Source organism: Actinomycetospora sp. CA-053990, assembly GCF_050948445.1.
GTDB lineage: Bacteria > Actinomycetota > Actinomycetes > Mycobacteriales > Pseudonocardiaceae > Actinomycetospora > Actinomycetospora callitridis.
In genome coordinates, this window is sequence record NZ_CP192043.1 from 5,442,635 (window position 1) to 5,499,966 (window position 57,332).

Annotated in this window: 49 protein-coding genes and 5 pseudogenes (2 of these 54 running past the window's edge); 23 read left to right on the forward strand and 31 right to left on the reverse strand. The window is 75.0% G+C overall.

The window, feature by feature from the left end; genetic code table 11:
- The 4 genes in view from ACQPYN_RS27725 to ACQPYN_RS27740 are tightly spaced (at most 42 nt apart) and all read right to left on the reverse strand, a layout consistent with a single transcriptional unit that may run on beyond the window.
- On the reverse strand, positions 1-739 hold the 5' portion of the coding sequence (locus ACQPYN_RS27725; protein WP_433029907.1) for a TatD family hydrolase. 176 nt of this gene lie to the left of the window's left edge; only the first 739 of its 915 coding nucleotides appear in the window; the start codon lies at positions 737-739; the stop codon falls past the left edge of the window.
- The gene (gene metG / locus ACQPYN_RS27730; RefSeq protein WP_433029910.1) at positions 732-2,531 is read right to left on the reverse strand and encodes a methionine--tRNA ligase; all 1,800 of its coding nucleotides are present in this window, start codon (positions 2,529-2,531) and stop codon (positions 732-734) included. Before metG ends, ACQPYN_RS27725 begins: the two co-directional genes overlap by 8 nt.
- Positions 2,532-2,573: 42 nt before the next feature.
- On the reverse strand, positions 2,574-3,203 hold the full coding sequence (gene upp / locus ACQPYN_RS27735; RefSeq protein ID WP_433029912.1) for a uracil phosphoribosyltransferase: 630 nt from the start codon (positions 3,201-3,203) through the stop codon (positions 2,574-2,576).
- Positions 3,204-3,214: 11 nt separating this feature from the next.
- Positions 3,215-4,141 carry a haloalkane dehalogenase gene (locus tag ACQPYN_RS27740; protein WP_433029914.1) on the reverse strand — a complete coding sequence of 309 codons (927 nt, stop codon included), beginning with the start codon at positions 4,139-4,141 and terminating at the stop codon, positions 3,215-3,217.
- Between the two features lie 113 nt (positions 4,142-4,254).
- On the opposite strand from ACQPYN_RS27740, the gene ACQPYN_RS27745 reads away from it, so the two are divergent.
- From ACQPYN_RS27745 to ACQPYN_RS27765, 5 genes and pseudogenes are all read left to right on the forward strand, one after another.
- On the forward strand, positions 4,255-5,634 hold the full coding sequence (locus tag ACQPYN_RS27745) for a primosomal protein (protein ID WP_433029916.1): 1,380 nt from the start codon (positions 4,255-4,257) through the stop codon (positions 5,632-5,634).
- Positions 5,635-5,782: 148 nt separating this feature from the next.
- Positions 5,783-6,835 carry a PA containing protein gene (locus ACQPYN_RS27750; protein ID WP_433029918.1) on the forward strand — a complete coding sequence of 351 codons (1,053 nt, stop codon included), beginning with the start codon at positions 5,783-5,785 and terminating at the stop codon, positions 6,833-6,835.
- Between the two features lie 253 nt (positions 6,836-7,088).
- Positions 7,089-8,066 carry a D-alanyl-D-alanine carboxypeptidase family protein gene (locus ACQPYN_RS27755; protein ID WP_433029920.1) on the forward strand — a complete coding sequence of 326 codons (978 nt, stop codon included), beginning with the start codon at positions 7,089-7,091 and terminating at the stop codon, positions 8,064-8,066.
- A gap of 16 nt (positions 8,067-8,082) precedes the next feature.
- A pseudogene (locus ACQPYN_RS27760) lies at positions 8,083-8,340 on the forward strand (AMP-binding protein); the annotation flags it as partial.
- Positions 8,301-9,530 carry an AMP-binding protein gene (locus tag ACQPYN_RS27765; RefSeq protein ID WP_433029922.1) on the forward strand — a complete coding sequence of 410 codons (1,230 nt, stop codon included), beginning with the start codon at positions 8,301-8,303 and terminating at the stop codon, positions 9,528-9,530. The pseudogene ACQPYN_RS27760 and the gene ACQPYN_RS27765, both read left to right, overlap by 40 nt.
- 15 nt (positions 9,531-9,545) lie before the next feature.
- On the opposite strand, the gene ACQPYN_RS27770 is transcribed toward ACQPYN_RS27765, so the two are convergent.
- Both ACQPYN_RS27770 and ACQPYN_RS27775 read right to left on the reverse strand, forming a co-directional pair.
- Positions 9,546-11,057: a flavin-containing monooxygenase gene (locus ACQPYN_RS27770; RefSeq protein ID WP_433029924.1), complete on the reverse strand. Its 1,512-nt coding sequence runs from the start codon at positions 11,055-11,057 to the stop codon at positions 9,546-9,548.
- Positions 11,058-11,070: 13 nt separating this feature from the next.
- Positions 11,071-12,015: an alpha/beta hydrolase gene (locus ACQPYN_RS27775; protein ID WP_433029926.1), complete on the reverse strand. Its 945-nt coding sequence runs from the start codon at positions 12,013-12,015 to the stop codon at positions 11,071-11,073.
- 246 nt (positions 12,016-12,261) lie between these two features.
- Here ACQPYN_RS27775 and ACQPYN_RS27780 point away from each other — a divergent pair, with 246 nt between their 5' ends.
- Positions 12,262-13,203, forward strand: a complete 942-nt coding sequence (locus ACQPYN_RS27780) for a hypothetical protein (RefSeq protein ID WP_433029928.1) — start codon at positions 12,262-12,264, stop codon at positions 13,201-13,203.
- Positions 13,200-13,538: a PucR family transcriptional regulator gene (locus tag ACQPYN_RS27785; RefSeq protein ID WP_433029930.1), complete on the forward strand. Its 339-nt coding sequence runs from the start codon at positions 13,200-13,202 to the stop codon at positions 13,536-13,538. Before ACQPYN_RS27780 ends, ACQPYN_RS27785 begins: the two co-directional genes overlap by 4 nt.
- Before the next feature lie 13 nt (positions 13,539-13,551).
- Here ACQPYN_RS27785 and yhjD read toward each other — a convergent pair whose 3' ends face one another.
- The 4 genes from yhjD to cofG form a co-directional block, all read right to left on the reverse strand.
- On the reverse strand, positions 13,552-14,628 hold the full coding sequence (yhjD, locus tag ACQPYN_RS27790; protein ID WP_433029932.1) for an inner membrane protein YhjD: 1,077 nt from the start codon (positions 14,626-14,628) through the stop codon (positions 13,552-13,554).
- A gap of 96 nt (positions 14,629-14,724) precedes the next feature.
- On the reverse strand, positions 14,725-16,191 hold the full coding sequence (locus ACQPYN_RS27795) for a flavin-containing monooxygenase (protein WP_433029934.1): 1,467 nt from the start codon (positions 16,189-16,191) through the stop codon (positions 14,725-14,727).
- Entirely contained in the window at positions 16,188-17,273 is a 1,086-nt protein-coding gene (locus ACQPYN_RS27800; protein WP_433029936.1) for an FO synthase, read from the reverse strand. Before ACQPYN_RS27800 ends, ACQPYN_RS27795 begins: the two co-directional genes overlap by 4 nt.
- Entirely contained in the window at positions 17,270-18,586 is a 1,317-nt protein-coding gene (gene cofG, locus ACQPYN_RS27805; protein ID WP_433029938.1) for a 7,8-didemethyl-8-hydroxy-5-deazariboflavin synthase CofG, read from the reverse strand. Before cofG ends, ACQPYN_RS27800 begins: the two co-directional genes overlap by 4 nt.
- Before the next feature lie 155 nt (positions 18,587-18,741).
- On the opposite strand from cofG, the gene ACQPYN_RS27810 reads away from it, so the two are divergent.
- The gene (locus ACQPYN_RS27810; RefSeq protein WP_433029940.1) at positions 18,742-19,914 is read left to right on the forward strand and encodes an MFS transporter; all 1,173 of its coding nucleotides are present in this window, start codon (positions 18,742-18,744) and stop codon (positions 19,912-19,914) included.
- Between the two features lie 66 nt (positions 19,915-19,980).
- On the opposite strand, the gene ACQPYN_RS27815 is transcribed toward ACQPYN_RS27810, so the two are convergent.
- A complete protein-coding gene (locus tag ACQPYN_RS27815; protein WP_433029942.1) occupies positions 19,981-20,526 on the reverse strand; it encodes a TetR family transcriptional regulator in 546 nt (181 codons plus the stop codon).
- A gap of 104 nt (positions 20,527-20,630) precedes the next feature.
- Here ACQPYN_RS27815 and ACQPYN_RS27820 point away from each other — a divergent pair, with 104 nt between their 5' ends.
- Together ACQPYN_RS27820 and ACQPYN_RS27825 are read left to right on the forward strand one after the other, a co-directional pair.
- Positions 20,631-21,128, forward strand: coding sequence for a GNAT family N-acetyltransferase (locus tag ACQPYN_RS27820; protein WP_433029944.1), 498 nt, complete (start codon positions 20,631-20,633; stop codon positions 21,126-21,128).
- A 61-nt stretch (positions 21,129-21,189) separates the two neighbouring features.
- Complete coding sequence (locus ACQPYN_RS27825) at positions 21,190-21,609, forward strand: DoxX family protein (RefSeq protein WP_433029946.1); 420 nt, start codon at positions 21,190-21,192, stop codon at positions 21,607-21,609.
- 30 nt (positions 21,610-21,639) lie between these two features.
- On the opposite strand, the gene ACQPYN_RS27830 is transcribed toward ACQPYN_RS27825, so the two are convergent.
- From ACQPYN_RS27830 to ACQPYN_RS27855, 6 genes are all read right to left on the reverse strand, one after another.
- Positions 21,640-22,926 (reverse strand): AI-2E family transporter, encoded by a 1,287-nt coding sequence (locus ACQPYN_RS27830; protein ID WP_433029948.1) that lies wholly within the window; start codon positions 22,924-22,926, stop codon positions 21,640-21,642.
- Between the two features lie 182 nt (positions 22,927-23,108).
- Positions 23,109-24,320 (reverse strand): NADP-dependent isocitrate dehydrogenase, encoded by a 1,212-nt coding sequence (locus ACQPYN_RS27835; RefSeq protein WP_328311156.1) that lies wholly within the window; start codon positions 24,318-24,320, stop codon positions 23,109-23,111.
- 111 nt (positions 24,321-24,431) lie between these two features.
- Positions 24,432-24,857 (reverse strand): DUF3017 domain-containing protein, encoded by a 426-nt coding sequence (locus ACQPYN_RS27840; protein WP_433029950.1) that lies wholly within the window; start codon positions 24,855-24,857, stop codon positions 24,432-24,434.
- A 7-nt stretch (positions 24,858-24,864) separates the two neighbouring features.
- The gene (locus ACQPYN_RS27845; protein WP_274194266.1) at positions 24,865-25,716 is read right to left on the reverse strand and encodes a bifunctional methylenetetrahydrofolate dehydrogenase/methenyltetrahydrofolate cyclohydrolase; all 852 of its coding nucleotides are present in this window, start codon (positions 25,714-25,716) and stop codon (positions 24,865-24,867) included.
- A 4-nt stretch (positions 25,717-25,720) separates the two neighbouring features.
- A complete protein-coding gene (locus ACQPYN_RS27850; RefSeq protein ID WP_433029952.1) occupies positions 25,721-26,758 on the reverse strand; it encodes a DMT family transporter in 1,038 nt (345 codons plus the stop codon).
- Positions 26,759-26,790: 32 nt separating this feature from the next.
- Entirely contained in the window at positions 26,791-27,378 is a 588-nt protein-coding gene (locus ACQPYN_RS27855) for a hypothetical protein (protein WP_433029954.1), read from the reverse strand.
- 200 nt (positions 27,379-27,578) lie between these two features.
- Between ACQPYN_RS27855 and ACQPYN_RS27860 the strand changes: the two genes are divergently transcribed.
- Positions 27,579-28,241 (forward strand): GPR1/FUN34/YaaH family transporter, encoded by a 663-nt coding sequence (locus ACQPYN_RS27860; protein ID WP_433029956.1) that lies wholly within the window; start codon positions 27,579-27,581, stop codon positions 28,239-28,241.
- 83 nt (positions 28,242-28,324) lie between these two features.
- Here ACQPYN_RS27860 and ACQPYN_RS27865 read toward each other — a convergent pair whose 3' ends face one another.
- The 3 genes and pseudogenes from ACQPYN_RS27865 to ACQPYN_RS27875 form a co-directional block, all read right to left on the reverse strand.
- Positions 28,325-31,888, reverse strand: coding sequence for an error-prone DNA polymerase (locus tag ACQPYN_RS27865; RefSeq protein WP_433029958.1), 3,564 nt, complete (start codon positions 31,886-31,888; stop codon positions 28,325-28,327).
- 50 nt (positions 31,889-31,938) lie between these two features.
- Positions 31,939-33,648 (reverse strand): annotated as a pseudogene (locus tag ACQPYN_RS27870) (DNA polymerase Y family protein).
- A 52-nt stretch (positions 33,649-33,700) separates the two neighbouring features.
- Positions 33,701-34,522 carry a hypothetical protein gene (locus tag ACQPYN_RS27875; protein WP_433029960.1) on the reverse strand — a complete coding sequence of 274 codons (822 nt, stop codon included), beginning with the start codon at positions 34,520-34,522 and terminating at the stop codon, positions 33,701-33,703.
- A gap of 204 nt (positions 34,523-34,726) precedes the next feature.
- Between ACQPYN_RS27875 and ACQPYN_RS27880 the strand changes: the two genes are divergently transcribed.
- Complete coding sequence (locus ACQPYN_RS27880) at positions 34,727-35,302, forward strand: NAD-dependent epimerase/dehydratase family protein (RefSeq protein ID WP_433029962.1); 576 nt, start codon at positions 34,727-34,729, stop codon at positions 35,300-35,302.
- 157 nt (positions 35,303-35,459) lie between these two features.
- On the opposite strand, the gene ACQPYN_RS27885 is transcribed toward ACQPYN_RS27880, so the two are convergent.
- The gene (locus ACQPYN_RS27885) at positions 35,460-35,804 is read right to left on the reverse strand and encodes a chorismate mutase (RefSeq protein WP_433029964.1); all 345 of its coding nucleotides are present in this window, start codon (positions 35,802-35,804) and stop codon (positions 35,460-35,462) included.
- A gap of 81 nt (positions 35,805-35,885) precedes the next feature.
- Here ACQPYN_RS27885 and ACQPYN_RS27890 point away from each other — a divergent pair, with 81 nt between their 5' ends.
- Both ACQPYN_RS27890 and ACQPYN_RS27895 read left to right on the forward strand, forming a co-directional pair.
- A complete protein-coding gene (locus ACQPYN_RS27890) occupies positions 35,886-36,203 on the forward strand; it encodes a hypothetical protein (RefSeq protein ID WP_433029966.1) in 318 nt (105 codons plus the stop codon).
- 3 nt (positions 36,204-36,206) lie between these two features.
- On the forward strand, positions 36,207-36,800 hold the full coding sequence (locus ACQPYN_RS27895; RefSeq protein ID WP_433039075.1) for an alpha/beta hydrolase fold domain-containing protein: 594 nt from the start codon (positions 36,207-36,209) through the stop codon (positions 36,798-36,800).
- Here the strand turns inward: ACQPYN_RS27895 and purH are convergent.
- From purH to ACQPYN_RS27910, 3 genes are all read right to left on the reverse strand, one after another.
- The gene (gene purH / locus ACQPYN_RS27900) at positions 36,797-38,392 is read right to left on the reverse strand and encodes a bifunctional phosphoribosylaminoimidazolecarboxamide formyltransferase/IMP cyclohydrolase (protein WP_433029968.1); all 1,596 of its coding nucleotides are present in this window, start codon (positions 38,390-38,392) and stop codon (positions 36,797-36,799) included. The two genes, ACQPYN_RS27895 and purH, sit on opposite strands and share 4 nt — an antisense overlap.
- Complete coding sequence (purN, locus tag ACQPYN_RS27905) at positions 38,389-39,006, reverse strand: phosphoribosylglycinamide formyltransferase (protein WP_433039076.1); 618 nt, start codon at positions 39,004-39,006, stop codon at positions 38,389-38,391. Before purN ends, purH begins: the two co-directional genes overlap by 4 nt.
- A 61-nt stretch (positions 39,007-39,067) precedes the next feature.
- A complete protein-coding gene (locus ACQPYN_RS27910) occupies positions 39,068-40,495 on the reverse strand; it encodes a cell division protein PerM (RefSeq protein ID WP_433029970.1) in 1,428 nt (475 codons plus the stop codon).
- Positions 40,496-40,803: 308 nt separating this feature from the next.
- On the opposite strand from ACQPYN_RS27910, the gene ACQPYN_RS27915 reads away from it, so the two are divergent.
- Both ACQPYN_RS27915 and ACQPYN_RS27920 read left to right on the forward strand, forming a co-directional pair.
- Positions 40,804-40,956, forward strand: coding sequence for a hypothetical protein (locus ACQPYN_RS27915; protein WP_433039169.1), 153 nt, complete (start codon positions 40,804-40,806; stop codon positions 40,954-40,956).
- Positions 40,957-41,178 (forward strand): hypothetical protein, encoded by a 222-nt coding sequence (locus ACQPYN_RS27920; protein ID WP_433039170.1) that lies wholly within the window; start codon positions 40,957-40,959, stop codon positions 41,176-41,178.
- 372 nt (positions 41,179-41,550) lie between these two features.
- Here ACQPYN_RS27920 and ACQPYN_RS27925 read toward each other — a convergent pair.
- A pseudogene (locus tag ACQPYN_RS27925) lies at positions 41,551-41,808 on the reverse strand (DUF5336 domain-containing protein); the annotation flags it as partial.
- Between ACQPYN_RS27925 and ACQPYN_RS27930 the strand changes: the two are divergent.
- Complete coding sequence (locus ACQPYN_RS27930) at positions 41,807-42,037, forward strand: hypothetical protein (RefSeq protein ID WP_433039172.1); 231 nt, start codon at positions 41,807-41,809, stop codon at positions 42,035-42,037. The pseudogene ACQPYN_RS27925 and the gene ACQPYN_RS27930 overlap by 2 nt on opposite strands.
- Before the next feature lie 320 nt (positions 42,038-42,357).
- Here the strand turns inward: ACQPYN_RS27930 and sucD are convergent, their stop codons facing one another.
- Both sucD and sucC read right to left on the reverse strand, forming a co-directional pair.
- A complete protein-coding gene (gene sucD, locus ACQPYN_RS27935) occupies positions 42,358-43,245 on the reverse strand; it encodes a succinate--CoA ligase subunit alpha (protein ID WP_433029972.1) in 888 nt (295 codons plus the stop codon).
- A 1-nt stretch (position 43,246) separates the two neighbouring features.
- The gene (gene sucC, locus ACQPYN_RS27940) at positions 43,247-44,419 is read right to left on the reverse strand and encodes an ADP-forming succinate--CoA ligase subunit beta (protein WP_433029974.1); all 1,173 of its coding nucleotides are present in this window, start codon (positions 44,417-44,419) and stop codon (positions 43,247-43,249) included.
- 285 nt (positions 44,420-44,704) lie between these two features.
- Between sucC and ACQPYN_RS27945 the strand changes: the two genes are divergently transcribed.
- Together ACQPYN_RS27945 and ACQPYN_RS27950 are read left to right on the forward strand one after the other, a co-directional pair.
- Complete coding sequence (locus ACQPYN_RS27945; RefSeq protein ID WP_433029976.1) at positions 44,705-45,676, forward strand: esterase/lipase family protein; 972 nt, start codon at positions 44,705-44,707, stop codon at positions 45,674-45,676.
- Positions 45,677-46,788: 1,112 nt separating this feature from the next.
- Positions 46,789-47,115, forward strand: a complete 327-nt coding sequence (locus ACQPYN_RS27950) for a M23 family metallopeptidase (protein WP_433039077.1) — start codon at positions 46,789-46,791, stop codon at positions 47,113-47,115.
- A gap of 386 nt (positions 47,116-47,501) precedes the next feature.
- Here ACQPYN_RS27950 and pcrA read toward each other — a convergent pair whose 3' ends face one another.
- Positions 47,502-49,835 carry a DNA helicase PcrA gene (pcrA, locus tag ACQPYN_RS27955; RefSeq protein ID WP_433039078.1) on the reverse strand — a complete coding sequence of 778 codons (2,334 nt, stop codon included), beginning with the start codon at positions 49,833-49,835 and terminating at the stop codon, positions 47,502-47,504.
- A gap of 611 nt (positions 49,836-50,446) precedes the next feature.
- Here pcrA and ACQPYN_RS27960 point away from each other — a divergent pair.
- The 4 genes and pseudogenes from ACQPYN_RS27960 to ACQPYN_RS27975 all read left to right on the forward strand — a co-directional run.
- Positions 50,447-50,725 (forward strand): annotated as a pseudogene (locus ACQPYN_RS27960) (chorismate mutase); the annotation flags it as partial.
- Between the two features lie 202 nt (positions 50,726-50,927).
- Entirely contained in the window at positions 50,928-51,245 is a 318-nt protein-coding gene (locus tag ACQPYN_RS27965; protein WP_274194281.1) for a hypothetical protein, read from the forward strand.
- Between the two features lie 254 nt (positions 51,246-51,499).
- Positions 51,500-53,500 carry a hypothetical protein gene (locus ACQPYN_RS27970; protein ID WP_433029979.1) on the forward strand — a complete coding sequence of 667 codons (2,001 nt, stop codon included), beginning with the start codon at positions 51,500-51,502 and terminating at the stop codon, positions 53,498-53,500.
- A gap of 100 nt (positions 53,501-53,600) precedes the next feature.
- Positions 53,601-54,803 carry a serine/threonine-protein kinase gene (locus ACQPYN_RS27975; RefSeq protein ID WP_433029981.1) on the forward strand — a complete coding sequence of 401 codons (1,203 nt, stop codon included), beginning with the start codon at positions 53,601-53,603 and terminating at the stop codon, positions 54,801-54,803.
- A gap of 544 nt (positions 54,804-55,347) precedes the next feature.
- On the opposite strand, the gene ACQPYN_RS27980 is transcribed toward ACQPYN_RS27975, so the two are convergent.
- From ACQPYN_RS27980 to ACQPYN_RS27990, 3 genes and pseudogenes are all read right to left on the reverse strand, one after another.
- Positions 55,348-56,025, reverse strand: a complete 678-nt coding sequence (locus ACQPYN_RS27980) for a response regulator (RefSeq protein WP_274194284.1) — start codon at positions 56,023-56,025, stop codon at positions 55,348-55,350.
- Positions 56,022-56,396, reverse strand: coding sequence for a sensor histidine kinase (locus ACQPYN_RS27985; RefSeq protein ID WP_433039079.1), 375 nt, complete (start codon positions 56,394-56,396; stop codon positions 56,022-56,024). The genes ACQPYN_RS27980 and ACQPYN_RS27985 overlap by 4 nt, the downstream gene beginning before the upstream one ends.
- Before the next feature lie 711 nt (positions 56,397-57,107).
- A pseudogene (locus ACQPYN_RS27990) lies at positions 57,108-57,332 on the reverse strand (PspC domain-containing protein) (its annotated part continues 201 nt past the right edge of the window); the annotation flags it as partial.

Below are 57,332 nucleotides of genomic sequence, written 5' to 3' on the forward strand. Positions count from 1 at the left end.
GGTACGGATGCGGAGTCAGGAACGGGGCATCGGTCTCGACGAGCACGAGCTCGGCGGGCAACCGGAGCGCCGCTCGTCGCAGCTCGGCGGCGTTGGCGTTCCGGAAGGTCACGGTGCCCGACAGCGACGCGTACCAGCCCTCCTGCGCGCAGCGCTCGGCGAGCGCGACGTCGCCGGAGAAGCAGTGGAACACCGTGGTCGGCGGCGCGCCCTCGGCGGCGAGGACGTCGAGGATCGCGTCGTGGGCGTCGCGGTCGTGGATCACCAGCGGCAGTCCCGTGCGCTTCGCGAGGTCGATGTGCCACGCGAACGCCTCGCGCTGGACGTCGAGCGGCGCACAGTCCTCGCGCCGCGTCGTCCAGTAGTCGTCGAGCCCCGACTCCCCCACCGCCACGACGCGCGGCTGCGCGGTCAGGTCCTCGATCGCGGCCCGGGCGTCGTCGGTGAGGTCGTTCGACCGCGTCGGGTGCAGGCCGACCGCCGCGAACACCCGCGGGTCGCTGTCGGCCGCCCACGCCGCCCAGCGTGCCGAGGCCAGGTCGTCCGCTGTCGTGACCATCGCCGTGACGCCCGCGCTCGAGGCGCGGTCGAGGACCTGCGCGAGGACCTCGGGGTCCCGCGCCCCGCAGGCGTCGAGGTGGGTGTGGGCGTCCACCACGCCGATGTCCCCGAGGGGCTCGGGGACCGGCGGCGGGACATTGCGATCCCTCTTGGGCGGATCGGACTCGCCGCTACCCATCGGTCGCGATGGGCGCCCACGACGGCCCGGTCTCGCCCAGCGACGGGTCGAGCTTGGCGAACAACGGCGTCGGCTTGGCCAGGGGCCGGCCCACCGGGATCGGCGTCGACGCCCAGCGCGCCTGCTCGGAGGCGTAGTCGCCCGTGAGCACCGAGTGGCTGGTGCCGAGCTCGCCGGAGACGCCCGCGTCCTCGCGGTGCGGCTGCTCCGCCCACACCCCGGTGCCGCCGAGCGCCTCGTGCACCTTCTGCGCGGCGTGCGGCAGGAACGGCGTGAGCAGGGTGTTCGCGTCCTGCACCACCTGCAGGGCGGTGTGCAGGATCGTGTCGCGGCGGGCCGGGTCGTCCTTGCGCTTCCACGGCTCCTGGTGCGACAGGTAGGCGTTCGCCTCGCCGACGATCCGCATCGCCTCGGAGATCGCCTGCTTGAACCGGGAGCGCGCGAGGTGGGCGCCGACGGTGTCGAACGCGGCCCGCGACTGCGCGAGCAGGGCCTCGTCGGCCGGGTCCGGGGACGTCGGCTCCGGGATCGCGCCGACGTTCTTGAACGCCAGCGAGATCGAGCGGTTGACGAGGTTGCCCCACTCGTTGGCCAGCTCGAAGTTGGTGCGCCGGACGAACTCGTCCCAGGTGAAGTCGCTGTCCTGGTTCTCCGGGCCGGCGACCGCGATGAAGTAGCGCAGCGCGTCGGGCCCGAACTCGCGCAGGAAGTCGCCGACGTAGATGACGGTGCCGCGGCTGGTGGAGAACTTCGAGCCGCTCATCGTCAGGAACTCGGAGCTCACGACCTCGGTGGGCAGGTTGAGACGGCCGAACGGCCCGACCTCGCCGCCGCGGTCGCCCTCGCCGTTGTGCCCGAGCAGGATCGCGGGCCACATCACCGAGTGGAAGGTGATGTTGTCCTTGCCCATGAAGTAGAACGACTGCGCGTCCGGGTCGCACCACCACTGCTTCCACGCGTCCGGGTCGCCGGTGCGCTGCGCCCACTCCACCGACGCCGACAGGTAGCCGATCACGGCGTCGAACCAGACGTAGAAGCGCTTCATCGGCTGGTCGTGCCAGCCGTCCAGCGGGATGCGCACGCCCCAGTCGAGGTCGCGGCTGATCGCGCGGGGCTTGAGGTCGTCGGCCAGGCGCTTGCTGAAGTTCAGGACGTTCGGCCGCCAGTGCGTCCGGGTCTCGAGCCACGACCCGAGCGACTTCGAGAACGCCGGCAGGTCGAACAGCAGGTGCTCGGTCTCGACGAACTGCGGGGTCTCCCCGTTGATCCGGCTGCGCGGGGTGATCAGGTCGGCGGGGTCGAGCTGGTTGCCGCAGTTGTCGCACTGGTCGCCGCGCGCGCTGGGGTAACCGCAGATCGGGCACGTGCCCTCGATGTAGCGGTCGGGCAGCGTGCGGCCGGTCGACGGGCTGATCGCGCCGAGGGTCTTCTCGGTGCGGACGTAGCCGTTGTTCCACAGCGCGCTGAAGAGGTCCTGCGTGACGCGGTGGTGGTTGTCGGTGCTCGTGCGCGTGAACAGGTCGTACGACAGGCCGAGCCCGACCAGGTCGTCCTGGATCACCCGCGAGTACTTGTCGACGAGCTCGCGGGGCGTCGAGCCCTCGGCGTCGGCCTGCACCTGGATCGGCGTGCCGTGCTCGTCGGTGCCCGACACCATGAGCACCCGGTTGCCGACCATCCGCTGGTAGCGCGAGAAGACGTCGGAGGGCACACCGAACCCGGACACGTGGCCGATGTGCCGCGGGCCGTTGGCGTAGGGCCACGCCACGGCGGTCAGCACGGGAACGTTCATGACGCTCATTGTCCGCGCACCCGCCACCGGTTCCACCGTCGGCTAGGGCATCGCCCCGAACTGCCGGTCTCCCGCGTCCCCGAGGCCCGGGACGATGTAGCCGTGCTCGTTGAGCCGCTCGTCGACGGCGGCCGCGACGACCCCCACCCCCGGGTGGGCCTCCGCGAGGCGCGCGATGCCCTCGGGAGCGGCCACCAGGCAGACGGCGGTGACGTCGTCGGCCCCGTGCTCGACGAGCAGGTCGATGGTCCCGGCCATCGACCCGCCGGTGGCGAGCATCGGGTCCAGCACGAGCACCGGGCGCCCGGCGAGGCTCCCCGGCAGCGACGCCAGGTAGGTCGTGGGCTGCAGGGTCTCCTCGTCGCGCGCCATGCCGACGAAACCCATGATCGCGCCGGGCACCTGGGCGTGGGCGGCCTCCGCCATCCCCAGCCCGGCGCGCAGCACCGGCACCAGCACCGTCGGCGTCGCGAGCTCGGCGCCCGTGGTCGTGGTCACCGGCGTCCGGATCTCCACGGGCCGCGTCGGGGCGTGCCGCATCGCCTCGTAGACCACCATCGCGGTCAGCTCCCGCACCGCGGCGCGGAAGGACGCCCGGTCGGTGGTCTCGTCGCGCAGGGTCGTCAGCCGGACGTCGACGAGGGGGTGGCGCACGATCCGCGGCTCGGGCATGGCCGCGAAGGCTAGTGCGGGAGCCCACTCGCGAACGCGCCGACGACCCGACCGAGCTCGGCGCCCGCGTCCTCCTGCAGGAAGTGGCCGGCGTCCGTGATCGTCGGGTGCTCGCGCCCGGCCGCGCCGGGCACGTGGCCCCGCAGCACCGGGCCCATCGCCCCGGTGATCGGGTCGGAGTCGGCGAAGGCGACGAGGAACGGCTTCTCGTAGCGGCCCAGCGACTCCCAGGCGGCGCGGTTGCGCTCGGTCTCCGGGTCGTCCGGGCGGGTCGGGACGAGCAGCGGCATCGCCCGCGGCCCCGCCTTGAACGTCTCGTCGGGGAACGGGGCGTCGTAGGCCGCGCGGTCGGCGTCGGCGAGCCCGCGCGCACAGCCGGACGCGACGAGGCGGCCGACGTCGAGGACCCGGCCGGGCTCCGAAGCCTTCTCGACGGCCTTGCGGAACTGCCACCAGACCGCCGGCATGTCGTGGTCGCCGGTCGGCAGGCCGGTGTTCGAGGCGACGACGCCGGCGTAGCGCTCGGGCTCGGCGGCGACGAGGCGCAGCCCGATCAGCCCGCCCCAGTCCTGGCCGAGCAGCACGACGTCCCGCAGGTCGAGCGCCGCGACGACCTCGGTCATCCAGGCGACGTGGCGGGCGTAGCTGTGGTCGGCGGTCGCCGCCGGCTTGTCCGACCGTCCGAAACCGACCATGTCGACCGCCACCGCCCGCAGACCGGCCCCGACCACGGCGTCGACCACGTGGCGGTAGAGGTACGACCAGGTCGGCTCGCCGTGGAGCATCAGCACCGCCGGGGCGTCCTCCGGACCCGCCGCGTAGGTGGCGACGCGGATCGCCGCCCCGCCGTCGGGGTTCGCCACCTCCACCCAGCGCGGCGCGAGCGGGAAGCCCGCCAGGTCGTCGAAACGGTCGTCCGGCGTCCGCAGGAGGTCCATGCGTCCAGCGTGTCAGCCGACCGGGGGAACCGCGCCGGTACGGGCAGGTCACCGGCGTCGTCATAGGGTGCGCGCGCACCCCCTTCTCCACGGCTCGCGGAGGCCCGCCCGGTATGGCGCAGGACATCATCCCGATCACGCTGGCGCTCACCGCCGGCGACCTCGTCACGCTGTGGGCCCCGAGGTGGCGCCAGGACGGCGAGGAATGGGAGGCCTTCCTCGGCGACGACGACGCGCTGTTCGCCTTCGCGGACGCCGCCGACCTCGCGGCCTGGATCGCGACGGCGGAGTCCTCGGGCCAGGAGCACGACCTCTCCGACCACCCCGCCTGGCCCGTGGTCGTGAAGCTCTCGGTGGACGAGCTGACCCCGGAGGACGTGCAGCGCTACGACGTGGTCGGCGTCCCGGAGCTCGTCGCCGAGGACCCCGACACCTGGACCCTCGACGACCTCGCCGAGGTCGCGGCCATGTGCCGCTCGCTCGCCGACGTCTGCGACCTCGCGGTCGTGCACGAGGTCCTCGACGCGACCCCCGCCTTCGCGGCCCTGACCGCCGGCCCACCGGCGTTCGCCGGGCGCGACGGCGCGGCGCTGTGGGCCGAGCTCGCCGAGGTGGTCGACGAGCGCTGGGACGAGGTCGTCGACGCGCTCGACGCGATGATCTCGAGCCCCGAGGTCGACGAGGAGCTGGCCGCCCGCCTCCGCGCGACCGCCACGCCGCCGGCCCCGGCGGGCGACCGGGACGCGGACCCCGAGGGCGAGCCCGCCGCGCCGTCCGAGGACGCGCAGAACGACCCCGAGGACCCGAGCGCGGTCGTCGACGACCCGCAGGACGCCGCCACGTCCGGACCTCTGGCCGACGCGCCGGACGAGCTCCGCGAGGACACCGCGGGCGAGTCCCTGCGCAGCGACTTCGTCGACGAGGCCGAGGAGCCTCCGCCGGGCTTCTGGGAGGAGGTCGGCATCGACCCGATCGCGATCACCACGTCGGACGGCGAGGTGATCACGCTGCGGTGCTACCTCGACGACGAGCCCGTCTTCCTCGGCAGCGGCGGCCAGATCGACGTGTTCCCCTCGGCGCGCGCGCTGCGCACCTGGATCGCCGGGGAGGGCGCGGAGGGCCACGACCTCGCCGGCGTCTCGACCTGGGAGGAGGTCGTGTCCGCCGCGACCGGCGGCGACCTCGAGATCGAGATCGCGCCGGAGAACCGGTATGTGCTCGCCGGCCTGGGCGACGACCTCGGCGAGGGTCCCGACGTCGTCGACGCCGAGCAGCTCGAGCTCGCCGTCGAGCTGATCGTCGACGCCGCGACGTGGGCCGGGGACACCCGCACCCGCGAGGACCTGGCGCCCTCGGAGAGCCTCGGGTGGCTCGTGTCGTTCGTCGTGCGGCCGGACCCGACGCGCCTGACGCCGTCGCCGCCGTTCGACCGCGAGGCCACCGCGTGGCGTGCTCTCGAGGACCGTTTCCTGGGACGGCTGCGGCAGCACTGATCGCCAGCGCACGCCTGGTGCCCGTGTGGCGGACACCCGGATGCCGGTCGCTCACCCGGATGGGGTCGCACCCCGGGGGGTGTTTACCCTTCGAGTCCGCCGACCCCGGTCCGGCCCGGGCCAGACCTTCCGAGAGAGCGGGATCCGCGTGATCGACAACAACCAGACCCAGTCCTTCGACCGCATGCGCAGCATGCTGGTGCGGGCGGCCGAGGTCCGGGACAGCGAACAGCAGCAGATCTTCGACTCGCTCGACGAGATCCACGGCCGGCTGGCGGCGCTGGACGGCCTCGGCGCGATCCGCAAGCGTCTCTCCGACGTGCCCGACCGCACCGAGATGAGCGTGCTGGCCGAGCGTCTCGACGAGACCGTCGCGAAGATCGACGCCCAGGAGTCCTCGGTCTCGTCGCTCGCGCGTCTGGTCGAGGGCCTCGTGGACCGCGTGGCCGAGCGGCTCGCGACGCCCTTCGCGCAGATCGACGGACGTCTCGACGGCGTCAGCGGCCGCTTCGAGGGCGTCGCGGGCCGGATGGACGGCCTCGAGGACCGCATCTCGGGGCTGCACAAGCGCCTCGACGACCTCGACAACAAGCTCGACCGCCACGAGATGCGCCTGGACGGGCTCCCCTCGGCGGTCACCGGCCCGATGCGCGAGCGCGTCGACGCCGTCGACTCGGGCCTGCGCGACCGCCTCGACGACCTCGCCCGCGGGGTCTCCGAGGAGATCACCGGCACCCGCGAGGCTGCGCGCACCGACGCCACGACCACGCGGAACGAGACCACCACGCAGGTCGGCGAGCTGACCGGGCGCCTCGAGAACCTGACGCAGCGTCTCGACCAGGTCGGCACGCGCCTCGACAGCGTCGAGTCCGGGCTCGGCGACCGCGTCGGCGCGCTGTCGACGTCGGTGGAGAACGGCCTGGACCGTCTCGACGGCACCCTGGTCAACCGCCCCGACCACGAGGCCGTCGTCGCCCTGGTCCGCCAGGCCAACGAGGAGTCCGAGCGCCGCAACGCCGGCCACCTGGACGAGGCGATGGCGACGTTCGCCGAGATCATCCTCGGCCCCGGAGGCGGCTCCTCGGGCTCGATGCCCGCGCCGCGCCCGACCACGCGCCGCGGCTCGCGCAAGCCCTCGATCCGCGACGGTCAGAACAACGGCTCCGAGCTCCCGACCGAGAACTCCACCGCCGAGAACTGAGCGCGCGAGGGCGGCGGCTACTGTCGCCCGCGATGAGCACCCGACGGATGCTCGCGACGGTCACGGCGGCCGTCGCGATCGGGCTGACCGCGCTGCCCGGGGCCGCGATGGCGGCCCCGGCGGTGCCTGCCGACGCGTCCTGCGAGTTCGGCACCGCGCCGGGACCCCGGTCGACGAGTCCGAGGCGCCGCAGCCCGGCCAGGCCGAGCCGAGGCCGTTGCCGATCCCCGACCCGCCCGTCGGCGGACCGGCGATGGGCACGTGCGGTGACGTCGTCCCGGACGGCGCCCCGGCGGCGCCGGCGGTCGGCGTCGTGTCCTACGTCCTCGCCGACCTCGACTCGGGTGAGGTGCTCGCCGCCCGCAACCCGCACGCGCGGCTGCGCCCGGCGTCGCTGATGAAGACCCTCACCGGGCTGCTCGTGGCGCAGCGCCTCCCCCTCGACGAGACGATCACCGGGACCCAGGAGGACGCCGACCAGGAGGGCACGCGCGTCGGGATCGGCGCGGGCGGTCGGTACACGATCCGCCAGGTCTTCGACTCGATGATGATGGCGTCGGGCAACGACGCCGCCCACGCGCTGGCCGTGCGCCTCACCGGCAGCGTCCCCGCGACGGTCGACCTCATGAACACCACCGCCCGGCGGCTGGGCGCGCTGGACACCCGGGCGGCGACGCCGTCCGGGCTCGACGGGCCGGGCATGCAGACCTCGGCCTACGACCTCGCCTCGATCTTCCGGGTCGCGATGCGCGAGGAGCCGTTCGCGCAGGCGGTGGCCACGCGGGAGATCCCGTTCCCCGGGTTCGGTGCGAGCCCGCCCTTCGTCGTCGCCAACGACAACAAGCTCTTGACCAGCGGCTACGAGGGCTACATCGGCGGGAAGACCGGCTTCACCGACGACGCCCGGCACACCTTCATCGGGGCCGCCGAGCGCAACGGCCGGCGGCTCGTGGTCGTGCTCATGCGCGGCGAGCAGCGTCCGGTGCCGATGTACGAGCAGGCGAGCGCGCTGCTCGACCACGGCTTCGCCCTGCCCGACCTCCGGGGCGTCGGCACCCTCACCGACTCGAACCCCGCCGAGCCGGCGGAGCCGGGGACCACCAGCACGCCGGACCCCGACGCCGCCGCCCCCGGGTCCGGGGCGACCACCTCCTGGGGCACGCCCGTGCTGCTCCTCGCCGTCGTCGCCGCCGTCGGCGGGCTCTTCGCCCTGCGCGCCGGGCGCCGCTGAGCGCAGGATCGGCGCCATGCCCGAGCCCCTGGGAGAGGCGTTCACGCGCCTCGCGGCCGCCCACCCCGACCGACCGGCGGTCACGGACGACGCCTCGAGCTGGACCTTCGCCCAGCTGGAGGCCCACGCCGACCGCTGGGCCCACGAACTCCTCGGGCACGGGGTCGCCCCCGGCGACTTCGTCTCGATCGCGCTCCCGAACGTCGCGGAGCACTACGCGCTGACGATCGCGGCGTGGAAGCTCGGCGCGGTCCCGCAGCCGGTGTCGCACCGGCTCACGCCCGGCGAGCTCGCCGCGGTGCTCGACGTCGTGCGCCCGCCCGTGGTGGTCGGTCTCGCGCCCGGCACCGACCCGGAGGTCGCGCCGGCGGGCACCACCGTCCTGCCGCTCGGGCACGTGCCCACCGGGCCGGGCACCCCTCCCCGCCCGCCCCGGCGCCGCCGGCCTGGAAGGCGCCGACGTCGGGCGGGTCGACCGGGCGCCCGAAGGTCATCGTCGCCGGCGAGGCGGGGACCACCGAGTCGGCGATCGCCGGCCGCGCCCCGATCTACCGCATCGAGCCCGACGGGACGTTCCTGTGCACGGCGCCGCTGTTCCACAACGCGCCGTACCTGTTCTCGCTGCTCGGGCTCATGACCGGCAACCACGTCGTGCTGATGGGTCGCTTCGACGCCGCCCGGGCCGTGGCGCTGGCCGCGGAGCACGCCGCGACCTGGATGTACGCGGTGCCCACCATGATGGGGCGAATGGTCCGGCTGCCCGACCTCCCGGAGCTGCCGGCGCTGCGCACCCTGTTCCACATCGGCGCGCCCTGCCCGCCCGCGGTGAAGCGGCCGGTCATCGACTGGCTCGGCGCCGACCGGGTGCTCGAGGGCTACGCCGCCACCGAGGCCCAGGCCCGCACGACGATCACCGGCCCGGAGTGGCTGGAGCACCCCGGCTCGGTGGGGCGCGTGACCGGCGGCGAGATCGAGGCGCGCCATCCGGACGACGGGCGGCCGTGCGCCGTGGGCGAGGTCGGCGAGCTGTGGCTGCGCCCCGAGCCGGGACGCACGACCTACCGCTACCTCGGTGCCGAGCCCCGCACCCGGCCGGGCGGATGGGAGTCGCTCGGCGACATGGGCTCGTTCGACGCCGACGGCTACCTCTACCTCGCCGACCGGGCGAGCGACATGATCGTCGTCGGCGGGCAGAACGTGTACCCCGCGGAGGTCGAGGCGGCGATCCTCTCCCACCCCGCGGTGATCTCGGCCGTCGTCGTCCCGGCGCCCGACGACGACCTGGGCTCCGTGGCCCACGCCGTCGTGCAGGTCGACAGCACGGCCGACGGGGTCACCGACGCCGACCTGGACGCCCACGTCGCCGCGCGGCTGTCCCCGGCCAAGCGGCCACGGGTGTGGCGTCGCTCGGAGGGACCGCTGCGCGACGACGCGGGCAAGGTCCGGCGCTCGGCGTTCCGCTGAGCTACCCGTACCGCATCACCGGTACTGCAGCGTCCCGTCGTCGAGGTCGGCGGCGGGCAGGGTGTGGCGCTCCTCGGCGTACTCGTGCATGTGTGTCCACGGCGCACGGTCGCCCTGCTTGAACATCTTGTCCTGCGAGCGCATGACGTAGCCGGAGTTGAAGTTCTCCGGCTCCGACCACGGGCGGATCTCCATGTCCGCGTCCTCGGGCCGCAGGGTGGGGGTGACCGAACGGGCCCCCCGGCTCTCCATCGTCGTCATGAGACGGCAGATCAGGTCGCTGACGAGGTCGGCCCGCAGCGTCCAGCTGTGCCGGAAGTAGCCGAACACGTAGGCCATGTTCGGGATGCCCGAGATCATGATCCCGCGCCAGGTGACCGTCTGCGAGACGTCGACGGGGTCGCCGTCCACGGTGAACGGGATGTCGCCGAGCGCGCTGAGGTTGAACCCGGTGGCCGAGACGACGATGTCGGCCTCGAGCTCCTCGCCCGACGAGGTCCGGATCCCGGTCTCGGTGAAGGTGTCGATGGTGTCGGTGACCACCGAGGCCCGGCCCTCGCTGATCGCGGTGAAGATGTCGCCGTCGGGCACCACCGCGATCCGCTGCTGCCACGGGCGGTAGCCCGGGTTGAAGTGCTTCTCGACCTCGTAGCCCTCGGGCAGGAGCGGGCGCATCTCGCCCAGCAGGAACTGGCGCGCCTCCTCCGGGGTCTCCTGGCACATCCGGGTCAGCTCGTTGAACTGCTCGATGTACGCCCGGCGGAGGATCTCGTGGGTCCACTCCTCCGGGATGTCGAGGGCGCGCAGCTGGATCGCCAGCTCGTGGGTCTTCGGCACGGCGGCGATGAACGTCGGCGTGCGCTGCAGCATCGTGACGTGGGCGGCCTTCTCCGCCATCGCCGGCACCACGGTGGCCGCCGTGGCCCCGCTGCCGATGACGACGACGCGCTTGCCGGTCCAGTCGAGATCCTGCGGCCAGGTCTGCGGGTGGGCGATGACGCCCTTGAAGTCCTCCATCCCCGGCCACTCGGGGCGGTGGGGGTCCGCGTGGTTGTAGTAGCCCTGGCACATCCAGAGGAAGCCGCAGGTCATCTGCAGGGTCTCGCCCGTGTCCTCGCGATGGACATCGAGGGTCCACCGCTGCTCCTGCGACGACCAGCTCGCCGCCGTCACCGCGTGCCGGTAGCGGATGACCGCTTTGAGGTCGTCCTCCTCGATGACCTCGTCGAGGTAGTTGGTGATCTCGTCGGAGGTCGCGATCGACGGGCCGCGCCACGGCTTGTGGGCGTAGCCGTAGGTGAACAGGTCGGAGTCCGAGCGGGCGCCCGGGAAGCGGTGGGTCCACCACGTCCCTCCCCGGCCGGGCAGCTTCTCGAGGATGGCGAACGTCTTGTCGGGGAAGCGCTCACGCAGGTGGTGTCCGGCGTCGATACCGGAGACGCCGGCGCCGATGACGAGGACGTCGACGTGCTCGACACCGGCGGTTCCCCCGGCGTCGCCCGCGGGGCGGGTCTCGGTGATGGTCACGGTGCTTCCTCCTCTACGCGGCGATGGTGGAGCTCAGGGCGGGCTGCAGCACGGCGACGGCGTCGTCGATCACCACGGCGGCGGACGGCGTCGCGCCGAGCGTCCAGAGGAAGCCGTGGATCATGCCGTCGAAGCGCTTGGAGGTCACGGAGTTGCCGGCTTCCTCGAGCCTGCGGGCGTAGGCCTCGCCCTCGTCGCGCAGCGGGTCGAACTCGGCGGTGGCGACGAACGCCGGCGGCAGCCCCGAGAGGTCGGCCGCGCGCAGCGGGAACGTGTAGGGGTCGTCGGCCGGGTCGGTGGCACCGAGGTAGTGCGCCCAGAACCACTGCATCGTGGCGCGGCCGAGCAGGTAGCCCTCGCCGTTGTCGTTGATCGAGGGGCTGGTCCAGTCGAAGTCGACGACCGGGTAGAAGAGCAGCTGGCACGCGATCGCCGGGCCGCCCCGGTCGCGGGCGGCGAGGCTCACCGCGGCGGCGAGGTGGCCGCCGGCCGAGTCGCCGCCGACCGCGAGGCGCGACGCGTCCACGCCGAGCTCCGCGGCGTGCTCCGCCACCCACACGGTCGCCGCGTAGCAGTCGTCGAACGCCGCGGGCTGCACGTGCTCGGGCGCGAGGCGGTAGTCGATCGACACCACGGTGACGTCGCCGGTGTTCGCGAGCTGCCGGCACGGCCGGTCGACGGTCTCGATGTCCCCGATGACCCAGCCGCCGCCGTGGAAGTAGACGAGCACGCCCCCGGAGCCGCCGCCGCTCGGCGTGTAGATCCGCGCGGGGATGTCACCGTCGGGGCCCGGGATGGCCCGGTTCGACACCGTGCCGACCTCCTCGGGCGGCGGCTGCAGGTCGAGGAACCCGGCGGCGGCCTGACGGGCCTGCGGCACGGTCATGCACTCGATGGGCGGCATGCCTGCGGCCACCAGCGCGTCGAGCAGGGCCTGGGCCTCGGGGTGGAGGGGCACGGAGTCTCCCGATGGGTCGAGCGGACGGGTCCTACCGAGCGTGACCCGGACCACACGGACCGCGCTTGTGCGGCGGGGACGAAACCGTGAGTGGCCCTTGTCCCCGTCCCGTCTCCCGCCCACCGGGTCGTCCATGAGGTCGTCCACTGGGCCGGACGAGTGCTGGTCGTGGTCCCCGACCGGCGGTTACGGTCCGAGGACGGCCGTCGGGGGCCGACGAGCGCACGCGGGTGGTGGTGCAGGGTGGTGACGATCGAGCCCTCCCCCATGCCGGAGGACGCGGTCGCCACCGTCGCCGAGGTCGCCGACGCGCTCGCCCCGCGGCGCACCGAGGTCAGCGTGTCGATCAGCGACGTGCTCGCGACCCGCATCGACGAGCTGCGCGGCGACCCGGCCCTGCGCGACCTGCTCGGCGCCAGCGTCGAGGGCAACGTCGAGACGATCCTGCACGTGCTGCGCCACGACCTGGACCCGCGTGGCGTCGAGCCGCCGGCCGCGGCCGTCGCCTACGCGGAGCGGTTGGCGCAGCGCGGGGTCCCCGTCAACGCGCTGATCCGGGCCTACCGCGTCGGGCAGGCCCACCTCATGGAGTGGGCGTTCGCCGAGGCCGCGCGACGGCTCGGCGCCACGGCCGCGTCGCAGCGGATCGTGCTCGTGGTCATGGACTACGTCGACCACGTCACCCAGCACGTCGTGGCGGCCTACGAGGCCGAGCGCGACCGCACGCGCCGCAGCCGCCACGCCCTGCGCGTGGCGCGCGTGCGCGACGTCCTCGCCGGCCGGGCCCCCACCGGCCCCGACGACCGGCTCGCGGTCGAGTCGACGCTGGGCTACCGCTTCTCCGCGGTCCACCTCGGCCTCGTGGTGTGGCTGGAACCGGAGCCGCCCGACGGCACCTTCGCCGCTCTCGAGCGCGTCGCGCTGGACCTCGGGACCGCGCTCGAGGCCGCGGGCCGCCCGCTCGTGGTCCCGTGGGACGCCGCGAGCGTGCTGGCCTGGCTCCCGTGCCGCGACGACACCGCCCCGTCGCGCGAGGTCGTCGCCCGCGCCGTCGCGCGGCACGGCGACGCGGTGCGCGTGGCGTGCGGGTCGCCCACCCCGGCCCCGACGGCTTCCGCACCACGCACGACCAGGCCCGGCGGGCCCGCGACGTCGCGCTGGCGTCCGGCGAGGGCGCGCCGCCGGTGACCCTGTTCGACGAGGTGGGCGCGGTGGCGCTGCTGTGCGCCGACCCCGAGGGCGCCCGGGCGTGGGTGCGGCGCGTGCTCGGGGCGCTCGCCGACCCCGAGCCCGCCACTGCCCGGCTGCGCGAGACCCTGCAGGTCTTCCTCGCCACCGGCGGCAGCCTCGCCACCACGGCGCGGCGGCTCCAAGTCCACCGCAACACCGTCAAGTACCGGGTCGGTCGCGCCTACGAGGTCCGGGGCCGGCCGCTGGGCAGCGCCGACCACGACCGCCTCGACGTCGAGCTCGCGCTGCGCGCGTGCGTGTGGCTGGGCCCGCCCGCGGCCCCCGCCGACTAGTCCACGCTGCCGACTAGCCCTCGCGGTCGCGCCGGCTGCGGCCCAGGCCCAGGCCGAGCACGCCGAGCAGGGCGCCCGCCCCGAGCAGGCCCGCGGTGGCGCGGGGACCCGGCGTGCGCCCGACGGTGATGGCCGGCCGGACGATCACCGGCGCGGGCTCCGGCAGCTCCTCCCGCTCGTTCTCCTTGAGCGTGGCCGCCCAGGCGGTGACGAAGAGGATGAAGCGGGAGACGAAGTTGGCGAACACCAGCAGACCGATGATCGGACCGAACGCGGCGCCCGCGGGCGAGTTGGTGACGCTCGAGATGTAGACGGTCATGATCTGCTGGAGGATCACGAACCCGACCGCGGCGAACAGGGCGGCGCGGACGGCCGAGCGCAGCGTCACCGGCTCGCGGGGCAGGCGGGCGATGACCCAGAGGAACACCAGCCAGTTCGCCGCCAGGGTGACGACCAGACCGGCGAGGAAGAACAGGAACTTCGCCCAGGTCTCGTCGCCGAGCCCCAGGAACTCGAGGATCGTGGTCGACAGCCCGGTGCCGACGCCCGTGATGGCGAACGAGAGCCCGAACGCGAGCCCGAGCCCGATCATGGCGAGCAGGTCGCTGCCGTAGCGCTTGACGATCGACGGGGGCTCGCCGCGCTGGTCCCACTGCTCGGAGAGGGCCTCGCGCAGGTTGCTCATCCACCCGAGCCCGGAGAACAGGGCGCCGAGCAGACCGATGATGCCGACCGCGTTGCGCTGGGCGATGGCCTGGTCGATGACGGAGTTCAGCAGGTCGCCGAGCCCCGGCGGCACCGCGGCCGTGATGGCGTTCTGGATCTCGGACAGCAGCGCCTGGTTGTTCGCCAGCACGAACGCCGCGGCCGCGAACGCGACCATGAGCAGCGGGACGAGAGCGAGGATCGAGAAGAACGTGATCGCCGCGGCGTAGTGGTCACCGTGCTTCTCGGTGTACCGGGTGGCGGCACGGATCAGGTGGTCGAGCCAGGGGTACTTCGCGCGCAGCTTCTCCAGCTGCGTCGGCTCGGTCGTCCCGGACGCGTCCGTGCCCGTCGTGCTGTCGGTCGTGCTGGCGGCGCTCGTCATCGCTGCGCGTCGTCCTCTCGCGGTCCCCGACTCCCCGCGGACCGACCGGCCCGCGCGGGGACCGACTACCCCGCGTCGTTGACCCTCACGCGCCGTTCACGCAGGTGCGCCGCCTCCGTACGGCTCCGGGTCGAACGTCCCGTTGCGCGCCCGGAACGACCGCGCGGTACCCGGCCAGAGGAGGGTCAGCCGCCCGCTGGTCTCGTCGACGTACCAGCTGGCGCACCCGCCCTGCAGCCAGACCGTGTCCTCGCTCATCGCGTCGATCTCGCGGGTGTAGGCCTCCTCGGCCTCGGCGGTGACCTCCAGCGAGGTCCCGGGCCGGGTCCGCAGGTGGTCGAGCGCGCCGAGGACGTGGTCGATCTGCGTCTCGATCATGTAGACGGCCGAGTTGTGGCCCAGGCTCGCGTTCGGCCCGTTGATCACGAACATGTTGGGGAAACCGTGCACCGCAGTGGAGGCGTGCGCGGTCATCCCGCCGGCCCACCGCTGCGCGAGCAGGCCGTGGCGCCCCTCGATGCGCTGCGCGAACGGCAGCCGCGTCGTCCAGAAGCCGGTGGCGAGGACGAGGGCGTCGACGCGGTGGTGGGCGCCGGACGCCGCGATCGCCGTCGACTTCTCGACGCGGGCGAGCGCGCTGGGCTCCAGGGTGACGTCGTCGCGGCCCAGCGCCGGGTAGAGGTCGTCGGAGATGACGATGCGCTTGCACCCGATCTCGTAGTCGGGGGTCAGGCGGGCGCGGAGCTCCTCGTCCGGCACCTGGGTGGCGAGGTGGTCGAGGGCGCGGTCGCGGAGCCGGTCGATGTCCGGGCGCACCCGCCGGCGCGCGTCGATCGCCCGCTCGGCCTCGTCGAAGAGCTCGTCGCGCAGCGCGCGCTCCGCGCCGGGGTCGAGGGCGAAGCCGCGCCGCTCCTGCGCGGTGTAGGCGCGGTCGCCGCGCGGCACCACCCAGGGCGGCGTGCGCTGGAAGACCACGAGCCCGGCGGCCCGCCCGGCCAGCGCGGGCACGATCTGGGCCGCCGAGGCACCCGTCCCCACGACGCCGACGTGCTTGCCCGCGAGGTCCGCGCCCCCGTCCCAGCGCGCGGAGTGGAACACCGGCCCCGCGAAGTCGGACAGGCCGGGGATCTCGGGGATGCGCGGCTCGGAGAGGCGGCCCGCGGCCACGGCCAGCACCCGCGCGCGGTAGGCGCCCACCGAGGTCTCGATCCGCCACCGCGTCCCGTCCCACCGCGCGTGCTGCATCTCCGCACCCAGGCGCAGATGGGGGTCCAGGCCCTCGTCGCGGGCGCACTCGCGCAGGTAGTCGTGGATCTCGTCGCCCGGCGCGAAGACCCGCGACCAGTCGGGCTTGGGGCGGAAGGAGAACGAGTAGAGGTGCGACGGGACGTCACAGGCGACGCCGGGGTAGCGGTTGTCGCGCCAGGTGCCGCCGACGCCGTGCGCGCGCTCGAGGATGACGAACGACTCCCGGCGCCGGCGCGCGAGCCGGATCCCCAGCCCGATCCCCGCGAAGCCGGCCCCGATGATCGCGACGTCGACGTCGGTCGTCGCGCTGGTCACGGGGTGCCTCCCCGCAGCACCGCCACTCGGTCCGCCGGCGGGTCGCCGTAGACGGTGGTGCGCTGGCGCGGCGTGCGCCCGAGGTCGGCGGCGAGCGCCTCGACCTCGGCGAGGGTCAGCGCACGGCCCGCCTCGGCGCCGGCGGACGGGTCGAGGACGCCGTCGAGCAACAGCCCGCCGACGTCGTCGGCACCCCCGCGCAGGACGGCCTCGGTGAGCCCCGGACCGAACTTGGGCCAGGCGGCCTGCACGTGCGCGATCCGGCCGTGCAGCAGCAACCGCGTGACGGCGTAGAGGGCGCGGGTCTCGCGGGTGGTGTCAGCGTGGGGGCCATGCTCACGTTGGACGTCAGGAAATCCCCCAGCTGGCAGGGCTTCCGGCGGGATCGGCATCGCGATCATCTCGGTGAACCCGCCGGTGCGGTCCTGGATGGCGGCCAGGGTGCGCAGGTGGGCGACCTGGTCGGCCGGGGTCTCGACGTGGCCGTAGACCATCGTCGCCGTCGACCTCAGGCCCACCTCGTGCGCGGTGGTGATCAGCTCGATCCACCGCGCGGCGGGGATGTCGGTACCGCCGGTGAGCCGCGCGCGGATGTCGTCGTCGAGGATGCGCGCCGCCGTCCCCGGCACCGACCCGAGCCCGGCGTCGCGCGCGGTCTCGAGGAACTCCCGCGGCGAGAGGCCCAGACGGGCAGCGCCGTCGGCCACCTCGGCGGGCCGGAAACCGTGGACGTGCAGCGGCGCGCGGCCCGTGATCAGCGCGAGCAGGTCGAGCTGCCCGCGGTCCGGGGCGTCGGGCGGCAGCGGGCCCTGCACGCACACCTCGGTGGCCCCGAGCGCCCAGGCCTCGTCGGCGAGCGCGGCGACGTGCTCGGGGTCGCGGACGACCGCGGTGTCGAGGTTGCGGTTGGCGACGAACGTCAGCTGGTCGCCGACCACCTCGCGCCGCACCTCGTCGGCGAGCTCCGCCAGGGCCTCGAGCTCCTCGCCGTCGGCGGCGAGCAGGTCGACGTAGGCCTCGTCGGACAGCCCGGCAGGATCGTTCTCCGCGCGGGCGAGCGCGGAGCGGGCGGGAGCGGTCATCGGGCGGCGGTCATCGGGCGGGGGCTGGGCAGGCGCTCACGGGCGAGCCCGCGCTGGTCGGCCAGGGCGATCACGGGGTCGACGAGGTCCGGGTGCAGCCAGGTGTTCGGGTCGCGCACGTAGCGCGGGTAGATCGTGAGCCGCGGGGTGAGCGTGAACCCGGCGCCGCCCGTGACCCGGCGCAGCGCGTCGAGACCCGGCCAGGGGCGCTCGGGGTTGACGTGGTCCGGGGTCACAGGCGACACCCCGCCCCAGTCGTCGATGCCGGCCCGCAGCAGCAGGGCCTGGTCCTGGGCCGCGCTGGCGGAGTCGTCCAGATCGCCGGCGAGGTTCGGCGGCGCCTGGACGCTGACACCGAGCGGCATCACCAGTCGCGCGACGGCCACGGCGGCGACGAACGCGTCGAACTCGGCGTCGGGCTCGCCGCGCATCGCGGTGTCGGGCTTGGCGCGGAAGTTCTGGACGATCACTTCCTGCACGTGCCCCCCGCGCCGCGCGGACTCCGCGAGCAGCAGCAGCGACTGGGCGCGCTCGGCACGGTGCTCGCCGATGCCGACGAGGATCCCCGTGGTGAACGGCACCCGCGCGCGGCCGGCGTCGTCGATCACGCGGCGGCGCAGGGCGGGCTCCTTGTCGGGCGAGCCGAAGTGCGCCCCGCCCGGCTGCGACCAGAGCCGGGTCGCGGTGGTCTCGAGCATCATCCCCATCGACGGCGACACCGACCGCAGCCGCTGGAGCTCGAGGAGGTCCATGACGCCGGGGTTGAGGTGCGGCAGCAGCCCGGTCTCGTGCAGGACCGCCTCCGCGCTGTCGTGGACGTGGTCGAGCGTGGAGGCCAGGTTCCGCGCGCCGAGCCAGTCCCGGGCCGCCGCCCAGCGGGCCTCGGGACGGTCGCCGAGGGTGAACAGCACCTCGGTGCAGCCCTGCTCGGCGCCGGCGCGGGCGATCTCCAGGACCTCGTCGCGCTCGAGGTAGGCCGCCGGGAGACGCCCGGGCACCGTGGCGAACGTGCAGTAGTGGCACCGGTCCTGGCACAGGCGGGTCAGGGGGACGAAGACCTTGGGGCTGTAGGTGACGACGCCCGGCCGGCCCTCGCCCGCGAGGTGCACGTCGCGGCGGGCGGCCGCAGCCGCGAGCAGGACCTCGAGCTCCTCGCCCCGGGCCGCGAGCACGGTGGTGGCGTCGGCGAGGGTCGGGGCTGTTGTCACCAGGCGCTCGAGCGCCGCCCGCACCTCGGCGCGCGAGGGCTCCGCCGGCTCGTCCAGCTCGACCAGCGCGGGCGGCGGCACCGCCGGATGTCCGAGATCGGCCACGTCCCGAACCTACGCCGCGACCCGCCCGCACGCCCACGACCGCACGTGGGTCTGCACACGGCGTGCAAGCCCTGCGTCCACGCTGGCACTGGGTGCGTGGAAATCCGCGTCGATCACGGACTGCCCGCCGGCGGGGCGTGGTCCAGGGTGGGCGGGTGGACGCCCGGAGCCGCGCGCTCGGCGCGCTGTGCGCCACCGAGATCGTCAGCTGGGGCGTCCTCTACTACGCGTTCCCGGTGCTCGTGGGGACGATCAGCGCGGACACGGGCTGGTCGATCGGCGCGGCGACCGGGGCGTTCTCGGTCGGCGCCCTGGTCTCGGCCGGCGCCGGGATCGTCGTCGGCCGGCTGATCGACCGGCGCGGCCCGCGCCTGGTGATGACGACGGGGTCGGTGATCGGCGTCCTCGCCACCCTCGCGATCGCCACCGCCCCGAGCCTGCCGCTCTTCTACGCGGCGTGGGCGGTGGCCGGCCTCGCGCAGGCGGCGACCTTCTATCCGCCGGCGTTCGCCGCGATCACCGGCTGGTACGGCGAGCAGCGGGTGCGCGCGCTGACCACGCTGACCCTCGTCGCGGGGTTCTCCAGCACCGTCTTCGCCCCGCTCACCGCGGCGCTCGTCGGGCCGCTGGGGTGGCGCGGCACCTTCGTCGTGCTGGCCGGGATCCTCGCCGTCGTCACCGTCCCGCTGCACGCGCTGCTGCTCACGCCGTCGTGGCGCCCGCGGGATCACGCCGACGGCGAGACGGACGGGCCGCAGACCGACGCCGAGCACGCCCGCGCCGTCCTGCGCAGCCCCCGCTTCGTCGCCGTCACGGTCGTCATGACCGCCGGCGCCTTCGGGCTCTACGCGACGACGATCAACCTCGTCCCGCTGCTCGAGGGCCGCGGGCTCGACCTGGGCCTCGCCGCGCTCGCCCTCGGGCTCACCGGCGCCGGGCAGGTGCTGGGCAGGCTCGGCTTCGTGCCGCTGGTCCGCCGGACGGGACCGCGGGCGCGGATCGCGATGGTGTTCACGCTCGGCGGAGTCGGCGTCGTCGCCCTGGCCCTCGTGCCGGGCCCGGCGCCGCTGCTCATCGCGCTCGCCGTGGTCGCCGGGGCGGGGCGCGGGCTGCACACCCTGCTGCAGGCCTCGACCGTCGCCGACCGCTGGGGCACCCGCGCCTTCGGACGGGTCAACGGCGTCTTCTCGGCGCCCGTCACGCTCGCGGTCGCGCTCGCGCCGGCCGGTGGGGTCGCCGTCGCCGGCCTCACCGGCGGCTTCCCCGCCATGTTCCTGGTGCTCGGTCTGGCCACGCTCCTCGCGGCGGTCGTGGGCCTCGTCGTCTGACGACCCGCGCGTGATCGTGGGGGATTTCCTGACGTTCAACGTCACCATGGTCCCCAGGCTGGTATGTCAGAGGGTCGCGAGGTGGGCGGCCACGGCGGCGTCGAGGCGGGCGGCGTCCCCGGTCGCGAGCAGGTCGAGCAGCGCTCCCCGCAACACGGCGAGCAGCAGGGCGCGCTCGGCCGGGTCGTCGACGTCCTGGTGCGCGGCGAGCAGGGCGTCCCAGTCGGCGACGGTCCGGGCCGCGAACCCCGCCCAGGGCGCGTCCGGAGCGGCGCCGACCGACCGCGTGTAGGCCTCGAGCCACAGGCGCAGCAGGGCGCGGTGCCCCGGCGCCGCCAGCCAGGCCCAGACGCGCGCGCCCACCGTCGTGAGGTCCGCAGGCCCGTCGCGCAGGCCGTCGAGGACGGCGAGCTGGTCGGCACGCGAGCGGTCGAGCAGGGCGGCGATGAGCCCGTCCTTGCTGCCGAAGAGGAACAGCAGCACCCGAGGGCTCGAGCCGATCGCCTCGGCCAGCGGGCGCAGCGACATCCCCGCCCACCCGTGCTCGAGCACCCAGGCGTACGCGGCCTCGAGCAGCTCCTGCCGCCGCGCCGACCCCTCGGGCTCGTTCACGGGCACGACCGTGCAAGCCCTGCGTCCTCGCTTGCACTCCACGCCAGGAAATTCACATCCTCAGTGTGCTTCACTGAAACAGTCGTTTCAGTGAGGAGGTCGACATGGGCGAGGTCACGATCCGGGCGATGGACCGGCCGGGGGACCTGGGATGGGTCCTGATGGCACACGGGGAGCTCTACGCCCGCGAGTACGACTGGGCCACCGAGGCCGTGACGGCGCGGATCGTCGCCGACCACGCGGCGCACGGCCGGCCGGACCGCGACGCCGGATGGATCGCCGAGCTCGAGGGCCGGCGCGTCGGCAGCGTCCTGTGCGTCCGCGAGGACGAGCGCACCGCGCGTCTCCGACTGCTGCTCGTCGACCCCGGCGCCCGCGGCCACGGCCTCGGCCGGCAGCTCGTGACGTGCTGCATCGACTTCGCGCGCGACGCCGGCTATGCGCGCCTCGTGCTGTGGACCAACGAGCCGCTCGCCGCCGCCCGGCGTCTCTACCTCGACGCCGGCTTCACGCTCACCGGCGAGGAGCGCCACCGCGAGTTCGGCGCCGAGGTGCTCGGCCAGTCCTACGCGCTCGACCTCGACCCGACCCGCCACCCTTGACCATATCAACCACTCCTGTTTTCATATCAAACCGAAGGGTTGTCCAACCGAGGAGATGACGATGAGCGCCACGACCGCGTCCGCCGCCCCGACCACGACCCGCCCGCGGTCGGCCCGCTGGGCGCTCGGCGTGCTCCAGGTCCTGCTGGCCGCCCTGTACCTGTTCTCCGCCTTCGGGAAGATCTCGCTCGACCCGACGGTCGTCGAGGGGTTCGCGATGATGGGGATCGGGCCGGGGCTGACGGTGACGATCGGGGTCATCGAGCTCGCCGCCGCGATCGGGCTGCTGATCCCCCGGCTCTCCGGCCTGGCCGCCACCGGCTGCGTCGTCCTCATGACCGGTGCCGTGATCAGCACCCTGGCCACGCTCGGCGGCGCGATGGTCCTCGTCCCCGCCGTCGTGCTGGTCTGCGTCGCGGTCGTGGCGTGGCTGCGCCGCCGCGAGACCGTGGCGCTGCTCCGGACCCGCGGGCGGCGCTGACCCGCTGACCCGCGGGCGCGGCCCGGATGCTCAGGCGTCGGTGGCGCGGGAGCGCGAACGCACGGTGCCGTCGCCGGGAACGTCCGCGGTCGCGTCGCCCGGCTCCTCGTCGGCTCCCACGGTGGTCGTCCCCGCGACCGAGGTCGGCTTCTCCCGCGCAGACCCGTCCCCGGGAGCCCCCGCCGCGACGTCCCCGGCGCCCTGCTCGCGGTCGCCCGTGCGCCGGTCGATCTGCTCGCCGAAGTAGCGCAGGATCTCCGCGATCACCGCCGCCACCGGCACGGCGAGGAACGCCCCGGCGATGCCGGCGAGGCTCGAGCCCGCCGTCACGGCCAGGATCACCAACGCCGAATTGAGCCCGAGACCGCGGCCCTGGACCAGCGGCTGCAGCAGGTTCCCCTCCACCTGCTGGACGACGAGGATCAGGATCAGCACCCCGAGCGCCGTCGCCGGCCCCTGCACCACCAGCGCGATGAGCACCGCGAGCGCACCCGCCACCAACGCCCCGATGATCGGGATGAACGCACCGAAGAACGTCAGCACCGCCAGGGGCAGCGCCAGCGGGACGCCGAAGACCACCAGGCCGATGCCGATGAAGACCGCGTCGACGAAGCCGATGAGGGCCTGCGAGCGGATGAACCCGCCGAGGCGCAGCCAGCTGCGGGCGCCCATCTCGGCGAGGTGGTCCCCGGACGTCGGGCCGGCCGTGCGACGCACCCAGGGCAGGAACGTCGGGCCGTCCTTGACGAACAGGAACGCGAGCACCAGCGCGAGCACCGCATTGATGACGCTGTTGGCCACGGTGGTGAGACCGGTGAGGACACCGGTGGCGATCTGCCCCGCACTCTGCTGGAGGCGCTGGACGGCGGCCTGCACGTACCCGCCGATCTGGCTGGCGCCGAGGTTGAACGGCGGTCCCTGCAGCCAGCCCTGGATCTGCTGGATGCCGCCGACGGCGCCCTGCGCGATCTGCGGCGCCTGACCGGCCACGGCCGGCGCGATCAGCGCCACGACCCCGCCGAACGCGGCCAGCCCCAGGATCAGCACCAGCGCCGTCGCCAGCGCACCGGGGACCCGGCGGCGCCGCAGCCACGTCACCGGGGGCTCGACGATCGTCGCGATCACGAGCCCGAGGAACACCGGGAACACGATGTCCCACAGCTCGATGAGGATCAGCGTGACGACCGTCAGCGCGGCGGCGACGATGAGGAAGCGCAGGCTCCAGCGGGCGGTCCAGGCGAGTCCCTCGCCGATCAGGTGCCCACGGGTCGGGGCGTCCCCCCGTGCGACGTCCCGGGAGGCGGGGGCCTCGTCCATGGAGCCGAGTCTGTCAGCGATGGGAGTCCTCCGGCGGCCGGGTGCGGGCGTGTGCGGGTGCCCGGCGAGACCCGGACGTTACCCCCGATCGTGGACGGGGGTCCGGACGCACGCGGGCCCCTCTCCCGAGGTGGGAGAGGGGCCCGGGTGGGAGCCCGATCGGGCTGCTAGCCCATGGCCTTCTAGCCCATCGCCTTCTGGAGGCCCTCGTCGATCGCGTCTAGGAAGTCCTGGGTGTTGAGCGACTTCGCGTCGCCACCCACCAGCAGCGCGAGGTCCTTGGTCATCTTCCCGGACTCGATGGTCTGCACGCAGACGTCCTCGAGCTTCTGGGCGAACTCGACGAGCTCGTCGTTCTTGTCGAGGCGCCCGCGCTGGGCGAGGCCCCGCGACCACGCGAAGATCGACGCGATCGGGTTGGTCGAGGTCTCCTCGCCCTGCTGGTGCTTGCGGAAGTGCCGCGTCACCGTGCCGTGGGCGGCCTCGGCCTCGACGGTGCCGTCGGAGGTCATGAGCACCGAGGTCATCATGCCCAGCGAGCCGAAGCCCTGCGCGACGATGTCGGACTGCACGTCGCCGTCGTAGTTCTTGCAGGCCCAGACGTAGCCGCCCTCGGACTTGATGGCCTGGGCCACCATGTCGTCGATCAGACGGTGCTCGTAGGTGAGGCCCGCCTTCTCGAAGTCGGCCTTGAACTCCGACTCGAAGATCTCCTGGAAGGTCTCGAGGAACATGCCGTCGTAGGCCTTGAGGATGGTGTTCTTCGTCGACATGTAGACCGGGTAGTTGCGGTCGAGCCCGTACTGCAGCGAGGCCCGCGCGAACTCCTCGATCGAGGCCTTGAAGTTGTACATGCCCATCGCGACGCCGCCGTCGACCGGGAACTCCGCGACCTTGTGCTCCTGGGCCTCGCCGTTCTCCGGCGTGTAGGTGATCGTCACCGTGCCCGGGCCCGGCACCTTGAAGTCCTGGGCCAGGTACTGGTCACCGTGCGCGTGACGGCCGACGACGATCGGCTTCGTCCACGACGGCACGTAGCGCGGGATGTTCTGGCAGACGATCGGCTCGCGGAAGATGACGCCGCCGAGGATGTTGCGGATCGTCCCGTTGGGCGAGCGGTACATGCGCTTGAGGCCGAACTCCTCGACCCGCGCCTCGTCCGGCGTGATCGTCGCGCACTTGACGCCGACCCCGTGGCGCTTGATGGCGTGCGCCGCGTCGACCGTGACCTGGTCGTCGGTCTCGTCGCGGTGCTCGATGCCGAGGTCGTAGTACTCGAGGTCGATGTCGAGGTACGGGTGGATCAGCTTGTCCTTGATGAACTGCCAGATGATCCGGGTCATCTCGTCACCGTCGAGCTCGACGACGGTGCCCTCTACCTTGATCTTCGCCACGACTCGAATGCCCTCCTCGCGGGCGCCGACCACCGGCGCCGTCCGACCTGCCCGCACGCTATCAACGCTGCGAGTACCCGGAACGGGCGCGCGGGCCACGAGGGGCGGACGTCACCGTGTGGCGAGCGGTCCCCCGGTGATCGTGAGCGCCACGGCGATCACGACGAGGCCGAACAGGACGTACGTGACGATGTCCACCCGGCGGCTGCGGACGGCGAGCAGGCCGGCGGCCGTGCGGGTCAGGCTCGCGCGCAGCGCCCCGGCGAGCAGCAGGGCGAGGCCCAGCTCGGTGGTGCCCTCCCGCCAGTGCTGCAGCGCGATGCGACCGAACGCGAGGCCCACGACGAGCATCACCGCGAGGAACGGCAGGTGCGCGCGGACCTTGCGGATCATCTCGGCGCGCGTGGTGCGCGGGCGGGCGTGCCGACCCGCCGCGGACGGGAGCACCTCGGTGGGGCTCTCGTCGGGCAGCGGCGCGGGAGGGACCGTCGGCTGGGGTGCCGACGGCCGTCCCGGGCGCGGGGTCACGGCGGTCACCGCACGCTCACTCCGTCCCGCGCTCCGCGCGCTCGACGACGTTGGTGAGGAGCATGCCCCGCGTCATCGGGCCGACCCCGCCCGGGACGGGCGCGAGGTACGAGGCGACCTCGGCCACCTCCGGGGCGACGTCCCCCACGAGGCCGTTCTCGCCCCGGGTGATGCCGACGTCGAGGACCGCGGCGCCGGGCTTGACCATGTCCGCGGTGACCAGGCCGGGCACGCCGGCCGCGGCCACGATCACGTCGGCGGCCCGGAGCTCGGCGGCCACGTCCTTGGTGCCGGTGTGGCACAGGGTGACGGTGGCGTTGACCGAGCGGAGGGTCAGCAGCAGCCCTAGCGGCCGTCCGACGGTGACGCCGCGGCCGAGGACGGTGACCTTCGCGCCGTTCAGCGGCACGTCGTAGCGGCGCAGCAGCTCGACCACCCCGCGCGGGGTGCACGGCAACGGGCCCGGCTCCTGGAGCACGAGGCGCCCGAGGTTGGTCGGGTGCAGGCCGTCGGCGTCCTTGTCCGGGTCCATGCGCTCGAGGGCCGCGCCGGAGTCGAGGCCCTTCGGCAGGGGCAGCTGGACGATGTAGCCGGTGCAGGCCGGGTCGGCGTTGAGCTCGTCGATCACCTTCTCGACGTCGGCCTGCGTCGCGTCCGCGGGCAGGTCGCGGCGGATCGAGGTGATCCCGACCTTCGCGCAGTCGTTGTGCTTGGCCCGCACGTACGACTGCGAGCCCGGGTCGTCGCCCACCAGGACGGTGGCGAGCCCCGGGGTCCGACCCGCCGCGGTCAGCGCGGCGACCCGTCCGGAGAGCTCGTCGAGGATCGACGCGAGGGTGGCCTTCCCGTCCAGCTTGGTCGCGGTCACGACCTCATGATGGCAGGTCGGCCGTGCGCTCCCGGTCGCCTCGCCGCCGCAGCGGCCACGGAGCGGCGGCCACAGCCGCCGCGACCAGGGTGAGCAGTGCCCCGAGGACCGTCGTCACGCCCGGGGTCCCGGCGCCCGACGGCAGCACGAGGTCGAGGACGAGCGCCCCGACGACCTGGCCCGCCACGGCGCCGAGCGAGAGCAGCAGCACCCCGACCTGCCCGACCACCCACGCCCCGAGCCCGATGAAGATCGCGCCGAACGGGCCGCCGAGGTAGAGGTACCAGGCGCCGGGCAGCGGGTTCGGCGGGCCGAGCACGAGCACCGCGACGACCGCAGCGAGCACGAGCGCGACCAGGCCGACGACGAAGTTGATCGTCGCGGCGGGCAGCACGGAGGCGACGAACGAGTCGCGCTCCCGATCGCCGGCCTCGTCGCCGGTCCCGGTGCCCCCACCACCCGCGGCCGCCGCGACCCGGCCGTTGAGCGCCTGTTGGGTGGCGATGGCGAGCCCGGCGGCGAGCGGGACCAGCGCCAGGGCGACGGGGGCGTCGGAGCTGATCGACGGGGCCACCGAGAGCACCACGGCGCCGAGCATGAGCAGCGCCCCGACGACCCGCGGCGGCGTGGTGGCCTGGGGTCCGGCCGGCCCGAGACCGACGCGGTCGACGACGAGCCCGCCGCTGGACTGGCCGGCGACGACCGCGATCGTGAAGAGCGCCGTGCCCAGCACGTGCGCGGTGACGCCCTGGCCGGCCACCAGCAGCGCGCCGCCCAGACCGCCGAGCAGCTGCCAGGACCGCAGGGTGCCGCGCCGTCGCGCCGACCCCACGCGCCGCAGGCCCCGGCGACCCGGGCGCAGGAGCGCCACCAGGATCAGCAGCAGCACCAGACCGAGACCGAACGAGATGACCGCGGCGAGGATCCCGTCACCGAGCTCGGCGCCGAGCTCGGCGTTGACCCGCGCCTGCCCGACGATGAACGCCCCGGTGACGAAGGCCCCGGCGAGGCCGATGAGGGTCCGCGAGCGCTGGGGAGCCACGGTCAGGAGACGGTAATACTGCGGTGGGGCTCCTACCGGCCGGAGTGACGGAGAGACCACGCGCTGCGACGGAGCCAGGTGTCGACGGGCCGGGTGTCGACGAGACGGGCCGTCGCCGCGTTCGCCGCGGCCACGCCACCGGCGTACACCGCGTGCTGGACCATGCTCGTCACCAGCAGGCGGCGCTCCCACCGCCAGGGCGGTGGGGTCTCGCCGAGCACCGGGAACAGGCCGAGGGCCATCGTCTGGCAGCCGACGAAGAAGGCCAGGCCCGGCCCGGGCTCGCGACCGAGGACGCGCCGGAGGGCGACATGGCCGACGCCGACCGCCGAGCCGTAGCCCCAGTGCACCAGCCAGAACAGGGTCTGCCGGCCCCGGGCGGAGCGCGGCGCCCAGCCGATCACGTGCTGCAGCAGCGTCGAGGCGGCGATGACGACGTGCTCGCTGTCGTCGTAGTCGAGGATCTCCTCGATCTCGTCGACACGGATGCCGTCGCGCCGGGCGTGGAGCTCGCGATGCAGCCGTGCGGTCAGGGCCATCGCCCCGGTGCCCACCGCGCCGCCCACCACGCCGCGCGCGACCTCACGCAGCACTGTTGCGCTCCCGCGCCGTGCGCCCATGGTCGTCAGCTTGCCCTGGATCGGTTCACGACGCGGCCGGAGAGGCCCTCTGTCGCCGTACCCCTCCGTTCGGGCGGTGCCGTAGAGGGCGTGGTGCGCCTCACACTTGTGAGGCACCGGGGCGACACCGTGCGCCCACCCGTACCAACGGGACGGGTCAGCCGACGGTGTCCCGGGCGACAACCCACGAAGGAGTGCGGATGACCACCATCGACGAGCAGTCCACCGCGGCACACGCGGCCCCGGACACCGGAGCCGAAGCGGCGGCCGCAGCCGGTGCCAACCCGGCACTGGTCGGCGTCCCGACATTCGTGATCGGCTCGGTGGCCCTGGGGCTCTACCTGGTCGGCTTCACCGGAGCGTCGAGCACCGCACTGGTGGGCTTGCTCCCGATCCTGTTCATGTGCACCGGGATCGGGCAGCTGGTGGCCACGGTCTGGTCGGTGCGCATCGGGGCCGGGGCACCGGCAGCCATCTTCGGCATCTTCACCGGGTTCTGGCTGAGCTTCGCCGTGCTGGCGACCTCGCTGGGCCAGGACTGGTTCGGGCCGACCTCCACCGACACCGCCGTCGCCACGGGCGCCCAGGAGACCTTCCTGCTCACCTGGCTGATCGGTATCGTCATCCTCACGGTGGCCTCGCTGCGCCTGCCCGCCATGTTCACCGTGCTGTTCGTCCTCATCGACGCGGCGCTGCTGCTGGTGCTGCTGGGGACCTCGAGCGGCTCGACGGGCCTGCTGTTCGTCGGCGGCATCGTGGTGTTCGCCTTCGCCCTGGTCGGCGTCTACATGTTCCTCGACGCCATGGGGCAGGCGACCGGCGGGAAGCCGATGCCGATGGGCAAGGCCCTCATCGGCGGCTGACCGAGCCTCACACCCACGCACCGCGAGGGACGCCCTGACCGCCGGCGACGGCGTCGGGGCGTCCCTCGTCCTGCGTGCGGGGCTCACCGGAAGTCCCGGGAGCTCGAGGGCACGCGGAGCTCGAGACGTTCGATGCGGTCGGCGACGAGGTTGACCACGGTCGGCGCGTCGTGGGCGCGCTCGACCCGGCCGCGGATCACGAGCGCCGCGCTGGTGCGGGCCACCACCCGGTGGCGCGCCCAGAGCCCCTCCGAGCAGACCACGTTGAGCATGCCGGTCTCGTCCTCGAGGTTGAGGAACGTCGTGCCGCCCGCGGTCGCGGGCCGCTGGCGGTGGGTGACCACCCCGCCGACCTCGATGCGCTCGCCCTCGGGCACGCGGGCGACCGCGCCGACCGAGTAGGCGCCGCGCTCCTCGAGCGCGTTGCGCAGGTGGGTCACCGGGTGGCTGTCGGGCGTGAGGCCGGTGGCCCAGACGTCGGCGACGGTGAGCTCCACCGCGCTCATCCCCGGCAGCGCCGGCGCCTCGAGACCCACGGCGGTGCCGGGCAGGCGGTCGTGACGCACGCCGTCGCGCACCACGCCGACCCCGGCCGCCGCCGCGCCGGCCGCCCACAGCGCCTCGCGGCGCTCGAGCCCGAAGCAGCGCAGCGCCCCGGCGGTGGCCAGCGCCTCGACCTGCGCGGTGGGCAGCTCGGCGCGGCGCGCGAGGTCCGCGACGTCCCGGTAGGCACCCTCCCGTTCCCGTTCCGCCACGATCCGGGCGGCCACCTCGTCCCCCATCCCCCGCACCCCGGCGAGCCCGAGCCGCACCGCGACCCCGCCCGTGCTGTCCTGGTGCGGCTCCAGGCCCGGGGTGTCCGCGGAGACCAGGACGTCGGGGCCGAGCACGACCACCCCGTGGCGGCGGGCGTCGGCGGTGAGCGACTGGGGCGAGTAGAAGCCCATCGGCTGGGCGCGCAGCAGCGCCGCGCAGAAGGCGGCCGGGTAGTAGAACTTGTACCAGGCGCTGACGTAGACCAGCGACGCGAAGCTGATCGAGTGACTCTCCGGGAAGCCGAAGTTGGCGAACGCCTTGGTCTTGCCGAAGATCGTGTCCGCGAGGTCCCCGGTGATCCCGTTGGCGGCCATCCCCTCGTAGAACCGCTCGCGCATCCGCTCGATCCGCTCGCTCGAGCGCTTGGCCGACAGCGCGCGCCGCAGCTCGTCGGCCTCGGCGGCGGAGAAGCCCGCGACGTCCACCGCGAGCTGCATGAGCTGCTCCTGGAACAGCGGCACCCCGAGCGTCTTCTCCAGGGCCGGCTCGCAGAGCGGGTGGTCGTAGACGATGCGTTCCAGGCCGTTGCGTCGCCGGATGTAGGGGTGCACCGAGCCGCCCTGGATGGGCCCCGGACGGATGAGCGCGACCTCGACCACCAGGTCGTAGAACTCCCGTGGCCGCAGGCGGGGCAGCGTGGCCATCTGCGCCCGGGACTCGACCTGGAACACGCCCACCGAGTCGCCCTCGGCGAGCATCGCGAAGACCAACTCGTCCGTGGCCTGCAGCTCGTGCAGCTTCACGCGGACGTCGTGGTGCTCGGCGACGAGGTCGGCGGCGTAGTGCAGCACCGAGAGCATGCCCAGGCCCAGCAGGTCGATCTTGACCAGCCCGACCGCCGCCGCGTCGTCCTTGTCCCACTGGATGACGCTGCGCCCCGGCATCCGTCCCCACTCCACGGGCACCACCTGGTCGACCGGGCGGTCGCAGATGACCATGCCGCCGGAGTGGATCCCCAGGTGGCGGGGGAAGCCCGCGATCTGCTCGGCGAGGGAGGCGACCGCCGCCGGCATCTCGGGCACCTGCCCCGCCAGCTCGGCACCCGGCCCCCACCGGTCGATCTGCTTGCTCCACGCGTCCTGCTGGCCCTGCGCGAAGCCCAGCGCGCGGGCCGCGTCGCGCACCGCCGAGCGCGGCCGGTAGGTGATGACGTTGGCGACCTGCGCCGCGCGGTCGCGCCCGTAACGGGCGTAGACGTACTGGATGGCCTCCTCGCGGCGGTCGGACTCGATGTCGAGGTCGATGTCGGGGTAGCCGTCGCGCTCCGGGGAGAGGAACCGCTCGAACAGCAGGTTCATCTCGACGGCGTCGACGTGGGTGATGCCCAGCGCGAAGCACACCGCCGAGTTCGCCGCCGACCCCCGACCCTGACAGTAGATGTCATGATCGGAGCAGTACTTCACGATGTCGGCGACGATGAGGAAGTAGCCGGGGAAGCCCTGCTTCTCGATGACCCCGAGCTCGTGCTCGATCACCTCGAAGGCCCGCGGCGAGCGCATCCGGTCGCCGTAGCGCAGCGCGGCCCCCATCCACGTCAGCCGGCGCAGCCAGCTCGCCTCGGTCTCGCCGTCGGGCACCGCGAACGGGGGCAGCTCGGGCGCCAGCAGGTCGAGGGAGAACGCGCACTCGCGGCCCAGCTCCGCGGCGCGGGCGACGGCCTGCGGGTGGCGGGCGAAGCGCTCGGCCATCTCCGCCCCGGAGCGCAGGTGGGCCGGCCCCGGCGGCAGCCAGCCCTCGGCGTCGTCGAGGCTGCGCCGCGCCCGCACCGCCGCCAGCGCGGCCGCGAGCCGGGCGCGGTCGGGGGTGGCGTAGTGCGCGCCGGTGGTGGCGACCGTGCGCAGGCCGCGCCCCCGGTCGGCCTCCGCGGCGAGCCCCGCCAGCGCCGCGTTGCGCTCGGTGTCGTCCGGGAGGCCCTGGTCGGTGAGCTCGACCGCGATGTTCTCGGCGCCGAACAGGGCGACGAGACGGTCGAGCTCGCGGGCGGCGCCGACCGCCCCCTCCGCGGCCAGCGCCCGGCGCACCGATCCCTTGCGGCACCCCGTCAGCACCTGGACGTGCCCGCCGAGCGTCGCCGCGACCCGCTCGGCGTCGTAGACCGGGCGCCCCTTCTCCCCGTGGGTGTGCATCTGCCCCTCGGTGATCGCGCGCGAGATCGCCCGGTAGCCGTCGGGGTCGCGGGCGAGGACCAGCAGGTGGTCGCCCTCGGGATCGGGCACGCCGTTCTGCGGTGCGGACAGACCCAGCGAGAGCTCGGCGCCGTAGACCGTCGGCACCCCCAGCTCCTGCGCGGCCTCGGCGAAGCGCACCACGCCGTACATGCCGTCGTGATCGGTGAGCGCGATCGCCTCCAGCCCCAGCCGCGCGGCCTCCTCGACCAGCTCCTCGGGGTGCGACGCGCCGTCGAGGAAGCTGAAGTTGGAGTGCGCGTGCAGCTCGGCGTAGGGGACGGTGACGCCCGTCGGGCGCGCCCCCGCCGGCGACCGGTAGGGTGTACGGTGCCGCGACCACGCCGGGCTGTCGCCCCCGTCGCCGGGGAACTGCTCGTCGCGCGGCGGGCGGAGCGTGCCGGGGCCGTCGATCCGCTCGCTGTCGTCGAAGGCCAGGGGATCGCGGACCCAGCCGTCCTCCGACCCGTCCTCCGGCGGCCAGGGGCCGATGTGGCCCTCGTGCGGCTCGCCGTCCCTCCTGGCCGCGCTCCGCTGCGCCGCGTCGCCCTGGATCGCCTTCCGCGTCCCGTTGCCCCGCCCTTGCAGACTGGGCCCGTCGGCGGGACGTCCCGACAGCAGGCGCTCCATCTCCGACCAGCTCACCGGCGGGTTGCCCCACCCCACGTCAGATCCCTCCCTCGGCGACGTCCCGGCTCCCCGGCGCTCCGCGTCCGTCAGTCATAGATCCCCTCCACCGCCCAGCGCTCGCCGCGGTGGACGAGCAGCAGCGCGCGTCCCACCGCGTCGGCGCCGGACGCCACCGGGTCGGGCGCGAGGTCGGCGGCCGGGTCGGGCTCGGGGTCGCGGCCGGCGGCGATCTCGTCGGCGTCGGTGGCGCACACGACCTGGATGCGCACGCTGCCCCCGGGCGCGGACCGTGGGTCCCACCAGCGGCCGGGATCGGGCCACGGGCCGCCCCAGGCCCGCACCGGCGCGGTGGGTGCCGCCGGGTCGGTGCCGAGGGCCACGTGCGCGGGCGGCGCCGAGAGACGACCACGGGTGGCCCGGCGCACCGGGGCGCCGTCGGCGTCGAGCACCCGCGCCGGCAGCGGCTCGGGCGGCACCCGGGCCGGCGACGGCGCGGTCAACGCGCCGGGCCAGGGGGCCTGCGGATCGACGCCCGGGGTCTCGCGCTCGTCGCCCCACGGCACCAGCCGGATCCGCTCGCCCGGCCCCCGCCCGCCACCGGACACCCCGGTGAGCACCTCCTCGGGCCCCAGCAGGCCCTGGACCCGCACCAGCGCCCGGCCGGCGCGCTCGTCGGCCACCCCGACCTCGCCCCAGAGGCCGAGCTGCAGCCGCCCCGCCTCGACGACCTCCTCCGGCACGAGACGCAGCACCGTGAGCCCGCCGTCGGACCGCCCCGCCCCCTCTCCTCGACGCGACAGCCAGCCCTCGAGCTGCCAGCGGACGCGGTCGGCGGTGCCGTTCGGGGTCAGCGGCTCGGCGCAGCGCCACACGCGGGCCAGCTCGTCGCCCTCGGTGGTGCGCGCCTGCACCCCGAGGCGCGTGCACGCGAGCCCCGCCCGCCCCAGCGCCTCGTGCAGGCGTTCGGCGAGCGAGCGGGCGGCGAAGGCGGCGGCGTCGACGCGGTCGACCGGGGGTCGAGCGGGAGCTCCACGGTGAGCTCGTCGGGGATGCGACGGCGGGAGGGCGGGCGCTCGTCGAGCCCGCGGGCCAGCCGGTGGGCCCGGACCGCGGCCGCGTCGAAGCGCGAGGCCACGTCGGTGGCCGACAGCTCGGCGAAGGCGCCCAGCGTGCCGAGACCGAGGCGGCGCAGCAGGCCGATCAGCTCCGCGCGGGCGGCGCTGGCGTCGTCGTCGGCACCCGCGGTGTCGGGCTCGACGCCCGGTTCGAGCTCGAGCTCGGTGACCGGCAGCGGCGCCAGGAACGCCGGGCTCTCCCCCGCCGGCACCAGCAGCGAGCGACGCGCGGCGAGCCCGGCGGCGAACAGCCCGTCGGCCACCCCCACCTGGCACTCCACGCGGGCGCGCGCGGCGACGTGGTCGACCAGGCGCTCGGCCACGATCTCCTCGCTGCCGAAGTACCGGGTGGGCCCGCGCGCCGAGAGCGCCACCAGCCCGGGACGCACCACCTCCACGCCGGGCGCCAGCTCCTCGACCGCCGCGGCGACCGGCTCGAAGCCCCGGGCGTCGCGCTCGGGATCGCGGGCGAGCACCGCGAGGTCGGGGCAGCGGGCCTGGGCCTCGCGACGGCGCAGCCCCGGCGCACCCCTGCGCCCGTGCCGTCGCCGAGCACGCCACCACCCGGTGCGACGCCAGGACCGCGGCCGGCCGCGCGGGCGGCAGGCCGGCCTCGGCCGCGCCGGCCACCACCGGCCAGTCGGGACACCACAGCGCCAGGACCCGCGCCGGCGCGCTCATCCGACCGCCCCGATGCGCGTCGGCTCGTCCGGCACCGGGCGCGGCGGACCCGTCAGCGGCGCCCCGATCGGCAGCTCGCCGTCCGGCGCGCACTCCCCGGCGGGGCCGGGCAGCAGCACCGGCACCTCCTGCTCGCCGGGACGGCCGCGGGCGGCGCAGCGCACGCGGACGCGTCGCGAGCGCAACCGTCCCGTGCCGTCGCCGCCGAGCCCGGCCCACGCGCTGCCCTCGGCCCGCAGCTCGACCTCGGCGCCCGGCCACGTCCCCGGCGCGCCCACGGGGACCAGCACCGCCCCCGCTGACGGACCCGGGCCCCGAGCCGCTGCCGGTCCCCCGCCGGCCACCGCACCCCCGGCAGCGTGGTGTCGAGCACGACCACGTCCACCCCGTCGACCAGGGCGGCGACCACCGCCGCCGGACGGGGACCGGGACGCGGCACCAGCGCCGTGCGCGACAGGTCGAGCCCCGCCTCGGCGGCGGCCTGGATCCCCAGGTCGGGCAGGCCCACCAGCGCGCACCACGCCCCGGCCCGCGACGCCTCGGCCAGCAGCGCGAGCAGCAGCGACGTCGAGCCGCACACGGCCACCGCCGACCCGCGCCGCAGCCCGCCCCCGGGCAGGACCCCGGCCAGCGGGCCCATCACCGGCAGCACCGCGCTGCCCTCGGCCTCGACCCGCGACGGCCCGCTGACGGGCGCCGCCACCGACTCCGCCGCCGACTCCGCGACCGGCTCGACCACCGGCTCCTCCGCCGGCGCCGACCCTCGCGTCCTGCCCCGCCGACCCCGCAGCTCGGAGGCACGCACCACCCCGAGCTCGGCCCACCGCCGCGACGGGGAACCCTGCTCGTCGAGCAACGACGACGCACCACCCATGAGCGCCTCCTCGAACACGTGTTCGAACGAGGAGAACGCTAACCCACACCCCCGACAACCGCCGAGCCCTGCGGGCCGGGATCACCCCGACCGACGGAAAGCTTCGGAAACCGAAGCATTCACCGAGGACAGGTCCGGTCCGCTCCTCGTCGCCGCAGCGGCCCACGGCTCGCCCCGCCGCCGCGGGCCGGGCAGGCTCGGACCATGACCGAGCGCGTCCTCGTCACCGGAGCCGCCGGACGGATCGGCGGCTACCTGCGCCAACGCCTCGCCCGCCCCGGCCGCACCCTGCGCCTGCTCGACATCGCCACCCCCGAGGACGTGGGCGCCGACGAGGAGGTCGTCACCGCCTCCGTCACCGACCTCGACGCGCTCGTCGCGGCGAGCGCGGGAGCCGACGCCGTCGTCCACCTCGGCGGGCACAGCGGCGAGGAGGCGTGGGACCACATCCTGGCCACCAACATCCACGGCACCTACGTCGTGTTCGAGGCCGCCCGGCGCGCCGGCGTCCCGCGCGTCGTCTTCGCCAGCAGCAACCACGCCGCCGGCTTCCACCCCGCCGTCGACCCCGTGCCCGACGACCTCCCGCCCCGGCCGGACACCTACTACGGCGTCAGCAAGGTGGCCGGCGAGGCCCTCGGCAGCCTGTACCACGACCGCTACGGCCTCGACGTCGTCTGCTGCGGATCGGGACGTGCCGGGAGCGCCCCACGGACGCCCGAGGGCTGTCGACGTGGCTCTCGCCCGACGACTGCGGCCGGCTGGTCGAGGCGTCGCTGACCTGCCCGTCCCCGGGCTTCCGCATCGTCTGGGGCGTCTCGGCCAACATCCGGCGGCGGTGGGCGCTCGCCGGCGCGCACGAGATCGGCTACCGCCCGCAGGACGACGCCGAGGTGTTCGCCGGCGAGGTGGACCGGCGTCCGGTCGACACCGACTCCTATGTGGGCGGCGAGTTCGCGGGCTCGTCCTTCGACGCCCCGGCCTGAGCGACGACGGCCTCCTCGATCCGGATGGCCTCCTCCATGAGCATGTCGGCCAGGCGCACCAGGAAGCCCTCGTCGAGGCCGTGCTCCCGCGCCCGGGCCGCGGCCTGACGCTGCACCTCGGCCGCCCGACCGGGCTGGAACACCGGCATCCCGGCCTGCGCCTTGATCGCCCCGACGCGCTCGATGCAGCGCATCCGGTCGCGCACGAGGGCGAACAGGGCCTCGTCGATGCCGTCGAGCTCCCCGCGCAGGGCCGCGAGCTCGGGATCCACGCGCAGTGATGACGGGTCGGACACGGCGGCTTACCGTACTCCTCATGGCCGTACGGAGGGCCACGTAGCGCTTCCATCGTGCCAGCACCCGGAGGAGGACGACCCGTGGTCAGTGCCGAGGCACAGCGCTTCGCCGACATGGTGCGACAGGCGCCGAGGATGGCCGAGCTCCCGCTCGCCGCCCAGCGCACGGCGGGCGAGCACGCCGAGGACCTCAGCGCGACGCCGGAGGGGATCACCTACGAGACCGTCGCGGACGGCGGCGTCGCCGGGGTGTGGGCGCAGGCGTCGGGACCCGCGCCCACGAGCACCGTGCTCTACCTGTTCGGCGGCGGGCACGTCATCACCTCGCCGAGGTCACGGCACAAGTTCGCCGGCCACCTGGCCCGCGCGCTCGACGCCCGGGTCCTGCTACTCGACTAACCGCTGGCGCCCGAGCACCCCTACCCGCAGGACGTGGACGCCGCGGTCCGGGCCGCACGCTGGCTGCTCGAGCAGCAGCACGTCCCGGCGGACCGCCTCGTGCTCGTCGGGGAGTCGTCCGGCGGCGGCCTCGTCCTCGAGACGCTGCTCGCCGCCGCCCGCGCCGGGCTGCCGCGCCCGGCGGCGGCGTACCTGATGTCGCCCTGGGCGGACCTGACCTGCTCGTCCGCCTCGTTCGCCGCCCGCGGTGACGTCGACCTGGAGTGCAGCCACGAGAGCCTGACGCGGATGGCGGGCGAGTACCTCGACGGCCACGCCGCCACCGACCCGGCCGCCTCCCCCGTGCTCGCGGCGCCGGAGACCGTCGCGACGGCGTGGCCGGCGCTGCTCGTGCAGGTCGGCAGCCACGAGGTGCTGCTCGACGACTCCCTGGCTGTGGCGCGCCTCGCGGCGCTGGCCGACGTCCCCGTCACCCTGGACGTCTGGTCGCAGATGCAGCACTTCTTCCAGCTCGGGGTCGGCGTCTACCCCGAGGCGGCCGCGGCGCTGGCCCGGGCGGGGGCGTGGCTGCGGGAGCGGTGGGACGTGCCCGCCTAATGGGCGAAGTGGCGGGTCCCGGTGAAGTACATGGTCACGCCGGCCTTGTTCGCGGCCTCGATCGTCAGCTCGTCGCGCACCGAGCCGCCGGGCTGGACGACGGCGGCGACGCCAGCCTCGGCGAGGACCTCGAACCCGTCCGGGAACGGGAAGAAGGCGTCGGACGCGGCGACGGAGCCGGCGACGCGGTCGCCGCCCCGGGCGACGGCGAGCTTGGCGGCGTCGACGCGGTTGACCTGCCCCATGCCGACGCCGATCGTCGCGCCGTCGTGGGCGAGCAGGATCGCGTTCGACTTCACCGCGCGGCAGGCGCGCCAGGCGAACGCGAGGTCGGCGAGCTGCTCCGGCGAGACCGCCGCGCCGCAGGCCAGGGTCCAGTGCGCGGGGTCGTCGCCCGGGGCGTCGACGGCGTCGCGCTGCTGGAGCAGCAGCCCGCCGGAGATCGCCCGCTGCTCGGCGGGCGAGGGCGTCCACGTGGCGGTGAGCACCCGGATGTTCTTCTTCCGGGCCAGGATGTCCACCGCGCCGTCGGCGTAGGACGGGGCGACGATCACCTCGGTGAAGATCTCCGAGACCGTCTCGGCCATGGCCGTCGAGACCTCGGTGTTGGCGGCGATGACCCCGCCGAACGCGCTGGTCGGGTCGCAGGCGTGGGCCCGGCGGTGCACCTCGGCGACGTCGGTGCCGACCGCGATCCCGCACGGGTTCGCGTGCTTGATGATCGCCACGCAGACCCCGTCGTGGTCGTGCGCGGCGCGCCAGGCGGCGTCGGTGTCGACGTAGTTGTTGTACGACATCTCCTTGCCGTGCAGCTGCGTCGCGCCGGCGATGCCCGAGGTGTTCTCCGGGTCGCCGTAGAGCGCGGCGGCCTGGTGCGGGTTCTCCCCGTACCGGAGCACGGCGCGGCGCCGCGCGGTCGTGCCGACCCACCCCGGGAACGGCGAACCCTCCCCGTCGGGGGCGAGCACGTTGCCCATCCAGGACGCCACGGCGACGTCGTAGGACGCGGTGTGGCGGAACGCCTCGGCGGCGAGCGCCCGGCGGTCGGACAGCGGGACGCCGCCCTCGGCGGCCTGCTCGAGCACCCAGGCGTAGCGCGTCGGGTCGGTGACGACGGCGACCGACTCGTGGTTCTTCGCGGCCGCGCGGATCATCGCGGGGCCGCCGATGTCGATCTGCTCGACGCAGTCGTCGGGCGACGCGCCGGACGCGACGGTGGCGGTGAACGGGTAGAGGTTGACCACCAACAGGTCGAACGGCGCGATGTCCAGCGACTCGAGCGCCTCGGTGTGCGTGGGCAGTCGGGTGTCGGCGAGCAGCCCAGCGTGCACCCGCGGGTGCAGCGTCTTGACCCGCCCGTCCAGGCACTCCGGGAACCCGGTGACCTCCTCGACGCGCGTGACCGGCACGCCCGCGTCGGCGATCCGCCCCGCGGTCGACCCGGTGGAGACGATCTCGACGCCGGCCGCGTGCAGCCCGGTGGCCAGGTCGAGCAGGCCGGCCTTGTCGAAGACGCTGACCAGGGCGCGGCGGATCGGGCGGCGGCCGTCGGTGCCCGACCGGGCGGCGGCCTGGGACTCGGTGGCGGTCACGGAATTCTCACTCCTCGTCCGGTGACGGTGGCGCCGTGGCGGACGAGCGCCGCCACGGTCTCGACGAGCACGCGACGCTCCACCACCTTGATGCGCTCGTGCAGCGTGTCCTCGGTGTCGTCCGGCTCCACGGTCACGGCCTCCTGCGCCAGGACGGGACCGGTGTCCACCCCGGCGTCGACCAGGTGCACAGTCGCGCCGGTGACCTTCACGCCGTAGGCGACGGTGTCGCGCACCGGGTGCGCGCCCGGGAACGCCGGCAGCAGGGCGGGGTGGGTGTTGATCGTGCGCCCCCCGAACCGCGCCAGGAACGCCGTTCCCAAGAGCCGCGCGAACCCCGCCGACACGACGAGATCGGGCTCTGCGGCGGCGACGGTGTCGGCCAGCGCGGCGTCCCACCCGGCGCGGTCGGCGTGCTCGGCCGGGGGGACGACGACGGTGTCGATGCCCGCCGCCGTCGCGCGGTCGAGGGCCCCGACGGCCGAGCGGTCGGAGACGACGGCGACCACGCGCGCCGGGTACCCCTCGTCCTCGCCGGCGTCCAGCAGGGCCTGCAGGAGGCTCCCCGACCCGGAGGCCAGGACGACGACGCGGGCGGGCGCCGGCAGTCGCAGCCGGTGCTGCTCGGTGGTGGTCAGCGCTGCTCCCGGGCCGGGCGTGGATGTCGCCCCCAGATTAGCCGCGGGCGCCACCACCAGGACCGACGCCCTCGTCACCGCCGGTCCCGGCCGGGTCGGGCTCCTCGTCCGGCGCCTCCTCGACGTCCCCGTCCGCGGCGTCGGTCACCTCGTCGGTCACCTCGTCGGGCTCGACGGCGACCTCCGGCGGGGGTGTGGGCGTCGTGGTCCTCGCGCGCCGCCGCGCCGGGCGGGCGGCGGCGCCGCTGGTGCCGATCGGCACCGCGAGCAGGGCCACGACGAGGCCGGGGACGAGCACCCAGCCGAGCACCGCGAGCGCCACCGGGCCCGGGGGCACCGAGACCGGGTCGAAGGGCCCCGCGCCGAGGCGCCCGCCCGACAGCGCGGCGGCGAGGCCGACGAGGACGGCGGCGGTCACGGCCGCGGTGAGCACCGAGCGGACCCGGGTCGGGGCGTCGGGCGCGGTCGGCGAGAGGCGCCACCCCACCAGGCTGCCGACGGCGAGCGGGACGGCGAAGGCGAGACCGGCCCAGGTCGGCGGCGGGCTCTGCGGCAGGAGGGCCGCGAGCGGGATCGGCGGCAGCAGGCCGGAGGTGATCGCCGTGGGCGTGGCCGACGCCGCGCCGATCGACACCCCGGGCCCGATCAGCCAGCCCGTCGCCGCCACGACGGCGTTGGGCAGGTAGGCGGCGGTGAGCAGGGTCAGCCCGGCGCCGCTCCCGGCTTCGGGGGCGATGCCGACGAACACGCCGCGGACATCGGCGACGTCCGCGAGCAGGGCGGCGAGCAGCAGTGCCGCGCCCGCCGTGAGCAGGCCCGCAGTGGCGAGGAGGCCGCCGCGCAGACCCTGGCGCGCCCACATCGGCAGGCGGCGGGTCAGGGTGAGGACGCCGCACGGGCCCGCGACCCCGGCCAGCGCGGCCAGACCCGCGAGCACGCCGCAGGTGACGCCGGCGAGCCCTGGCGAGGCGTCGACGACGTTCTCCGGGGTCAGCAGGGCGGCGGCGAGCACCCCGATCACGGCGTGCGCCGCGGCCGCGGTGGCCACGACGGGCACGAGGACGCCGTGCAGGGGCCGGGAGTCGCCCGGCCGCGCCCCCAGCCGCCGGACCGCGCCCCGGGCGACGCCGGCGACCAGGACGGCGAGCAGGATCGCGGGCGCCAGGGGCAGGACGCCGAGCGGGACGCCGGTGACCTGGAGGGGCACGAGGTGGGCGACCAGCCACAGCGGGATGCCGACCGCGAGCGCCTGCCCCAGGCCGGGTTCGCCGCCCGGCGTGGTGCCGGAGGCCAGCGCGGCGACCACGCCCGCGACCACCACCGCGACGCCGTAACAGACCGCCGGCGGCAGCAGCGCCACCCGCGCGAGCACGGGGAGCCACGCCGGCGTCCCTGTCGACCGCGCCGGTGCCGCAGCGGCGGCACGACGGCCACGCCGCGGTGGGTCGTGCGTCGGCGCCGTCACGCCTCCAGACCCTGTCAGCCGGGCCTCGTCGCACCCGGCTGCCACGCCGCGCGGGCGGAGCGAGGGTCACCACGCCTGCGTCCGGGGCTGCGAGGGCGTCCCTCGCTCCCTCTGGGACGCGCCGGACTCAGCGCGGCGAGCCCCACTCGCCGCGGCGGTCGTCGGACGACGAGGACTGCGGCCGGCCCGGGTCCTCGCCGGACTCGTGGGCGCCCCGGGACTCGCCCTGGGGAGGCTGCGGCGCGACGGGTCCACCGGGGCTGCCCGACGGGGCGCCCCAACCGGTGGACGGGATGCCGTAGCCGGGGGTGGAGCTGCCGCCCCCGGGCGACGAGCCGGTGGCCGAGGCCTGCGGCGTGCCCGACGGCGGGGTGTTCGACCCGGCCCCGTCGGCGGGGCCCGGGGACGACGAGCTGCCCGGGCCGGCGCCGTACGACGGGCCGCCGTCGCCGGAGCCGTAGGTGGAGAACCCGGCGGCGGGGGTGCCGGTGGGCCCCGCGCCCGAGGTCGGGGTGACGGTGGTGCTGCCCGCCGACGCGTCGGGGGCGTCGTCGCGGTCGGAGCGGGCGCCGGACGTGTCGCCGCCCGACGTGGAGGAGCCCTGCCCGGAGGCGGTGGCACCGGGGACGACCTGGGTGGTGGCCGCCGCCGAGCCGACGGCAGGCGAGCCCGGCCCGCCGTAGCCCCCGCCGACGGGACCCGACGGCGGACCCGCGGCCTGGCCACCCTGACCGGGGCCTCCTCCTGGCCGGGCCCTCCCTGGCCGGGCCCACCCTGGCCGGGCCCACCCTGACCGGGTCCACCGGGGCCGCGGGGCTGGCGAACTGACCCGACCCCGGACCGGTCTGCGGACCGCCGTACCCGGACGGGCCGGCCGGCGGTCCGCCCGGAGCCCCGCCCCAGGGGCCACCGGGCCCGGCGGCGTGGGCACCGGGCCCACCGCCACCCGCCGGCGCGCCGAACCCGGACGAGGCGGGACGCGACGCCGGCGCGTTGATCACGCCGCTGGCGAAGAGCGCGGCGACGACCGAGGCGACCGCGGCGAGGACCGCGAGCACCACCTGCACGACGAGCAGCCCGTCGGCGTAGGCCAGCAGCGGCAGCATGGCGAGCGCGCCGGTGACGCCCACGACCGCGCCCGGCACCAGGGTCTGCGGGCCGCGCGGCAGGAGCGAGGCCGCCGTGAGCAGGCCGCCGGCGAGCACCAGCGGCAGGTAGAACAGCGACCCGAAGGCCGCGCTGAGGTCCGACGCCACGCCCGACGCCTCGGCGGAGCCGAAGAAGGTCAGGATGTAGGCGAGCAGCGCGAGGATGCCCGCGCCGAGCGCGACGCCCTTCTCGGCACCCGAGGACGCCGTGGCCCCGGATGCCCCCGACGCCGACGGGTTCGGCCCCGTGGAGGCGCCGGAATCCGACGTGGTCGCGATCGTCGTGGTCGCCGCCGGGAAGCCGCCGGACGCCGGGTACGACGGGCCCTGGCCACCGGCCCCCGGCGCGGCACCCCAGCCCTGCTGGGCGTGCTGGCCCTGCTGCTGCCCGTAGCCCTGCTGCTGGGTGCCGTAGCCGCCCTGACCCGGCGCGCCGAAGGGCTGGCCCTGACCGGGCTGCCCCTGACCGGGCTGCCCCTGACCGGGCTGCCCCTGACCGGGCTGCCCCTGACCGGCGCCGGCCCAGGAGGACCCCCCGTACGGCGACGACGCGCCGTACGGCGAGCCGCCGCCGGAGCCCCAGCCGGGACCGGACGCGCCCTGCGGCCGCTGGCCGGACGGGCCGCCCGGGGGCGGGCCCTGGGTCGGTGAGCTCATGAGGTGTCCTCCCGGGACGACGACGTCAGCGGTGGAGCGGGTGGCCAGGCCGGGTGCTCAGCCCCGGCTGACCAGCGAGCGCGCGAGGTCGGCGGTCTCGGAGGGCGTCTTGCCCACCTTGACGCCGGCGGCCTCGAGCGCCTCCTTCTTGGCCTGCGCGGTCCCCGCGGAGCCGGAGACGATGGCGCCGGCGTGGCCCATCGTCTTGCCCTCGGGAGCCGTGAACCCCGCAACGTAGCCGACGACGGGCTTCGTGACGTTGGCCTTCACGTAGTCGGCTGCACGCTCCTCGGCGTCGCCACCGATCTCGCCGATCATGACGATGGCCTCGGTCTCGGGGTCCGCCTCGAACGCCTCGAGGGCGTCGATGTGCGTCGTCCCGATCACCGGGTCACCGCCGATGCCGATCGCCGTGGAGAAGCCGATCTCCCGCAGCTCGAACATCATCTGGTAGGTCAGCGTGCCCGACTTCGACACGAGGCCCATCTTGCCGGGGCCCGTGATGTTCGCCGGGATGATGCCGGCGTTGGACTTGCCGGGGCTGATGATGCCCGGGCAGTTCGGGCCGATGATCCGCGTGCGGTTGCCGTTGGCGCAGGCGTGCGCCCAGAACCAGGCGGAGTCGTGCACCGGGATGCCCTCGGTGATCACGACGGCGAGCCCGATACCGGCGTCGATGGCCTCGACCGCGGCGTCCTTGGCGAACTTCGGCGGCACGAAGAGCACCGAGACGTCGGCCCCGGTCTCCTTCATGGCCTCTTCGACGCCGCCGTAGACCGGCACGTTCGTGCCCGTGATCTCCACGGTCGTCCCGGCCTTGCGGGCGTTCACGCCGCCGACGATCTTGGTGCCGGAGGCCAGCATCTTCGTCGCGTGCTTCATGCCCTCGGAGCCCGTGAGCCCCTGGACGATGACCTTGCTGTTCTCATCGAGGAAGATCGACATCTCAGGCTCCCGCCGCCGCCAGCTCGGCGGCCTTCGCGGCCGCGTCGTCCATGGTGTCCACCACCGTGACCAGGGGGTGGTTCGCCTCGGCGAGGATCCGGCGACCCTCGTCGACGTTGTTGCCGTCCAGGCGGACGACCAGCGGCTTGGCGGCGTCGTCACCCAGGATCTTCAGGGCCTCGACGATGCCGTTCGCGACCGCGTCGCACGAGGTGATGCCGCCGAAGACGTTGACGAACACGCTGCGCACGTCGTCGTCGCCGAGGATGACGTCGAGCCCGGCCGCCATGACCTCGGCCGACGCGCCGCCGCCGATGTCGAGGAAGTTGGCGGGCTTCATCCCGCCGTACTGCTCGCCGGCGTAGGCGACCACGTCGAGGGTCGACATGACGAGGCCCGCACCGTTGCCGATGATGCCGACCTGGCCGTCGTCGAGCTTGACGTAGTTGAGGCCCTTCTCCTTGGCCTTGGCCTCGAGCGCGTTCTGGCTGCGCTCGTCGACCAGGCCGGCGTGCTCGGCGTGCCGGAACTCGGCGTTCTCGTCGAGGGTGACCTTGCCGTCGAGCGCGATGATCTTGTCCTGCGGGTCGCGCACGAGGGGGTTGACCTCGACCAGCGTGGCGTCCTCGCCGACGAAGGTCTCCCAGAGCTTGACGATGACCTGCGCGGCCTCGTCGGCGACCTCGGCGGGCAGCTTGGCCTTGGCGACGATCTCGTCGGCCTTGGCGCGGTCGACGCCGGCGATCGCGTCGATCGGCACCCGGGCCAGCGCCTCGGGCCGCTCGACGGCGAGCTCCTCGATCTCCATGCCGCCCTCGGCCGACGCCATGGCCAGGAAGGTGCGGTTGGACCGGTCGAGGAGGAACGAGAAGTAGTACTCCTCGGCGATGTCGCTGGCCTCGGTGACCAGGACCCGGTGGACGATGTGGCCCTTGATGTCGAGGCCGAGGATCGCCTCGGCCTTCTCCTTGGCCTCGGCCGGGTCCTTCGCCAGCTTGACGCCGCCGGCCTTGCCCCGGCCGCCCGTCTTCACCTGCGCCTTGACCACCACCGCCGTGCCGATCTCCTGCGCAGCGCGCTCCGCCTCCGCGGCGGTGTCGACGGTGCGCCCGGGCAGCACCGGCACTCCGTGGGCGGCGAAGACGTCCTTCGCCTGGTACTCGTACAGGTCCACTCGTGAACTCTCCTCACCAACTCCCCGGCCGCCGCCGGTCAGCGGGGGCCGGGCGAGGTCGCGCGGCGCCCCTGGCGCCCACGATTCGACGGATGTGCGGCGACCCTATCCAGGCTGGTCGGCGCCGGTCGCCGTGACCGGGGCGACGCAGGACACAGGGACGCGTCCCACAGGGTGCTGGATCGTTCCGGAGTGCGCACGGGCCGATGATCCGGGCACTGATCTTGATCGGTCTGGACCCGGGTCCGGGCGACAGGCAAGTGAACAGCGCCTAACGTCCACTTCATGGACGTGACGGGCGTCATGTCGAGGGACGCGCAGCGGAGCGCCGCCGGATCCGTCGACGTGGCCACGGAGCCGGTCGAGGCGGGCCCCCTCGCATCGGTGGCGGGCGCCCTGTGGCGCGGCGTCACCTACGCCGCCCGCACGGTCGGGGTCCCCGCGGGCGTCCGCGGGCTGGCCGTCGAGCTCGCCTACACCGCCGTGCACCTCTCGCTCTACCCGTGGGGCCTGATCGACGAGGTCCTGCGCCCGGCGGGCACCTTCGTCCACCACCGCACCGACGCCCTGAGCCCGTCCCAGCGCAGCCTCGTCGTCTCCGACATGGACGCGTCGACCACGCCGGTGCTCCTCGTGCACGGGATCGTCGACAACCGCTCGATCTTCGCGCTCCTCGCCCGCCAGCTGCGCCGGCGGGGGTTCGGCGTCGTGCACGCCGTCAACTTCAGCGTGCTCACCGCGTTCACCGGCGACATCCGCGATGCCGCGCGGGAGCTCGGGCACCACGTCGAGCGCATCTGCGCGAGCACCGGTGCCGACCGCGTCCACATCGTCGGGCACTCGCTGGGCGGGCTGATGGCGCGCTACTACGTCCAGCGGCTCGGGGGCGATGCCCGCGTCGACACGCTCGTCACCCTGGGCACGCCGCACCGCGGCAGCCTCATCGCGCACTTCCTGCCGCCGACGCGGGTGCCGCAGCAGCTGTGCCCCGCCTCCGACCTCGTCCGCGAGCTCGAGGAGCCGGCCCCGGGGTGCCGCACCCACGTCGTCGCCGTGTGGAGCAAGCAGGACCAGCTGATCATCCCGCAGTCCCACGCCCGGCTCGAGCACCCGGACCTGCAGGTCACCGAGGTGACGCTCGAGCACGTCGGGCACCTGTCGATGACCATCGACCCCGAGGTCGTGCACCTCGTGAGCCGGCTGCTCGCCCGACGCCCCCTCCGCGCCGGGCGCGACCAGCGGGCACTCGCCGGGTGAACGGTTCCCGCTAGGTCCGGACGGGTCGAACGGTGTCACCCGTCCCGGTGACGACCGCTCAGCGCGCCGGCCCGCACGTACGGCGTAGCAACCGGCTCGAGGCACTCGTGTCGTTTGCCCGGGGCGTGACGTCCTGGCTACCTTCCGCTCGTCCTCATCACGGTCTGGTCACGAACGGCATACGGAACGACCCCGAACGTTCCCCAGGGCTTCCCCGGCCCGCGCCGCCGCGACGGACCCCGATCTGCGGGAAGGATGGTCTTGGCGAGTCACAGCTCCCCCCGCCCGCCGTCCGCGCCCCTCTTCGCCCTCGGTCTCACCCCGGCTCTGGCCGGTGGACCGTCGGGCCCGCGCTTCCCCGACCTCAGCGGCTTCGCCGGCGGTCTGCCCGGGCTCGGCGCCCGTGGTGGGCGTCGCGGTGGCGACGCCGCGGGCCTGGTCACCGGTGGGCGCGCACCGGGACCGCTCCCCACCCGTCCCGTCGGCCTCCGTCCCGGCCCGGCTCCGGCCCCCGCACGGCCCGCGGGCCCGCAGGGTGACGGCCGCCGCCCCCTGCCGTCCGACCCGCGCGAGCTCCCCGTGAGCCGCGCCGGGCGCCCCAGCAGGCACCGCAGCGCCGTGACGTCGACCCCGGCCGTGGCCTGCGCCCCGCGCCGCCCGCCGGGCGTGGCCCGTCGCCGCTGCGCGGCCGCCTGGCCGTCGCCGCGGTCGCCGTCGGCGCCGTCGCCACCGCGGGGCACAGCCTCGCCGGCCTCGACGCGCTGAACGAGGCGCCCACCACCGCCGAGCTGGCGCTGGCCGCCGACCGCGGAACCACGACCGACACCGAGTCGTCGCCCGCGGCCTCCTCGACGGGCCTCGACGCGGCCACCTCGAACGTCCTGCCCGTCACGGCGCCGGCCTCGTCCGCCGCCGCGTCCTCCGGCACGTCCTCCGGCGAGGCGGACTCCGCCGAGGGCCCGGGCCAGGTCAGCGCGCTCAGCAAGGCCGCCGAGCGGCGCGCCGCCCAGGCCCAGGCCGCCGCTGAGGCCGCCCGCCCCGACTACGTCAAGCCGGCGGAGGGCCGCTTCACCTCGGGCTTCGGCGCCCGCTGGGGCTCGTCGCACCGCGGCATCGACATCGCCGGTCCGATCGGCACCCCGATCGTCTCGGTCGCCGACGGCACCGTCGTCGAGTCCGGCCCGGCGAGCGGCTTCGGGATGTGGGTCAAGGTCGAGCTCGACGACGGCACGATCAACGTCTACGGCCACGTGAACCGCTCCTACGTGCGGGAGGGCCAGCAGGTCCGCGCCGGCGAGGAGATCGCCGAGATCGGCAACCGCGGCCGCTCCACCGGCCCGCACCTGCACTTCGAGGTCTGGACCGGCGGCGAGAACAAGATCAACCCGCTGCCGTGGCTCGCCGAGCGCGGCATCTCGCTGGGATCCCAACAGGACTAGTCCGCTCCCCCGTAAGACGACCAGGGCCCCGCAGCGCACCGCGCTCCGGGGCCCTCGTCGTTCCGCGCTCGGCGAGGCGGATCGGGGTCTCCGGCCTCCGGGCGCGTCGCCTGGTCCCGGCGAAGGGCGACCCTCGCCGCTCTAGCCGCGCGAAGGTGCCCTTCGGCCGGAACGGGCGCGCGCGATCACCGACCGCCGACTCCGGCGAAGGGCGACCCTCGCCGCTCTAGCCGCGCGAAGGTGCCCTTCGGCCGGAACGGGCGCGCGCGATCACCGACCGCCGACTCCGGCGAAGGGCGACCCTCGCCGCTCTAGCCGCGCGAAGGTGCCCTTCGGCCGGAACGGGCGCGCGCGTGAGGGCGGGCGGGCGGGGAGGTGGTGCGGCGCTACAGCTTCGTGAGCGGCACGCCGCCGATGAGCATGAGACGCACGGTGCCCGAGGAGCCGAAGTCGATCGTGGCCGTCGCCCGCGAGCCGACCCCGTCGACGGTGGTGACCGTCCCGAGGCCGTACTTGTCGTGGCTGACGCGGTCGCCGACGTCCAGCGAGATCGTCGGCGCCTCCTTCCAGTCCGGCCGCATCGGCGACGGGCGCGACGGGCGCCCGCTGACGTCCGTCCCGGGGCTCGCCCAGCGCCCGGAGCCGAACCGCGTGCGGCCCACCGGGGACGAGCGCTCGAAGGTGGGCTCGACGCGCCGCCACTCCCACACATCGGCGGGCACCTCGTCGAGGAACCGCGACGGCGGGTTGGCCTGGGGCTGCCCGTACGCCGAGCGCATCACCGCGCGCGAGAGGTAGAGACGCTGCTGGGCGCGGGTGATCCCGACGTAGGCGAGGCGGCGCTCCTCGGAGAGCTCCGCCGGGTCGGCCAGGGCCCGCGAGTGCGGGAAGATGCCGTCCTCCCAGCCGGTGGCGAACACGACCGGGAACTCGAGGCCCTTCGCGGTGTGCAGCGTCATCAGCGTGACCACGCCGTCGCCGCCGTCGGGGATCGAGTCGGCGTCGGCGACCAGCGACACCCGCTCGAGGAACGCCTCGAGCGAGCCCGGCTCGGCCAGGCCGTCGCCCGGGGTGTCGTCCTGGTCGGCGGCATCACCCTCGGCCGTCGCGGCCGGCTCCTCCTCGAGCCCCTCGGCGTTGACGGCGTCTTGGACGAACTCGCGCGCGACGCTCACGAGCTCCTGGAGGTTCTCGAGGCGCGACTGCTCCTGCGGGTCCTCCGAGCCCTCGAGCTCCTTGCGGTAGCCCGACTGATCGAGGATCGCGTCGAGCACCTCGTCGACCGACGCGCCGCCCGCCACGGTGGCGGCGAGCCCGTCCATCATCTCGACGAAGTCGGCGATGTTGCGCTGCGAGCGCGTCGCGAGCCCGTGCACCTCGCCCGCCGCGGCGCGGCGCAGGGCCGCGGCGAACGTGATGCGCTCGCGGTCGGCGGCGTCGGCCACCACCGACTCGGCGCGGTCGCCGATGCCGCGCTTCGGGACGTTGAGGATGCGGCGCAGCGAGACCGTGTCCTCGGGGTTGGACAGCACCTTGAGGTAGGCCATCGCGTCGCGGACCTCGCGGCGCTCGTAGAAGCGGACGCCGCCGACGATCTTGTACGGGAGCCCGAGGCGGATGAACACGTCCTCGAAGACACGGGACTGGCCGTTGGTCCGGTAGAACACCGCGACCTCGCCGAAGCGGACCTCGCCGGCGTCGACGAGCCGGTCGATCTCCGCGGCCACGAACGCGGCCTCGTCGTGCTCGTTGTCGGCCACGTAGCCGACGACCAGCTCGCCGTCGCCCGCGTCGGTCCACAGCCGTTTGTCCCGCCGCTCGGCGTTGCGGCTGATGACCGCGTTGGCGGCGCTGAGGATGCGCTGGGTGGAGCGGTAGTTCTGCTCGAGCAGGATCGTGCGCGCCTCGGGGTAGTCGCGCTCGAACTCGACGATGTTGCGGATCGTGGCGCCACGGAAGGCGTAGATCGACTGATCGGCGTCGCCCACGACGCACAGCTCCGCGGGCTTGACCGAGCCGTCGTCGCTGCCCGCCGCCAGCGCCTTGACCAGCATGTACTGGGCGTGGTTGGTGTCCTGGTACTCGTCGACCAGGATGTGCCGGAACCGGCGCCGGTAGTACTCGGCGACGTCCGGGAAGCGGGTGAGCAGGTCGACCGTGCGGCCGATGAGGTCGTCGAAGTCGAGGGAGTTCGACTGCTGCAGGCGGTCCTGATAGATGGTGTAGACCTCGGCGGTGCGCTTCTCCGCTTCGGTGGCGGCGGCGTCGACGGCCTCGATCGGCGACACGAGCTCGTTCTTCCACGCCGAGATGCGCGCCAGCAGGCCGCGCGGCGAGTACTTCTTGGCGTCGAGATCGAGCCCGCGGGCGACCGTGGCGACCAGCCGCCGCGAGTCGTCCGCGTCGTAGATCGAGAACGTGGAGCTCAGCCCGAGGTGGCGGTACTCGCGGCGCAGGATCCGCACGCACATCGAGTGGAACGTCGAGACCCACATCGCGTTCGCACGGCGGCCCACCAGCGCGGCGACGCGCTCGCGCATCTCGGCGGCGGCCTTGTTGGTGAACGTGATGGCCATGAACTGGCCGGGCCCGACCCCCTGGTGGCGCATCTGCCAGGCGATGCGGTGGGTGAGGACCCGCGTCTTGCCCGACCCCGCGCCCGCGACGATCAGCAGCGGCGAGCCGGTGTGCACCACAGCCTCGCGCTGGGGCGGGTTCATGCCCTCGAGCAGCGGATCGTCCGCCGGATCGGGACGCCCGGTGTCCCGGCGTACCGCGGCTCCGGCCCCGGCGTCACCGCCCCCGGCGGCCGCGGCGGCGAGGCGGCGCGACAGGGCGGAGGCCGCCGAGCGCACCGGCGGGCCCGACCGCGCGCCGGACCCGGGATCGGACTCCGGGTCGGACGCGGGGGGGCGGGTGGCGGGACCGGTGCTCATCGTCGGTCCACGGTACCGGGACCCCCCGACAGCCCCACGCGGCCGAGCCCCGCGGCCGACGGTTGGCGGTGCCGGGACGCGGTGGCATAGTGACCCGCGTGCACGAGCAGTCGCGTCGATTTTTCTACGGGTACCGCACCCCGGTGCCCGTGGACACCTGACGCGCCCGCCGCGCCCGACCCACGCCGCCCCGGAGTCCGATGACCCCGGGGCGTCTTCGTGTCCGGGGTCAGGAGGACCCACCCACCCCGGACACCCCCTGGAGGCCGATCCCCGTGAGTGCCATGACCAGCGATCCCGCGCACGCCCCGACGTCCGACGCCGAGCCGGCACCGGAGCCCGCTCCCGAGGTCACGCCGGAGACCGCGTCCCAGGACGGCGAGGAGGCGGCGCCGGACGTCCCCGCGCCGTTGGCCCCGGCGACCGCCGAGGAGATCCCCGCGCTGCGGGAGGAGATCGACGCGATCGACGCCGAGCTGCTGCGCCTGGTGCGACGGCGCTCGGAGATCTCCCAGCGGATCGGCCTGGCCCGCATGGCCGCCGGCGGGCCGCGCATCGTCTACAACCGCGAGATGCAGGTCCTCGCCCGCTTCCGCGGGCTCGGCACCGAGGGCCGCGAGCTCGCCATGCTGCTGCTGCGCCTCGGCCGGGGACGCCTCGGCGGCCGGAGCTGAGGCGCGGGGGCGGGGCCGCGACGCCCGCCCCCGGCCCCCTGTCCGGCGGGCGAACCGGACGGGCCGCATCCGCCTCGCCACACGAACGGCCGCATCCCGTGCGTCCTGACGGGTGAGGTCCCGGGGTCGGGCGCACGCGCTGCACACCACGGACGCCCGCGACGTACTACGGACCCCACACGACGAGTGGCACTCTGGTGTCATGGGAACGGTCATCGACCTGATCGCCACGATCATCACCGTGCTGGGCCTGCTCGCCTCTTTGGGCTACGGCGGGTACCTGTTGATGCTCTCCTCGGTGGCATCGAAGCGCCCGGGCGCCGGACATCTGGCCGCGGATGCGCGCGGTCGCATCCCGGCCGCCGGCGGGCTGGCGCTGGGGGCCCTCGTGGCCCTGCTGCTCACCGGCGGCGGGGTCCCGCTGGACGTCATCGGACTGCTCGTCGGCGGCGGCGTGGGTCTCGTCGCGGTGAACCAGTTCCAGGGCGCCCGCAAGCGGCTCGCCTCCGGGTCGTCCTGAGCCGAACGGTCGTCCCCGAACGCCCAGCGGCGACCGATTGTGTACGACCGGTTGGTGGACGGCGCCGAGCGCGCCAGGAGGTACGACACGCCCATTGGGCGCCCTGACCCGGACGATGGCCCTTCGTCCCCTGGATAGACCTTCCCGGCCCGGATGACACGCGAGTAGCCATGTCCTCACACGGAGTGGACGACGCGCCCCCGTCCCGGTGAACCCGGAGGCGGCGCGTCCTCGACGGAGGAGGAGCCGGAGACATGCACGAGGGCGAGGGACGGCACGCCTGGTTCGACGAGCCGGCCACGACCACCGGTTCGCTCCTCGCCGTCCCCACCGTCCCCCCGCCCGCGCTCCCCGGGGACGACGAGCCCGAGGTCGTGGCCTTCGAGGACGGAGACGACCTCGAGGACCTCGACGACGCCGGCCCGGACGAGGACGACCTGGTCGAGGAGAACCTGGTCGAGCTCGTCCCCGTGCCGCGCCACCCCGTCCACGACCTGTTCCGGGACCCCGAGGGCGGGTCCGGCGCCGACGCGCCCCGCCACACCGCCGGCATCCCCGTCACCGAGATCCTCGCCCGGCTGACCGTCCCGCCGCCGGTGATGGACGCCGCCACCGAGGCGCCGACGGACGAGATCGTCACCGACGGGCCCCCGGCCCCCCTCGCCCTCCGGCGGTCCACCCCGCCCACCCCCGGGCGCTCCGCGCGCCGCCGGACCAACGTGTTCGGCCGCGGGAACAGCCGGGCGCTCGGCGCGAGCACGGGCGTCCTCCTGGTCGCCGGCGCGGTCGCGAGCGTGGCCGGCCTGCCGCTGCCCGGCGTCCCGCCGCTCATCGAGGAGGGTCCGGGGACGGGCGGCCCGGTGGCGCTCCCGCCCGGCCTCGGCGGCCCCGGCCTGCCCGGCTCGGTCCCCGGCGCCCTGGGCCCGAACGGCGTCGCGACGCCGGCCCAGGTGACGCTCAGCGCCTCGGTCGCCGACCTCGGCCTGGGGCTCGGCGCCCCGGGCGGGTCCGCCCTCGCGGGCCGCGGCCTCACCGGCGGGCCCCTGGCCGGTGCGACGGGCACGCTCCCCGGCGGCGCCGCGGGCGCGCCGGGTGGAGCGAACGGTGGTGCGCCCGGCGGCGCGCCCGGCGGAGGCGGCGGCGCGCCCGGGCTGCCCGGCGGCGGTGGAGCTCCCGGCGGGGGCGGCCCCGGCGGCGGTGGGACGCCCGGCGGCGGAGGCGGCGCCCCCGGCGGCGGTCCCGTCGGCGGCGTGATCGACGGGGTCGGGGGTGTGATCGGTGGCGTCGGCGACACGGCCGGCGGCGTCATCGGCGGCGTCGGCACCGGTGTGGGCGGCGTGGTCACCGGGGTCGGCACCACCGCGGGCGCTCTCGTGGGTGGCGTCGGCGACACCGTCGGCGACCTGGGCAACGGCCTCGGCGGCACGGTCGGGGGCGTCGGCGGCTCCGTCGGCGGCCTCGTCGGCGGACCCGTCGGGCCGGTGGTCAGCGGCCTCACCACGACGGTCGGCACCACCGTGGGCGGCCTGAGCACGACCGTCGGGGACACCGTCGGTGGCGTCGGCACCACCGTCGAGGGCGTGACCGGCGGGCTCGGGGACACGGTCGGCGGCGCCGGCACGACGGCCGGGACGACCGTCGTGGGGCTCACCGGGGTCGTCGAGACCACGGTCGGCGGGGTCGGACCGGTCGTCGACGGCGTCGGTGGACTCTTCGGTGGAGTGCTGGCGGGCTCGACGCCCGCGAGCGGCATCCCCGCGGCGGTCGGCAACGACGTCGTGGCACCCGCCGCCTCGACCGTCACCTCGACCGTCCAGGGCACCGGCGAGGTCGCCGCGGCCACGCTGGGCTCGACCACCGAGGACGTCGTCGAGCCCACGACCGACGCGGTCACCGACGCCGTCGACGGGACGGGCGAGGACGTCACGAGCGCGCTGGACTCGACCACCGACCAGGTCGCGTCGGCCACCGACGACGTCACCGACACCGTCGACGAGGTCGGCGACACGGCCTCCGACGCCGTCGACGACACCCCGGTCGTCGGCGAGACCGCCTCCGAGCCGGTCGAGGACACCACCGACACGGTCGACGACACCGTGGACGACACGGCCGACACCGTCGACGAGGTCTCCGACTCCGCAGGCGACGCGGTGGACGACACGGTGGACGACACGGTGGACACCGCGAGCGACACCGTGGAGGACACCACCGACGCCGTCGGCGACACCGTCGACGGCCTTCTGGGCGGCTCCTGAACCGCCGCGGGGGTGCGGTGGGGGCTCGCCGGGCGCGTGGTCGTCACCCGGTCGGGACCTCTACTGTGACCCTCGTGCACACACGGACGGGGAGCAGCCGGTGAGCGCTCCCCGCGTGGTCGCCGGGCGCTACCGCCTCGAGGAACGCATCGGCGCGGGGGCGATGGGCGTCGTGTGGCGCGGCACCGACGAGCGTCTGGGCCGGGTCGTCGCCGTCAAGCAGGTGTTCCTGCACGCCGGCCTCGACGAGCGGGAGGCCGACGAGGTCCGGCAGCGCACCCTGCGCGAGGGCCGGATCGCCGCCCGCCTGCAGCACCCGCACGCGATCTCGGTGTTCGACGCGTCGATCGAGGGCGACGAGCCGTGGCTGGTCATGGAGTACCTGCCGTCGCGCAGCCTCGCCGCCGTCCTCGGCGAGCAGGGCACCCTCGAGCCGCGCACGGTGGCGCGGATCGGACGCCAGGTGGCGGACGCGCTCGACGCCGCCCACCAGGCCGGCATCGTGCACCGCGACGTCAAGCCCGGCAACGTGCTGCTCGGGGCCGACGGCACCGTCAAGATCACCGACTTCGGCATCTCACGCGCCACCGGCGACCTGACGCTGACCCGCACCGGGATGCTCGCCGGCACGCCGGCCTACCTCGCCCCCGAGGTCGCCCGGGGCGAGAACTCGACCTCCGCGTCCGACGTGTTCTCCCTCGGCGCCACGCTCTACGCCACGGTCGAGGGCATCCCGCCGTTCGGCGCCGACGACAACGCGCTCGCGCTCCTGCACTCCGTGGCCGCCGGCAAGGTCGTCCCGCCGCAGCAGGCCGGCCCGCTGACCGCGCTGCTCATGCGCCTGCTGCGCGACGACCCCGCCGAGCGCCCGTCCGCCGCGCAGGCGCGCCAGGAGCTGGGGCGGATCGCGCACGCGGGCGGACGCAGCGAGACCCCGCTCGCCGACCTCGTCCCCCTGGGCGCCACGGACCCCACCGGCGGCCCGCCCCCGTGCCCGAGGCTCGGCACGGGTCGGACCCCTGGGGCAGCGCCGGCGGTCCCGGGTCCCCGCCGGGCAGCGGGCCGGCACCGGCCGGACCGCCCACCCGCCAGGGCATGCCGGCCCCCGAGCCGCCGGTGTCGCGGCGACGCCCGCGTCGCCGGCCGACCGCGACCATCGCCGTCATCGTGCTCCTCGTCGCCCTGGTGGCGGGCGGGGTCGTCGGCGTCGCCCTGCTCTCGTCGTCGGGCACCGACGCGCCGGGCGCCACCGTCGGGTCCACCGTCGGCGGCGGCGAGTCCGACCCGCAGGCGGCGATGGTGAGCGCGGTCCGCGACTACTACGGCGTGGTCACCGGGAACGAGGCCGCCGGCTGGGCGCGCCTCGGGCCGAACCTGCAGGCCCGCACGGGCGGCTTCGGGAACTACCAGGCGTTCTGGTCGACGATCTCGTCCGTGCAGGTCGTCGACGCCTCGGCGCTCGACGCCGACACGGTGCGGGCGACCCTCGACTTCGCCCCCGAGGGCCGCGAGCGCAGCCAGGAGGTGCACGAGCTCGGCATGGTCCAGGGGCCCGACGGCCGCTGGCTCATCGACACCGACGAGAGCGTCGACGCGGCCAGCCCCCGGGCGGCCGCCACCGGGCTGAGCCTCGAGGCCCCGGTCGCGGAGGCCTCCGGCCCGACCACCACCTCGTCACCCCCGGCCACGCGCGCCGAGGACCACGGCGGCGGCGACGACCACGGCGGCGACGGCGGCCACGGGGGCGATGACCACGGCGGCGGCCGCGGGCACGGTGGCGACGGCGGCGATCACGGCGAGGGCGGCCACGGCGGGGACGACGACAGCGACGACAGCTGAGCCGCCGGCTACACCAGCCGGCGGTCGCTCGCCCAGCGCGAGAGCTCGTGGCGGTTGGACGACTGCGTCTTGCGCAGCACGCTCGACACGTGGGTCTCGACCGTCTTCACGGAGATGACGAGCTCGGCGGCGATCTCCTTGTACGACCAGCCGCGGGCCAGCAGGCGCAGGACGTCGCGCTCGCGGCGGGTCAGCTGGTCGAGCTCGGGGTCGACGACGCCGGTCGCGCCGGGGCGGTCGGCGAAGGCGTCGAGCACGAAGCCCGCGAGGCGCGGGGAGAACACGGCGTCGCCGGCGTGCACGCGCACGACGGCGTCGGCGAGCTCGTGGCCCGAGATGGTCTTGGTGACGTAGCCGCGCGCGCCGGCGCGGATCACCGAGATGACGTCCTCGGCGGCGTCGGACACCGACAGCGCGAGGAACACGACCTCCGGGTGGTCCGGCCGGGTGCGGGCGAGCACCGCGGCGCCGCCGCCGTCGGGCATGTGCACGTCGAGCAGCACGACGTCGGGGCGGCGGTGGCCGATGACGGCGACGGCCTCGTCGACCGAGCCCGCCTCCCCCACGACGCTGACGGTGCGTCGCGCCAGCGACTCGAGCTCGGCGCGCACCCCGCGGCGGAAGAGCGCGTGGTCGTCGACGATCACGACGCTGACGGCGTCCTCCGGCGTGGCGGGCTCGCTCATCGGGTCTCCTCCTCGCTGACGGGGGCGGTGCTCGGGCTCCCGCGCCGGGCACGGGGCAGGACGAGACCGACCTCCGTGCCCTGGCCCGGTGTACTGCGCAGCGCCACCTTGCCGCCGTGGCGGGCCATGCGGTCCTTGATCGAGCCGGCCAGGCCGCGCCGGTCGTCGGGCACGGCGTCCGGGTCGAACCCGCAGCCGCGGTCGCGCACGAAGATCTCCACGGTCTCGGGCTCCACCTCGGCGTAGACGTCGATCTCGTCGACGCCGGCGTGCTTCGCGGCGTTGACCATCGCCTCGCGGGCGGCCGCGACCAGGGCGGCGGTGTCGGGGTCGAGCGGGGCGTCGCCCACCACGACCGGCGCGACCCGCACCCCGTAGTCGTCCTCGACCTCGCCGGCGGCCGCGGCGAGGGTGGCCGCCAGCGTCGCGTCGGTCGCGGCGGCGGGGTGCCCGGTGTCGCCGCCGGGCGGGCCGTAGAGCCAGGCCCGCAGCTCGCGCTCCTGGCTGCGGGCGAGGCGGCGGACCTCGCGGCCGGAGGCGTCCTCGCCCGCCTGCTTCTGGATCAGCGCGAGGGTCTGCAGCACCGAATCGTGCAGGTGCGCGGCGATGTCGGCGCGCGCCTGCCCGCGGATGCGCTCGGTACGCTCGGTGCCGAGCTCGCGGACCAGGCGCAGCCACCACGGCACGGTGAGCACGACGACGCCGGCGAGGGTGGCCAGGGCCGCGAGCAGGCCGAACTGGACCTGGTCGAGGTCGATGTTGCCGAGCAGGAAGGCCGCGATCCCCGCGGTGACCAGCAGTGCGCCCGCCAGGGCCCGCACGAGGCCGAGCTTCCCGCCGAGCCAGCGCGCGCGACGCGTCGGGCCGGCGGCGACCCCGGTGCCGGTGTCGGCCTCCCGCCACACCAGGGCCACGCCCGCGAGCACCACGCCGAGCGGGATGGTCACCCAGCCGGAGAGCTCCCCGCCCAGCGCGGAGAGCACGAACGCGAGCCCGACGCCGAGCGTGGCGAGCCCCAGGCCCTGGCGGCGCTCGTTCGGCGGCAGCTCGCGCCGGACGCCGCGCGGCTCGAGGGGGCAGAACAGCCACAGCGCGGCGTAGGCGAGGAACCCGGCGCCGGACGCGGCCACGAGCAGCACGAACACCAGGCGCACGCGCAGGACGTCGACGCCCAGGTGGTCGGCGACCCCGCCGGTGACGCCCGCGATCACCGATCCCTGCCGGCGGCGGCGGACGCGCGAGAGGACGAAGGGCGCGGGCGTCACCGGGGCAGCGGGTGCCGGCGCCTCGCTCACCGCGTCCACCGC

Bases quoted from the DNA above. Each gene is read 5' to 3' on its own strand.
- metG (WP_433029910.1), bottom strand. From the start codon at position 2,531: ATGAACGTTCCCGTGCTGACCGCCGTGGCGTGGCCCTACGCCAACGGC.
- upp (WP_433029912.1), bottom strand. From the start codon at position 3,203: ATGCCCGAGCCGCGGATCGTGCGCCACCCCCTCGTCGACGTCCGGCTG.
- ACQPYN_RS27740 (WP_433029914.1), bottom strand. From the start codon at position 4,141: ATGGACCTCCTGCGGACGCCGGACGACCGTTTCGACGACCTGGCGGGC.
- ACQPYN_RS27745 (WP_433029916.1), top strand. From the start codon at position 4,255: ATGGCGCAGGACATCATCCCGATCACGCTGGCGCTCACCGCCGGCGAC.
- ACQPYN_RS27755 (WP_433029920.1), top strand. From the start codon at position 7,089: ATGGGCACGTGCGGTGACGTCGTCCCGGACGGCGCCCCGGCGGCGCCG.
- yhjD (WP_433029932.1), bottom strand. From the start codon at position 14,628: ATGACGAGCGCCGCCAGCACGACCGACAGCACGACGGGCACGGACGCG.
- ACQPYN_RS27800 (WP_433029936.1), bottom strand. From the start codon at position 17,273: ATGACCGCTCCCGCCCGCTCCGCGCTCGCCCGCGCGGAGAACGATCCT.
- ACQPYN_RS27820 (WP_433029944.1), top strand. From the start codon at position 20,631: ATGGGCGAGGTCACGATCCGGGCGATGGACCGGCCGGGGGACCTGGGA.
- ACQPYN_RS27825 (WP_433029946.1), top strand. From the start codon at position 21,190: ATGAGCGCCACGACCGCGTCCGCCGCCCCGACCACGACCCGCCCGCGG.
- ACQPYN_RS27830 (WP_433029948.1), bottom strand. From the start codon at position 22,926: ATGGACGAGGCCCCCGCCTCCCGGGACGTCGCACGGGGGGACGCCCCG.
- ACQPYN_RS27855 (WP_433029954.1), bottom strand. From the start codon at position 27,378: ATGGGCGCACGGCGCGGGAGCGCAACAGTGCTGCGTGAGGTCGCGCGC.
- ACQPYN_RS27860 (WP_433029956.1), top strand. From the start codon at position 27,579: ATGACCACCATCGACGAGCAGTCCACCGCGGCACACGCGGCCCCGGAC.
- ACQPYN_RS27875 (WP_433029960.1), bottom strand. From the start codon at position 34,522: ATGGGTGGTGCGTCGTCGTTGCTCGACGAGCAGGGTTCCCCGTCGCGG.
- ACQPYN_RS27880 (WP_433029962.1), top strand. From the start codon at position 34,727: ATGACCGAGCGCGTCCTCGTCACCGGAGCCGCCGGACGGATCGGCGGC.
- ACQPYN_RS27930 (WP_433039172.1), top strand. From the start codon at position 41,807: ATGCCCGCGCCGAGCGCGACGCCCTTCTCGGCACCCGAGGACGCCGTG.
- sucD (WP_433029972.1), bottom strand. From the start codon at position 43,245: ATGTCGATCTTCCTCGATGAGAACAGCAAGGTCATCGTCCAGGGGCTC.
- ACQPYN_RS27945 (WP_433029976.1), top strand. From the start codon at position 44,705: ATGGACGTGACGGGCGTCATGTCGAGGGACGCGCAGCGGAGCGCCGCC.
- pcrA (WP_433039078.1), bottom strand. From the start codon at position 49,835: ATGAACCCGCCCCAGCGCGAGGCTGTGGTGCACACCGGCTCGCCGCTG.
- ACQPYN_RS27965 (WP_274194281.1), top strand. From the start codon at position 50,928: ATGGGAACGGTCATCGACCTGATCGCCACGATCATCACCGTGCTGGGC.
- ACQPYN_RS27970 (WP_433029979.1), top strand. From the start codon at position 51,500: ATGCACGAGGGCGAGGGACGGCACGCCTGGTTCGACGAGCCGGCCACG.
- ACQPYN_RS27980 (WP_274194284.1), bottom strand. From the start codon at position 56,025: ATGAGCGAGCCCGCCACGCCGGAGGACGCCGTCAGCGTCGTGATCGTC.